The organism is Actinokineospora sp. UTMC 2448 (assembly GCF_024760565.1).
GTDB classification, from domain to species: Bacteria; Actinomycetota; Actinomycetes; order Mycobacteriales; family Pseudonocardiaceae; genus Actinokineospora; species Actinokineospora fastidiosa.
Genome location: NZ_CP031087.1, coordinates 55,869 through 111,779 on the forward strand (window position 1 = coordinate 55,869; position 55,911 = coordinate 111,779).

The 55,911-nt window shown below is 72.5% G+C and carries 57 protein-coding genes and 1 tRNA gene (2 of these 58 running past the window's edge); 35 read left to right on the forward strand and 23 right to left on the reverse strand.

The features are described 5' to 3' along the window. The 3 genes in view from Actkin_RS00290 to Actkin_RS00300 are tightly spaced (at most 38 nt apart) and all read right to left on the reverse strand, a layout consistent with a single transcriptional unit that may run on beyond the window. On the reverse strand, positions 1-135 hold the beginning of the coding sequence (locus tag Actkin_RS00290) for a YcnI family copper-binding membrane protein (RefSeq protein ID WP_258905399.1). It extends 582 nt beyond the left edge of the window; 135 of the gene's 717 nt are visible here — the first part of the coding sequence; its start codon is at positions 133-135; the stop codon falls past the left edge of the window. 38 nt (positions 136-173) lie between these two features. Next, complete coding sequence (locus Actkin_RS00295; protein ID WP_189208975.1) at positions 174-668, reverse strand: hypothetical protein; 495 nt, start codon at positions 666-668, stop codon at positions 174-176. Between the two features lie 10 nt (positions 669-678). Then, positions 679-1,122, reverse strand: a complete 444-nt coding sequence (locus Actkin_RS00300; RefSeq protein WP_189208974.1) for a DUF6474 family protein — start codon at positions 1,120-1,122, stop codon at positions 679-681. A 77-nt stretch (positions 1,123-1,199) separates the two neighbouring features. Here Actkin_RS00300 and Actkin_RS00305 point away from each other — a divergent pair, with 77 nt between their 5' ends. Genes Actkin_RS00305 through Actkin_RS00330 form a run of 6 tightly spaced genes read left to right on the forward strand, consistent with a single transcriptional unit; the run spans position 1,200 to position 6,150 of the window. Next, a complete protein-coding gene (locus Actkin_RS00305) occupies positions 1,200-2,834 on the forward strand; it encodes a TM0106 family RecB-like putative nuclease (RefSeq protein ID WP_258905400.1) in 1,635 nt (544 codons plus the stop codon). Positions 2,835-2,853: 19 nt separating this feature from the next. Continuing rightward, positions 2,854-3,939, forward strand: coding sequence for an S-(hydroxymethyl)mycothiol dehydrogenase (locus Actkin_RS00310; RefSeq protein ID WP_189208972.1), 1,086 nt, complete (start codon positions 2,854-2,856; stop codon positions 3,937-3,939). Further along, complete coding sequence (locus tag Actkin_RS00315; protein WP_189208971.1) at positions 3,939-4,559, forward strand: MBL fold metallo-hydrolase; 621 nt, start codon at positions 3,939-3,941, stop codon at positions 4,557-4,559. Before Actkin_RS00310 ends, Actkin_RS00315 begins: the two co-directional genes overlap by 1 nt. A gap of 39 nt (positions 4,560-4,598) precedes the next feature. After that, positions 4,599-5,348 (forward strand): SseB family protein, encoded by a 750-nt coding sequence (locus Actkin_RS00320; protein WP_258905403.1) that lies wholly within the window; start codon positions 4,599-4,601, stop codon positions 5,346-5,348. Next, positions 5,345-5,641 carry a type VII secretion target gene (locus tag Actkin_RS00325; protein ID WP_189208969.1) on the forward strand — a complete coding sequence of 99 codons (297 nt, stop codon included), beginning with the start codon at positions 5,345-5,347 and terminating at the stop codon, positions 5,639-5,641. Before Actkin_RS00320 ends, Actkin_RS00325 begins: the two co-directional genes overlap by 4 nt. Next, positions 5,638-6,150, forward strand: coding sequence for a hypothetical protein (locus Actkin_RS00330; protein ID WP_258905405.1), 513 nt, complete (start codon positions 5,638-5,640; stop codon positions 6,148-6,150). Before Actkin_RS00325 ends, Actkin_RS00330 begins: the two co-directional genes overlap by 4 nt. On the opposite strand, the gene Actkin_RS00335 is transcribed toward Actkin_RS00330, so the two are convergent. Both Actkin_RS00335 and Actkin_RS00340 read right to left on the reverse strand, forming a co-directional pair. After that, positions 6,147-6,905 carry an SDR family NAD(P)-dependent oxidoreductase gene (locus Actkin_RS00335; protein WP_189208967.1) on the reverse strand — a complete coding sequence of 253 codons (759 nt, stop codon included), beginning with the start codon at positions 6,903-6,905 and terminating at the stop codon, positions 6,147-6,149. The two genes, Actkin_RS00330 and Actkin_RS00335, sit on opposite strands and share 4 nt — an antisense overlap. A gap of 100 nt (positions 6,906-7,005) precedes the next feature. Further along, a complete protein-coding gene (locus Actkin_RS00340; protein ID WP_189208966.1) occupies positions 7,006-7,935 on the reverse strand; it encodes an oxidoreductase in 930 nt (309 codons plus the stop codon). 77 nt (positions 7,936-8,012) lie between these two features. Between Actkin_RS00340 and Actkin_RS00345 the strand changes: the two genes are divergently transcribed. Further along, positions 8,013-8,975, forward strand: coding sequence for an aldo/keto reductase (locus tag Actkin_RS00345; protein ID WP_258905407.1), 963 nt, complete (start codon positions 8,013-8,015; stop codon positions 8,973-8,975). Positions 8,976-9,065: 90 nt separating this feature from the next. Next, positions 9,066-10,817 (forward strand): gamma-glutamyltransferase family protein, encoded by a 1,752-nt coding sequence (locus Actkin_RS00350; protein WP_189208964.1) that lies wholly within the window; start codon positions 9,066-9,068, stop codon positions 10,815-10,817. Here the strand turns inward: Actkin_RS00350 and Actkin_RS00355 are convergent. The 3 genes from Actkin_RS00355 to Actkin_RS00370 are packed head-to-tail and all read right to left on the reverse strand — an operon-like array spanning position 10,799 to position 14,452. Further along, positions 10,799-11,338: a DUF1697 domain-containing protein gene (locus Actkin_RS00355; RefSeq protein ID WP_258905409.1), complete on the reverse strand. Its 540-nt coding sequence runs from the start codon at positions 11,336-11,338 to the stop codon at positions 10,799-10,801. The two genes, Actkin_RS00350 and Actkin_RS00355, sit on opposite strands and share 19 nt — an antisense overlap. Beyond that, complete coding sequence (locus Actkin_RS00360; protein WP_309569097.1) at positions 11,335-13,038, reverse strand: long-chain-acyl-CoA synthetase; 1,704 nt, start codon at positions 13,036-13,038, stop codon at positions 11,335-11,337. The genes Actkin_RS00355 and Actkin_RS00360 overlap by 4 nt, the downstream gene beginning before the upstream one ends. A 52-nt stretch (positions 13,039-13,090) precedes the next feature. Beyond that, positions 13,091-14,452 (reverse strand): MFS transporter, encoded by a 1,362-nt coding sequence (locus Actkin_RS00370; RefSeq protein ID WP_258905410.1) that lies wholly within the window; start codon positions 14,450-14,452, stop codon positions 13,091-13,093. Between the two features lie 296 nt (positions 14,453-14,748). Here Actkin_RS00370 and Actkin_RS00375 point away from each other — a divergent pair, with 296 nt between their 5' ends. Then, a complete protein-coding gene (locus Actkin_RS00375) occupies positions 14,749-15,999 on the forward strand; it encodes an alginate O-acetyltransferase AlgX-related protein (protein ID WP_258905411.1) in 1,251 nt (416 codons plus the stop codon). A 1-nt stretch (position 16,000) separates the two neighbouring features. Here Actkin_RS00375 and Actkin_RS00380 read toward each other — a convergent pair whose 3' ends face one another. Genes Actkin_RS00380 through Actkin_RS00390 form a run of 3 tightly spaced genes read right to left on the reverse strand, consistent with a single transcriptional unit; the run spans position 16,001 to position 19,879 of the window. Further along, positions 16,001-17,767 (reverse strand): methyltransferase domain-containing protein, encoded by a 1,767-nt coding sequence (locus tag Actkin_RS00380; RefSeq protein WP_258905412.1) that lies wholly within the window; start codon positions 17,765-17,767, stop codon positions 16,001-16,003. After that, positions 17,739-18,692, reverse strand: coding sequence for a glycosyltransferase (locus tag Actkin_RS00385; RefSeq protein ID WP_258905413.1), 954 nt, complete (start codon positions 18,690-18,692; stop codon positions 17,739-17,741). The genes Actkin_RS00380 and Actkin_RS00385 overlap by 29 nt, the downstream gene beginning before the upstream one ends. Continuing rightward, the gene (locus tag Actkin_RS00390; protein ID WP_258905414.1) at positions 18,689-19,879 is read right to left on the reverse strand and encodes a hypothetical protein; all 1,191 of its coding nucleotides are present in this window, start codon (positions 19,877-19,879) and stop codon (positions 18,689-18,691) included. The genes Actkin_RS00385 and Actkin_RS00390 overlap by 4 nt, the downstream gene beginning before the upstream one ends. Positions 19,880-19,991: 112 nt before the next feature. On the opposite strand from Actkin_RS00390, the gene Actkin_RS00395 reads away from it, so the two are divergent. From Actkin_RS00395 to Actkin_RS00420, 6 genes are all read left to right on the forward strand, one after another. After that, positions 19,992-21,197 carry an acyltransferase family protein gene (locus Actkin_RS00395; protein WP_258905415.1) on the forward strand — a complete coding sequence of 402 codons (1,206 nt, stop codon included), beginning with the start codon at positions 19,992-19,994 and terminating at the stop codon, positions 21,195-21,197. 765 nt (positions 21,198-21,962) lie between these two features. Further along, positions 21,963-22,625: a peptide-methionine (S)-S-oxide reductase MsrA gene (gene msrA, locus Actkin_RS00400; RefSeq protein WP_258905417.1), complete on the forward strand. Its 663-nt coding sequence runs from the start codon at positions 21,963-21,965 to the stop codon at positions 22,623-22,625. Positions 22,626-22,676: 51 nt separating this feature from the next. Next, positions 22,677-24,248: a serine/threonine-protein kinase gene (locus tag Actkin_RS00405; RefSeq protein WP_258905418.1), complete on the forward strand. Its 1,572-nt coding sequence runs from the start codon at positions 22,677-22,679 to the stop codon at positions 24,246-24,248. Positions 24,249-24,259: 11 nt separating this feature from the next. Next, positions 24,260-25,618, forward strand: coding sequence for a DUF2252 domain-containing protein (locus tag Actkin_RS00410; RefSeq protein ID WP_258905420.1), 1,359 nt, complete (start codon positions 24,260-24,262; stop codon positions 25,616-25,618). A gap of 12 nt (positions 25,619-25,630) precedes the next feature. Continuing rightward, positions 25,631-27,151, forward strand: a complete 1,521-nt coding sequence (locus Actkin_RS00415; RefSeq protein WP_258905421.1) for an Eco57I restriction-modification methylase domain-containing protein — start codon at positions 25,631-25,633, stop codon at positions 27,149-27,151. A 64-nt stretch (positions 27,152-27,215) separates the two neighbouring features. Further along, a complete protein-coding gene (locus Actkin_RS00420) occupies positions 27,216-27,602 on the forward strand; it encodes a hypothetical protein (RefSeq protein ID WP_258905422.1) in 387 nt (128 codons plus the stop codon). A gap of 252 nt (positions 27,603-27,854) precedes the next feature. Here Actkin_RS00420 and Actkin_RS00425 read toward each other — a convergent pair. Then, positions 27,855-27,927, reverse strand: a tRNA-Gly gene (locus Actkin_RS00425). A gap of 233 nt (positions 27,928-28,160) precedes the next feature. Here Actkin_RS00425 and Actkin_RS00430 point away from each other — a divergent pair. From Actkin_RS00430 to Actkin_RS00485, 12 genes are all read left to right on the forward strand, one after another. Next, positions 28,161-29,576: a sigma-70 family RNA polymerase sigma factor gene (locus tag Actkin_RS00430; RefSeq protein WP_258905423.1), complete on the forward strand. Its 1,416-nt coding sequence runs from the start codon at positions 28,161-28,163 to the stop codon at positions 29,574-29,576. A 111-nt stretch (positions 29,577-29,687) separates the two neighbouring features. Continuing rightward, positions 29,688-30,125 (forward strand): DUF983 domain-containing protein, encoded by a 438-nt coding sequence (locus Actkin_RS00435; protein ID WP_189208951.1) that lies wholly within the window; start codon positions 29,688-29,690, stop codon positions 30,123-30,125. A 31-nt stretch (positions 30,126-30,156) separates the two neighbouring features. Beyond that, entirely contained in the window at positions 30,157-31,020 is an 864-nt protein-coding gene (locus Actkin_RS00440; protein ID WP_258905425.1) for an Fpg/Nei family DNA glycosylase, read from the forward strand. Positions 31,021-31,062: 42 nt separating this feature from the next. Next, positions 31,063-32,310 (forward strand): sensor histidine kinase, encoded by a 1,248-nt coding sequence (locus Actkin_RS00445; RefSeq protein ID WP_189208949.1) that lies wholly within the window; start codon positions 31,063-31,065, stop codon positions 32,308-32,310. 39 nt (positions 32,311-32,349) lie between these two features. Continuing rightward, complete coding sequence (locus tag Actkin_RS00450) at positions 32,350-33,228, forward strand: S49 family peptidase (protein WP_258905426.1); 879 nt, start codon at positions 32,350-32,352, stop codon at positions 33,226-33,228. Between the two features lie 105 nt (positions 33,229-33,333). After that, entirely contained in the window at positions 33,334-34,155 is an 822-nt protein-coding gene (locus Actkin_RS00455; RefSeq protein ID WP_189208947.1) for a LytR/AlgR family response regulator transcription factor, read from the forward strand. Positions 34,156-34,177: 22 nt separating this feature from the next. Next, entirely contained in the window at positions 34,178-34,588 is a 411-nt protein-coding gene (locus Actkin_RS00460; protein WP_189208946.1) for a hypothetical protein, read from the forward strand. 22 nt (positions 34,589-34,610) lie between these two features. Next, positions 34,611-36,395, forward strand: coding sequence for a sodium/solute symporter (locus Actkin_RS00465; RefSeq protein WP_258905427.1), 1,785 nt, complete (start codon positions 34,611-34,613; stop codon positions 36,393-36,395). 252 nt (positions 36,396-36,647) lie between these two features. Continuing rightward, positions 36,648-36,965 carry a DUF485 domain-containing protein gene (locus Actkin_RS00470; protein ID WP_258905428.1) on the forward strand — a complete coding sequence of 106 codons (318 nt, stop codon included), beginning with the start codon at positions 36,648-36,650 and terminating at the stop codon, positions 36,963-36,965. Then, entirely contained in the window at positions 36,965-38,587 is a 1,623-nt protein-coding gene (locus Actkin_RS00475; RefSeq protein WP_258905429.1) for a monocarboxylic acid transporter, read from the forward strand. Before Actkin_RS00470 ends, Actkin_RS00475 begins: the two co-directional genes overlap by 1 nt. A gap of 72 nt (positions 38,588-38,659) precedes the next feature. After that, positions 38,660-38,980 (forward strand): rhodanese-like domain-containing protein, encoded by a 321-nt coding sequence (locus Actkin_RS00480; RefSeq protein ID WP_189208942.1) that lies wholly within the window; start codon positions 38,660-38,662, stop codon positions 38,978-38,980. Then, positions 38,981-39,877, forward strand: coding sequence for a DUF4328 domain-containing protein (locus Actkin_RS00485; RefSeq protein ID WP_258905430.1), 897 nt, complete (start codon positions 38,981-38,983; stop codon positions 39,875-39,877). A 50-nt stretch (positions 39,878-39,927) separates the two neighbouring features. Here the strand turns inward: Actkin_RS00485 and Actkin_RS00490 are convergent, their stop codons facing one another. The 3 genes from Actkin_RS00490 to Actkin_RS00500 form a co-directional block, all read right to left on the reverse strand. After that, on the reverse strand, positions 39,928-40,677 hold the full coding sequence (locus Actkin_RS00490; protein ID WP_258905431.1) for a hypothetical protein: 750 nt from the start codon (positions 40,675-40,677) through the stop codon (positions 39,928-39,930). Further along, positions 40,674-41,165 carry a SigE family RNA polymerase sigma factor gene (locus Actkin_RS00495; protein ID WP_258905432.1) on the reverse strand — a complete coding sequence of 164 codons (492 nt, stop codon included), beginning with the start codon at positions 41,163-41,165 and terminating at the stop codon, positions 40,674-40,676. Before Actkin_RS00495 ends, Actkin_RS00490 begins: the two co-directional genes overlap by 4 nt. Positions 41,166-41,243: 78 nt before the next feature. Then, on the reverse strand, positions 41,244-42,425 hold the full coding sequence (locus Actkin_RS00500) for a cytochrome P450 (RefSeq protein WP_258905433.1): 1,182 nt from the start codon (positions 42,423-42,425) through the stop codon (positions 41,244-41,246). Between the two features lie 22 nt (positions 42,426-42,447). Here Actkin_RS00500 and Actkin_RS00505 point away from each other — a divergent pair, with 22 nt between their 5' ends. The 3 genes from Actkin_RS00505 to Actkin_RS00515 are packed head-to-tail and all read left to right on the forward strand — an operon-like array spanning position 42,448 to position 44,524. Then, complete coding sequence (locus Actkin_RS00505) at positions 42,448-43,182, forward strand: glycerophosphodiester phosphodiesterase (protein ID WP_258905434.1); 735 nt, start codon at positions 42,448-42,450, stop codon at positions 43,180-43,182. A 50-nt stretch (positions 43,183-43,232) separates the two neighbouring features. Further along, the gene (locus Actkin_RS00510) at positions 43,233-44,186 is read left to right on the forward strand and encodes a DUF5926 family protein (RefSeq protein WP_258905435.1); all 954 of its coding nucleotides are present in this window, start codon (positions 43,233-43,235) and stop codon (positions 44,184-44,186) included. Next, positions 44,183-44,524 carry a DUF952 domain-containing protein gene (locus tag Actkin_RS00515; protein WP_189208935.1) on the forward strand — a complete coding sequence of 114 codons (342 nt, stop codon included), beginning with the start codon at positions 44,183-44,185 and terminating at the stop codon, positions 44,522-44,524. The genes Actkin_RS00510 and Actkin_RS00515 overlap by 4 nt, the downstream gene beginning before the upstream one ends. Before the next feature lie 48 nt (positions 44,525-44,572). On the opposite strand, the gene Actkin_RS00520 is transcribed toward Actkin_RS00515, so the two are convergent. Then, complete coding sequence (locus Actkin_RS00520; RefSeq protein ID WP_189208934.1) at positions 44,573-45,103, reverse strand: ferritin; 531 nt, start codon at positions 45,101-45,103, stop codon at positions 44,573-44,575. A 344-nt stretch (positions 45,104-45,447) separates the two neighbouring features. Continuing rightward, entirely contained in the window at positions 45,448-46,629 is a 1,182-nt protein-coding gene (locus Actkin_RS00525) for an arginine deiminase (protein ID WP_189210052.1), read from the reverse strand. Positions 46,630-46,795: 166 nt separating this feature from the next. Here Actkin_RS00525 and Actkin_RS00530 point away from each other — a divergent pair, with 166 nt between their 5' ends. After that, on the forward strand, positions 46,796-47,338 hold the full coding sequence (locus Actkin_RS00530) for a DM13 domain-containing protein (protein ID WP_258905436.1): 543 nt from the start codon (positions 46,796-46,798) through the stop codon (positions 47,336-47,338). Here Actkin_RS00530 and ligD (Actkin_RS00535) read toward each other — a convergent pair. Continuing rightward, positions 47,333-48,238 (reverse strand): non-homologous end-joining DNA ligase, encoded by a 906-nt coding sequence (gene ligD / locus Actkin_RS00535; RefSeq protein ID WP_258905437.1) that lies wholly within the window; start codon positions 48,236-48,238, stop codon positions 47,333-47,335. The two genes, Actkin_RS00530 and ligD (Actkin_RS00535), sit on opposite strands and share 6 nt — an antisense overlap. After that, complete coding sequence (gene ligD / locus Actkin_RS00540; RefSeq protein WP_258905438.1) at positions 48,228-49,679, reverse strand: non-homologous end-joining DNA ligase; 1,452 nt, start codon at positions 49,677-49,679, stop codon at positions 48,228-48,230. Before ligD (Actkin_RS00540) ends, ligD (Actkin_RS00535) begins: the two co-directional genes overlap by 11 nt. An 84-nt stretch (positions 49,680-49,763) precedes the next feature. Between ligD (Actkin_RS00540) and Actkin_RS00545 the strand changes: the two genes are divergently transcribed. Further along, entirely contained in the window at positions 49,764-50,351 is a 588-nt protein-coding gene (locus Actkin_RS00545; RefSeq protein WP_189208930.1) for a suppressor of fused domain protein, read from the forward strand. Here Actkin_RS00545 and Actkin_RS00550 read toward each other — a convergent pair. Both Actkin_RS00550 and Actkin_RS00555 read right to left on the reverse strand, forming a co-directional pair. Beyond that, positions 50,335-51,090, reverse strand: a complete 756-nt coding sequence (locus tag Actkin_RS00550; RefSeq protein ID WP_189208929.1) for a CPBP family intramembrane glutamic endopeptidase — start codon at positions 51,088-51,090, stop codon at positions 50,335-50,337. The two genes, Actkin_RS00545 and Actkin_RS00550, sit on opposite strands and share 17 nt — an antisense overlap. Beyond that, positions 51,087-52,139 carry a hypothetical protein gene (locus Actkin_RS00555; protein WP_258905439.1) on the reverse strand — a complete coding sequence of 351 codons (1,053 nt, stop codon included), beginning with the start codon at positions 52,137-52,139 and terminating at the stop codon, positions 51,087-51,089. The genes Actkin_RS00550 and Actkin_RS00555 overlap by 4 nt, the downstream gene beginning before the upstream one ends. 163 nt (positions 52,140-52,302) lie before the next feature. On the opposite strand from Actkin_RS00555, the gene Actkin_RS00560 reads away from it, so the two are divergent. Beyond that, positions 52,303-53,073, forward strand: a complete 771-nt coding sequence (locus Actkin_RS00560; RefSeq protein ID WP_258905440.1) for a DUF2470 domain-containing protein — start codon at positions 52,303-52,305, stop codon at positions 53,071-53,073. Between the two features lie 81 nt (positions 53,074-53,154). Beyond that, positions 53,155-53,934 carry an Rv1352/Rv1906c domain-containing protein gene (locus Actkin_RS00565; protein WP_258905441.1) on the forward strand — a complete coding sequence of 260 codons (780 nt, stop codon included), beginning with the start codon at positions 53,155-53,157 and terminating at the stop codon, positions 53,932-53,934. 7 nt (positions 53,935-53,941) lie between these two features. Here the strand turns inward: Actkin_RS00565 and Actkin_RS00570 are convergent, their stop codons facing one another. Then, positions 53,942-54,484, reverse strand: coding sequence for a hypothetical protein (locus Actkin_RS00570; RefSeq protein WP_189208925.1), 543 nt, complete (start codon positions 54,482-54,484; stop codon positions 53,942-53,944). Positions 54,485-54,541: 57 nt separating this feature from the next. Then, positions 54,542-55,717, reverse strand: a complete 1,176-nt coding sequence (locus Actkin_RS00575; protein WP_189208924.1) for a homogentisate 1,2-dioxygenase — start codon at positions 55,715-55,717, stop codon at positions 54,542-54,544. A gap of 79 nt (positions 55,718-55,796) precedes the next feature. On the opposite strand from Actkin_RS00575, the gene Actkin_RS00580 reads away from it, so the two are divergent. Then, on the forward strand, positions 55,797-55,911 hold the beginning of the coding sequence (locus tag Actkin_RS00580; protein ID WP_373292314.1) for a hypothetical protein. The gene runs 752 nt beyond the window's last position; 115 of the gene's 867 nt are visible here — the first part of the coding sequence; the start codon lies at positions 55,797-55,799; the stop codon falls past the right edge of the window.

The following is a 55,911-nucleotide window of genomic DNA, read 5'->3' on the forward strand; positions in this document are numbered from 1 at the left end:
GAAGGTGATTTTCGTGTAGCCGCCCTGCGTGGCGGACTCGCCGATGACCTTCGCCGTCACGTGGGCCGAGGCGGTCCCGGCCGAGAACAGCAGGGCGGCACTCGCGCAGCCCAGAACAACCGCGAAGCGTTTCATTGCGTTTTCTCCTGAATGGGAAAGGGGTGAAGGGGGATTCAGGAGAGAACCGGCGGACCGCGGCGCCCGCACACCACGCGCAGCACCACCGCGAGCAGCGCGTCCGCCCGCGACGACGTGACCAGCACGAACGTGGTCACCAGACCGAAGAGGGGCGCCACGACCGCGCGCACGAGACCGCGCAGAGCGGCGGCCAGGGCGTCGAGCGCGTAGCCCGCGTGCGCGAAAAGCCAGCCCGTGAGCAGCGTCGCCGCGACGTGGGCGACGGTCATCGCCACCGGGTCGGCGACCGATCCCGGGTGCGCGACCTGGGTCAGCAGCAGGTGCAGGGCCGACTGGCTGCCCGCCAGCAGGCCGAGCGTCACCCACGGGCCCTTGTCGGCCAGCGCCGAGCCCGCCCACGCCACCAGCGCGACGATCGCCACGGTCGGCGCGGTGTCCGGCATGCCGCCGCCCGCGAGCCCGTGGGCCGCCACCGCCAGAGCGCCCGTGCACGCGCCCAGGAGGGCGCCACGGGTCAGGCGGGACGTCATGTCCTAGAGCCTAGTTGGCCCTGTCCAGGCCCCTCGTTCTCCCAGGTTGCCGCACCCCGAGCCGCTGCAGCAGGCGCTCCTCGATGGCGTCCAGCTCGCTGTCGACGGCCCGGTGCGCCGCTCGCCTGCGGCTGGCGGGCATGCGCTCGGCAGCGCGGACGGCGGCGGCGAGCTGGCGCAGCCGGGTCTCGGTCTCCCGGTCGGGGGACTGCTGCTCGGCCAGCGCGGTCGCCACGCCGGAGATGCGCGCGTGCAGCGCGCCGCCGTGGCCGCTGTACTGCGCGAGGTCGCCGACGGCGACGCCGAGCCTGCGCGCCCGGTGCCGGTCCCAGCGCTCGCGCGCCGTGCCGGTCGCCTTGATCAGATAGGGCGTGACCACCGGAATCAGCGCGGGCGCGATCACCTTGGCGACCGCGATCGCGTTCCGGGCCCTGCTCGGCGTGATCCGCGCCATCCGCTGCCTCCCGCGCTCGATGGTCAGCAACCTACCGACCCGCCCGATGTGTCGCACATGGCAACTAAACTGCGTACGTGACTACTACGGTGCTCCTCGACGCCGGCGTGGTGAGCCGCTGCAGGCGTCGCGTGCACCTTGAGCACGACCCGTCGATGCGGGAGGCCAGGCGCGCGGCCCCCGATCCCACCGCTGAGCTGCGCAAAGCCGACGCTGCCGCGCACCGCAGGGCGATCGCCGACCGGCTGGCCGCGCAGCTGGGCGCTGCCTGGACCGAGATCCCGCCCGGCCCGGCCTCCGAGCGCGAGACCGCCACCATGGCCGCGCTCGCCGCCGACGCCCCCTTCGTCTGGTCGGCGCAGCTCCCGCGCGACCCCGACGGCGGCAGGCGCGGCACGATCGACCTGCTCGTGCGCACCGAGCAGGGCTACGTGCCCGTGCTCGTCGTCCGCCACAAGGTCACCGACCCCGGCACGGGCGCGCGCACCAGCGGCCTCGACGACCTGCCCATGGTCGGCGGCACGCCGGACAGCGCCCGCAAGGTGCGCCCGCAGCCGCGCGACCAGCTCCGCCTCGCCCACGTGCGCAGGCTGCTGGAGAGCGCGGGCCTGGCCGACCCCCGGCACGCGTTCGCGGGCGTCATCGGCCTCGACGGCGACGTCGTCGTCTGGCACGACCTGCACGCGCCCACCTGGCCCGGCGGGCGCAGCGCGCTGGAGGAGTACGACAGCCGCTTCGCCGACCGGCTCTCCGTGGCCGCGGCGGCCGCCGCGGGCGCGGACCCGCTGGCCGAGCCGTCGCGGATCGTGGAGTGCCGCAGCTGCCCGTGGTGGCCGGTGTGCGAGGGGCAGCTGGTGGCCACGCGCGACGTGAGCCTGGTCGTCCGCGGCGAGGACGCGGGCCTGCTGCGCGCCGCGGGCGTGCGCACTGTCGACGAGCTCGCCCTGGTCGACCCCGCCGACGAGGACGTGCCGGCGCTGGTCGGCATGCCCGTGGAGGACGCGGTCGGCCTGGCCCGCGCCTGGCTTGCCGACCTCACCCTGGTCCGGCGGGTCGAGCGGGTCGGCGTGCCGCGCGCGGACGTCGAGGTCGACGTCGACATGGAGAGCTTCGGCGACGCGGGCGCCTACCTGTGGGGCGCGCTGCTGACCGGCGCCGACGTGGGCGTGTCGCCGGGGTACCGGGCGTTCGTCAGCTGGGAGCCGCTGCCCACCGACGACGAGGCCCGCTCCTTCGCCGAGTTCTGGTCCTGGCTGATGGGGGTGCGGCAGGCCGCCCACGACCGGGGCCTCACCTTCCGCGCCTACTGCTACAACGAGCTGGCCGAGAACCGCTGGCTGCTCGCCTCGGCCAAGCGGTTCGCCGGTCGCCCCGGCATCCCGCGCCGCGCCGAGGTGCTCGCCTTCATCGAGTCCGACGCCTGGTTCGACCTGTTCGCCAGCGTCCGCGACCAGTTCCTGTGCTCGCACGGCAAGGGCCTCAAGACGATCGCCCCGGTCGCGGGCTTCACCTGGCGCGACCCGGACGCCGGCGGCGAGAACTCCATGCGCTGGTACCGCGCCGCCGTCGGCCTCGACGGCGACGACCCCGACCCGGCCCAGCGCGTGCGGCTGCTGGAGTACAACGAGGACGACGTGCGGGCCACCGCCGCCCTGCGCCGCTGGATGTCCTCACCCGAGGTGGGACGGATTCCCTACGTCGGGGATCTGTGAATCGGGTTACGGTGTGCGCATGTCGCAACAGGTGCAGGCGGTCGTGGCCAAGGCCAGGAACCAGCCGGTGTCCGTCGAGACCATCGTCGTGCCCGACCCCGGTCCGGGTGAGGCCGTCGTCGCCGTCCGGACGTGCGGGGTCTGCCACACCGACCTGCACTACCGCGAGGGCGGGATCAACGACGAGTTCCCCTTCCTGCTCGGGCACGAGGCCGCGGGCGTGGTCGAGGCCGTCGGCGAGGGCGTGGACGACGTCGCGCCCGGCGACTTCGTCATCCTCAACTGGCGCGCGGTGTGCGGGCGCTGCCGGGCGTGCCTGAAGGGCAAGCCCTGGTACTGCTTCAACACCCACAACGCCGCCCAGCCCATGACCCTCGTCGACGGGACGCCGCTCTCGCCCGCGCTGGGCATCGGCGCGTTCGCCGAGAAGACGCTCGTCCACAGCGGACAGTGCACGAAAGTCGACCCGGACGCCTCGCCAGCGGCCGTCGGCCTGCTCGGCTGCGGCGTCATGGCGGGCCTGGGCGCGGCCATCAACACCGGCGGGGTCGGCCGAGGCGACTCGGTCGCGGTGATCGGCTGCGGCGGCGTCGGCGACGCGGCCATCGCGGGCGCGCGGCTGGCGGGCGCGACCACGGTCATCGGCGTCGACGTCGACGACCGCAAGCTGGAGTGGGCGCGGAAGTTCGGCGCGACGCACACGGTCAACTCCCGCGAGGCCGACGCGGTCGAGACGATCCGCGAGCTGACCGGCGGGTTCGGCGCCGACGTCGTGATCGACGCCGTGGGCAGGCCGGAGACCTGGAAGCAGGCGTTCTACGCCCGCGACCTGGCGGGCACCGTCGTGCTGGTGGGCGTGCCGACGCCGGACATGCGCGTCGAGATGCCGCTGATCGACCTGTTCTCCCGCGGCGGCTCGCTCAAGTCCAGCTGGTACGGCGACTGCCTGCCCAGCCGGGACTTCCCCTACCTGGTCGACCTCTACCGGCAGGGCCGCCTCGACCTGGACGCCTTCGTCACCGAGACCATCCCGCTCGACGGCGTCGAGGGCGCGTTCGAGCGGATGCACCACGGCGACGTCCTGCGCTCGGTGGTGGTCCTCTGATGCGCGTCGACCACGTCGTCACCTCCGGCACGTTCAGCCTCGACGGCGGGACCTGGGAGGTCGAGAACAACGTCTGGATCGTCGGCGACGACCGCGAGGTCGTGGTGATCGACCCGGCGCACGACGCCGACGAGATCCTGGGCGGGATCGGCGACCGGGCGGTGCGCGCGATCCTCTGCACGCACGCCCACGACGACCACATCAGCGCGGCCGAGGACCTGGCCAACGCCACCGACGCGCGGGTCTACCTGCACCCGGCCGACGAGGTGCTGTGGCGGATGGTCTACCCCGACGCTGAGTTCGACCCCCTCCACGAGGGCGACACGTTCACCGTCGGCGGCGGGACCCTCGTCGTGATGCACACCCCGGGCCACGCGCCGGGCGCGGTCTGCTTCCACGCGCCCGACCTGGGCGTCGTCTTCACCGGCGACACCCTGTTCGCGGGCGGCCCCGGCGCGACCGGCCGCTCGTACAGCGACTTCGACACGATCATCGACTCGATCACCGAGCGCCTGCTGGCCCTGCCGCCGGAGACGGTGGTGCACACCGGCCACGGCGACTCGACCACGATCGGCGCGGAGGCCCCGCACCGGCAGGAGTGGATCACCCGGGGATCATGATCGGCTAGGATTCGCCTCCCATGGCGTTCGGGAGCGCGAATGGTCGAACTCCACCGCGGGCTGGGCGTGCGGCGGGCCGATCTGGCCTTGGCTGTCGCGGGCCCCATCGGTGCCCGGTTGGGCGTGCGGCGCGGCGACTCGCCCGCCGCCGTCCTCGCGGTCGTGAGCTGGCAGGTCGCGGCCGCCGGTGAGCGGGTCACGGCGAACCCGGTGGGCAGGCGCGTCCTGGCCGCCGCCTACAACCTGCGCCGCGACCCGGAGCTGACGTCCCTGGGCTACGCGGAGCGGCTGGCTGTCCTGGCCCGCTCGCTGTCCGACAGCGTCCACGCGGCGGCGCGCCTGCTGGTCGAGCGGGTGAGCGCCGAGCTGGCCGGGCCGCTCCCGGTCCCGCCCGCCGCCGAGATCGAGGCGCTGACCTGGCTGGAGGCCGAGTACGCCAAGGCCCCGGAACCCCCGGTGGCCGCGTCGCTGCTGACCAGGCTGGTGGCCGAGACCACCGGGTCGGTGCTCGACGAGTTCGTCCCCAAGGGCGAGCTGCACTTCGCGATGTCGGCCGACGGCGCGCTCGTCACGGTCGAGACGCGCGACTTCGGCGAGTGCCTGTGCGCGTTCACCAGCGCGGAGCTGCTGGCGGAGTACCAGGCCGCGGTGGGCAGCTCGGACGTCCCGGCCGCCGCGCCGGGCCACCGGCTCATCGAGGTGCTGCGCTCCGACGGCGGCGTCGGCCTGGCCCTCAACCCGCTGGGCCGGGGACGGCACTGGTCGCCCGCCCGAGTGGCCGCCCTGTGACCGGCTTCGGCGTCGACCTCGACGAACTCGACGCGCTCGCCCGCAAGGCCGTCGCCATCGCCGACACGGTCCGCGAGGACACGGCGTGGCGCTACGGCGTCGACACCGACCGCTGGCCGGACGACGACCCGCTGCGCGTGGCGGTGATCGCCTACCAGCGCAGCCTGCGCGCGGCCATGGAACGCCTCTGCGGCGGCGCGGCCGGGCTGTCCGACGCCCTGCGCGCCATCGCGGCGCGCTACCGGGAGACCGACGAGGACCTGGCCCGCCGCCTCACGGAGCTGGCCGGATGACGGCCCCCGGCAACCCGCTGTGGGTCCGCAACCTGGCCGAGCTGGTCAAGGCCCAGCGGGAACCGCTGGCAGCAGGCGCGGACGACGTCGCCGCCCTCGACGCCGCCCATTGGACCGGCCCGGCCGCCGACGGCTACACCGAGACCCGGCTGGCCCTCTCGGCGTCGTGGCGGGCGGCGCTGGACATCCACGAGACCGTGTCCGAGCGCGTGGAGGGCTACAGCACGTTCGTCCACGAGTTGCCCCACCTGTGGGCGGGCGCGGACGGCGCCGAGCAGGCCCGCCTGACCGACCTCTGGCGCGGCGCGGCCGACCGCCTGGCGGCCGAGCTCATCGACGCCGCCGCCGACCTCGACCGGGTCGGGGTCCCGGAGCCCGCCGCCGAGCCGGAGCCCGAGCCGCCGCCCGCCGACCCCGTGGCCGCCTTCGCTGCCCAGGTCGAGACCGGCAGGCGGCTCCACGACCAGGTGCTGACCGGCAGGCGGCGCGCCCGCCTGCGGTGGGTCTAGCGCGGGGCCATGCGCAGGGCGCCGTCGAGGCGGATGACCTCGCCGTTGAGGTAGTCCTGGTCGATGATCGACAGGGCGAGGCGGGCGTACTCGGCGGGCAGGCCGAGGCGCTTCGGGAAGGGGACGCCCGCGGCCAGCGCGGCGCGGAACTCCTCGCTGACCGTGGCCAGCATCGGGGTGTCGATGATGCCCGGCGCGATGGTCACCACGCGGATGCCGGAGGAGGACAGGTCGCGGGCCGCGGGCAGGGTGAGGCCCACGACGCCGCCCTTGGACGCGGCGTAGGCCGCCTGCCCGATCTGGCCGTCGTACGCCGCGATCGACGCGGTGTTGATGATCACGCCGCGGGCGTCGTGCTCCAGCGGCTCGGTCGCGGCCATCGCGGCCGCGGCCAGGGTGACGACGTTGAACGTGCCGATCAGGTTGATCTCGACGACCTTGCGGAACAGGCCGAGGTCGTGCGGGCCCTTCTTGGACAGGATCCGCGCCGACGGGCCGATGCCCGCGCAGTTCACCACCACGCGCAGCGGGGCCCCGCTCCCGGCCGCCTGGGCGACGGCCGCCTCCACCTGCTCGGGGTCGGTCACGTCCGCGCCGACGTAGGTCACCCCGGCCACCTCGGGCGCGGAGTCCACGGCCGACGGCAGGTCCAGCGCGAACACCGAGGCGCCCTGCTTGGCCAGCGCCTGCGCCGTCGCCGCGCCGAGGCCGGAGGCGCCGCCGGTGACGAGGGCCGCGATACCGTCGATCTGCATGGTCGTCCTTTCGCCCGAGACAGTCGGCGGAAAGGTTAACGGTCGTTCAGCCCGGGTGCGGCCGGTGTGCTGTGTCTAACGGGCCTGACGTTCACCGGGCCTAACGCGGCAGCGAGTAGTAGACGCCGCTCATCTCCTCGCTCAGGTCCCAGAGCCTGCGCGCGGTGCCGCGGTCGCGGGCGGCGTCCAGCGGCTCCACCAGCGCCGGGTAGCCCTTCTGCTCGCGGCGGCCGTTCGGGCCGATGAACTGCCCGCTCTCCACCTCGGGGTGGGTGGCGGCGTAGAGCTGGGGCAGCGCGCCCATCTGCGCGTCCTGGGCGAGCAGCCGGTTGCCGATCTTCAGGCCCAGCTTCTGCATGCCCTTGGGCCCGGCCGACTGCAGGTTCGTCGCCGAGTAGCCCGGGTGCGCCAGCACGCTGGACACCGGCACGCCGTTGGCCCGCAGCCGCCGGTGCAGTTCCAGGCCGAACACGACGTTGGCCAGCTTCGACTGGGCGTAGAACCCGCGGCGGCTGTACTTGTGCTCGCCGTTGAGGTCGTCGAAGTGCATGAAGCCCTGCTTGTGCAGGAACGAGGTGACCGTGACCACGCGCGCGTCGCGCCCGGCGGCGAGGACGTCGATCAGCAGGCCGGTCAGCGCGAAGTGGGCCAGGTGGTTGACCGCGAACTGCAGCTCGTAGCCCTGCGCGCTCAGCGTGCGCGGCGTCCACATCACGCCTGCGTTGTTGATCAGGACGTCGACCCGGTCGACGCCCGCGGAGAACTCGCGCACCGAGTCCAGGTCGGCCAGGTCCAGGTGCCGGGCCTCGACGTTGGCCTCGGCGTCGGCGGCCCGGATCGACTCGACGGCGGCCGCGCCCTTCTCCAGGTCGCGCACGGCCAGCACGACGTGCGCGCCGTGCTGGGCCAGCGCCAACGACGTCTGGTACCCGAGGCCGCTGTTGGCCCCGGTCACGATGTAGGACCGGCCGACGAGGCTCGGGATGTCGGCGGCGGTCCAGCCAGGCGAATCACCCGCGGGTGTGCTCATGGGGCTAAGAATCTCACCCGAGCGCCCGGCCCACCCAACGTCTGGATCACACGACCGCGCGCCCTTACTGTCGGGTTGTGGAACTCCGGCACCTCGGCGAGTCCGGGCTCGTGGTGAGCGCGGTGGGCCTGGGCTGCAACAACCTGGGCAGGCCGGGCACCGCCGTCGAGTCGCTGACCGGCGCGCGCGCCCTGGTCGGGGCCGCGCTGGAGTCGGGGATCACCCTCTTCGACGTCGCCGACGTCTACGGCGCGCCGCGCGGGCGCAGCGAGGAGCTGCTGGGCCTGGCCCTGTCCGGCCGCCGCGCCCACGCGGTCATCGCCACCAAGTTCGGCGTCGACATGCAGGGCGCGAACGGCCCGGACTTCGGCGCCCGCGGCTCCCGCCGCTACATCCGCCGCGCCGTCGAGGCGTCCCTGCGCAGGCTCAACACCGACTGGATCGACCTCTACCAGCTCCACCGCCCCGACCCGGGCACCCCGATCGAGGAGACCCTGAGCGCCCTCGACGAACTCGTCCGCGACGGCGTCGTGCGCTACGTCGGCGTCTGCAACCTGGCGGCCTGGCAGATCGCCGACACGGCCTGGACGGCCCGCGACGCGCGCGTGCGCGGCCCGGTGTCCGCGCAGGGCCACTACTCGCTGCTCGAACGCGAGGTCGAGCGCGAGGTCGTGCCCGCGTGCGCCCGCTTCGGCATCGGCCTGCTGCCGTACTTCCCGCTGGCCAACGGCCTGCTCACCGGCAAGTACGCGCGCGGAGCCGAGCCGCCGGAGGGCAGCCGCCTCGCAGGCCGCCAGCGCATGCTCGCCGAGGCCCCCTGGGGCCGCATCGAGAAGCTGCGCGCCTTCGCCGGGGAGCGCGGCATCGCGATGACCGCGCTGGCCATCGGCTGGCTGGCCGCCCAGCCCGTGGTCGCCTCCGTCATCGCGGGCGCGACCACACCCGAACAGGTGGCGGCCAACGCCGCGGCGGGCACCTGGCGCCCCACCGCCGACGACCTGGCCGTCCTCGACGAGATCTGCCCGCCGGGCCGCCGCTAGTTATCCACAGAACTTATCCACATGTGCACAAGTGTTCGATGGGAACAAGAAGTTCTTTAGCAACGGTAACTAGTGAGGTAGCTTGGCCGGGTGTTCACGACGAGACCAGAGCTGGCGGGCACGCACGGCATGGTCGCCTCCACGCACTGGTTGGCGTCGGCGGCGGGCATGGCCGTGCTGGAGGACGGCGGCAACGCCTTCGACGCGGCGGTGGCCGCGGGGTTCGTGCTGCAGGTCGTCGAGCCGCACCTCAACGGCCCCGGCGGCGAGGTGCCCGCGCTCTTCGCGACCGCGGCCGACCCGGAGCCGCGCGTCCTCTGCGGGCAGGGCGTCGCGCCCGCCGCGGCGACGCCGGAGCGGTTCGCCGAACTCGGGCTCGACCTGATCCCCGGCAGCGGCCTGCTCCCCGCGACCGTTCCCGGCGCGTGGGACGCCTGGTTGACGCTGCTGCGCGACCACGGCACCAAGGAGCTGTCCGAGGTCCTGTCGTACGCGATCGGCTACGCGCGCGACGGCTTCCCGCTGCTCGAACGGGTCCCCGCGGTCGTCAACACCGTGCGCGACCTGTTCACCGACCACTGGCCGACCTCGGCGCAGCTGTGGCTGCCCGCGGTGGGGGAGCGCTTCGCCAACCCGGTGCTCGCCAGCACGTGGGAGCGGCTGCTCCGCGAGGCCGTCGGGCCGACCAGGGAGGCGCGCATCGACGCCGCGCGGCGCGCCTGGTCGTCGGGGTTCGTCGCCGAGGCCGTGGACGCCTTCTGCCGCAAGTCCTTCCGCGACGACTCCGGACGCGACCACGCGGGCCTGTTGACCGGCGAGGACATGGCGTCCTGGGAGGCGTCCTATGAGGACCCGGTCTCCGTCGACTTCGGCGACTGGACGCTGGCCAAGTGCGGCCCGTGGACCCAGGGGCCGGTGCTGCTGCAGCAGTTGCTGATCCTCGAAGGACTCCCCGTGTCCTATGTGGATGGCGTGCCCACCGCGGACACCGTCCACTACGCGCTGGAGGCGACCAAGCTCGCCTTCGCCGACCGCGAGGCGTGGTACGGCGACGCCGACGTGCCGCTGGAGGCCCTGCTCTCCCGCGCCTACGCCGCCGAGCGCCGCGCGCTCATCACCGACACCGCGTCGCTGGAGCTGCGGCCCGGCAGCCCGGACGGGCGCGCCCCGCGCCTGCCCGAGTACCTGGTGTCCGGCACGGCCCCGGTGTCGGTCAGCGGCGCCCTCGGCGAGCCCACCGTCCGCCCGGACGGCACCACCAAGGGCGACACCGTGCACGTGGACGTCGTGGACCGGTGGGGCAACATCATCTCCGCGACGCCGTCCGGCGGCTGGCTCCAGTCCTCGCCCGCCATTCCCGAGTTGGGCTTCTGCCTGGGCACGCGGGCGCAGATGTTCTGGCTGGAGGACGGCCTGCCCAACTCCCTGGCGCCCGGCAAGCGGCCGAGGATCACCCTCACCCCGAGCCTCGCGCTGCGCGACGGCGTGCCCACGCTCGCCTTCGGCACCCCCGGCGGCGACGGGCAGGACCAGTGGCAGCTCTGCTTCTGGCTGGCCCACGTCGAGGCCGGGCTGAACCTGCAGGCCGCCATCGACGCGCCCGCGTGGCACAGCAACGCCGTCCCCAGCAGCTTCTACCCGCGTGACTACGTGCCCGGCGAGGCGCACGTCGAGTCCCGGCTCGGCCCGGCGGCGCTCGCCGCGCTGGCCGACCGCGGCCACAAGCTGGTCGACCTCGGCCCGTGGACGCTGGGCAGGCTCTCGGCGGTGTCGCGCCACAACGGGCTGCTGCGCGCGGCCGCCAACCCGAGGGGGATGCAGGGCTACGCCGTGGGCCGCTGAACCAGGTCGTGGAGCTTGGTGACGGTGTTCCAGTTGCGCGCCGTCCCGACTACCTTCCACCTGCGGTCGAGGAACGGCACGACGGGCGGCGCCTTGGAGATGCCGTCCGGGCACCACTGGTAGACGACGCGGTCGCCGACCCGGATGCGCTCGGGATCGAGCGCGACCGGGTCGTGCGCGGCCGCGACCGCCGGGTCCGGGTCGGCCTCCAGGAAGATCGCGACCATGCGCGAGCCGTCGTCGGCGACGTCGCGGAAGGGGTGGCCGTCGACCACGGCGCGCAGCCGTGGGGCGGTGACGACCAGGCAGCGCGTGTCGAGGCCGGTCCGCTCGGCGAGCGCCGCCTGGATCTCGCGCTCGTCCGGCTCGGTGTCGGCGGTGAAGACGGCGTTGCCCGACTGCAGGACTGTGCGCACGTCGCCGAAGCCGAGGTCCTCGAGGACCGCGCGCAGCTCGGCCATGGCGAGCTTCGTGCGGCCGCCGACGTTGACGCCGCGCAGCAGGAGGACGTATCCGGTCACGACCGGATTCTGCCCTCGGCGACCTCGGCGGGGTACTCGGCGTAGAACGGCACGTACTCGCCGTCGCGGAGCACGTGCACGTCGTCGTCCACTGTGTACCCCTCGGTGCGGAGGTCCACCTTGCGGGACTTGAAGGTGGAGGTCTGCTCGACCGCGCCGACCAGGCGGACGAACAGCGGGACGGCGTACCCGGGCAGCTTGGCGGCCAGGTGCTTGGCCAGGGACGCGCCGTCGAAGGCGACGCCGTCGCGGAGCTTGACCGCGGCCATGCCCGCCTTGCCGTCGGCGCCGGGGACCGCCACGCCGTACACGACGGACTGGTCGACGTCGGGGTGCTCGTCGACGGCGGCCTCGACCTCCGTCGTCGCCACGTTCTCGCCCTTCCAGCGGAAGGTGTCGCCGAGCCGGTCGACGAAGGCGACGTGCCGGAAGCCCTGGGCGCGCACCAGGTCGCCGGTGTCGAACCAGCAGTCGCCGTCCTTGAAGGCGTCGCGGAGCAGCTTGCGCTCGGTGGCCTCGGCGTCGGTGTAGCCGTCGAACGGCGCCCGGTCGGTGATCTTGGTGATCAGCAGGCCGACCTCGCCCGTCCTGACCTTGCGCAGCCTGCCGCCGGTGCGCTTCGCGGAGTCCCCGTCGAACTCGACGACGGCGTACGGCAGGGGACAGGTGCCCGCGGTGCGCGGGATGTTGAGGGCGTTGATGAAGGCGAGGTTGCACTCGCTGGCCCCGTAGAACTCCGCGACGCGCTTGATGCCGAAGCGCGCGGTGAACTCGTCCCACAGTTCCGGGCGCAGGCCGTTGCCGACGACGACGCGGACGCCGTGCTCGCGCTCGATGGGCCGTTCCGGCTGGTTGAGCAGGTAGCGGCACAGCTCGCCGATGTAGCAGAACGCCGTGGACCGCGTGCGGACGACGTCGTCCCAGAAGCGGGACGCGGAGAAGGACCGTCCCAACGCGAGGGTCGCGCCCGCGGCGAGGACGGACGAGAGGGAGACCGTCAGCGCGTTGTTGTGGTACAGCGGGAGGCAGCAGTAGAGCGTGTCGTCGCCGCGCAGGCGCACACCGAGCCTGCCGAGCCCGGTCATGCTCTTGAGCCAGCGGAAGTGCGACATCGCGCTGGCCTTCGGCAGGCCGGTCGTGCCCGAGGTGAAGATCAGGAACGCCGTCGCCTTCGCCGGGACGCGCGCGCACTCGTCGGGGTTGGCGTCGTTGGTCCCGGGCAGGGTGTCCAGGTCGAGCGCGTCCGGCAGCAGCTCGCGGTAGTCGCCGTGGGCGACGAGCGCGGTCGCGTTCAGCAGGCCGACGCTGTGCTCCAGGACCTCGCCGCGCTGGTTGGTGTTGAGCATCCCGGCGGCGGCCCCCAGCTTGACCACGGCCAACGCCGCCAGCACGGTCTCGGGCCGGTTCGGCGCCATGATCCCGACGGTCGTGCCGGGCTTGACGCCGTGCCGGGCCAACGTCTCGGCCATCCGGTTGACCTGCGCGTTCGCCTCGCCGTAGCTGAGCTCGACGTCCTCGAAGCGCAGGAACGGCCGATCCGGATGCCTGGCGGCGGCCTCCTGGAACACCAGCCCGATCGACTTGGTGGCCGACGGCTTCAGCGTCGCGAGCCCCACCAGCCCCCGAACCATCCCCGGCCCGTCCACCACCAACGACGGCACCGCCCCCAGGACGTCCCGAAACCGCACCCTTGCGTCCATGCCGAGTGAGGCTACTTCATAGTAGGTTTCCGGGGTAGGGGTCGTCGCCGCATCACACGGCCACGGCGACCGCCACCGGACGCCTGCTGACCAGCACGAACAACGCGGTGACCAGCACGACCGCGCCCGCCATCAGCCAGAGCGAGGCCTGCAATGCCCCCGGGTAGCCCGGTCCCGCCAGCGTTCCACCGGTCCCGCTGGCGATGATCGACCCGATGATCCCGATCCCGACCGTCTCGAACGCCAGCCGGGACGTGCCGAACATCCCGGACGCGACGCCGCTGCGCTCGACCGGCGCGCTGCTCAGCGCCACCCCGTCCACCAGGCCGGTCGACGCGCCCACCCCGAGCCCGACGACCAGCAACGGCACGGCCAGCGACTCGTCCGCGGCCGCCATCAGCACGACCCCCAGGCCCACCACGACCAGCGCGCCCAGGACGAGCGCGGTCGCCGGGACGCGCCGCGCGAGCTGGCCCACCAGCAGCGGCATCACCAGGATCGGGACCGTCAGGAACAGCAGCATCACCCCCGCCTCGCCGACCGTCATCCCCAGCACCGCGGTCATGTAGGACGGCAGGTACACCAGCAGCGGCACCAGGACGAACACGAACACCGCGCCCGCCAGCGCCGCCCCCAGGAAACGCCGGTTCCGCAGCAGTTCCAGGTCGAACATCGGGTCGGCCATCCGGCGTTCCACCACCGCGAACGCGCCCAGCAGCGCCACTCCCAGCGCGAACGCGCCGATCACGACCGGGTGCGCCCAGCCCAGCGACGGCCCCTCCACGAACCCGGCGATGACGAGCAGCAGGCCGCCGGTGAACGTCACCGTCCCCGGCCAGTCCACCCGCCGCCCCTGCGCGCGCGACTCCGGCAGCAGCGGCGACAGCGCCAGCGCCACCACCCCGACCGCCGCGGGCAGCCAGAACACCGAGCGCCACCCCAACCCCGACAACAACGCGCTCGACAGCGACGGCCCGAACGCCAGCCCGAACCCGATCGCCGTGCCGAACAGGCTGAACGCCCGAGCCCGGGCCGCCCCCTCGAACGACGCCGACAGGATCGCCATCGCCGACGTCCCGGCAGCCGACGCCCCGATCCCCGCCAGCACCCGCAGCAGGTCCAACACCAGCAACGACGGCGCCGCCGCGCTCAGCAGCCCGCCCACCACGAACACCGCCGTCCCCGCGACGAACAACCGCCGCCGCCCCACGATGTCCGCGAGCGCGCCCGAGGCGAGCATGAACCCCGCGAACGTGGTGTTGTAGCCGTTGACCACCCACTGCGCCGCCGCCAGGTCCCCGCCGAACGCCGCCCGGATGTCCGGCAACGCGACCGAGGCGCCGGTCAGCGTCACCGGGAACATCACCACGGCGATCAGCACCGTGGCCAACGTCAAGATCTCCTTCTTCCCCATGCGACAATGTTCGCAATATTACGAACAAAGGGGAAGAGGGCGGCACGTGACCATCACCATCACCGTCTATGACGGTGGTGGTCAGGCTTGATCATCGCCCACGCTTAGCCTCAAGGCGGTCAGCGGAGGCGGTCGAGTCCGCCGAAAGGATCAACCGGTCTGGTGCGATCGCCGGAACCGGTGTTCGGTCAAAACCGGCGATCACGGGGTGGCGGCTGACTAGCATGGCGGGCGTGTCCGGTCCGTCGAGTACTGAATCCCGCCCCGAGTCGTTGCCACCCGTGCACGAGTCGTGGTTGCCGCGGGAGCACTCGCTCTACCGGCCCCGGCACAGTCCGCGGCAGAGGTCCGCGCTGCTCACCGCCGGAGTGTTCTTCTGCCTTCCGCTCCTCCTGCTGGTGTTGGGCGTGCGCCCGAAGCAGATCGAGAACCGGCCGCTGGCCGGGTTTCCCTCGCCGCTGAGCGGCTGGGCCTTCTTCACCGGGTTGAGCCAGTGGGCCACCGATCACCTGCCGCTGCGCGATGTGGCCGTGGGCATCGATGACACGGTCAGCCGGTCGATCTTCGGCGAACCTCCGCGCCTGGGCGGCGGCTCCGGTGGGGTGGGGCCGCCCGCGGGGCCGCTCAACCCGCCCAGTGAGAGCGACACCGACCGCGATCGGATTCAGGCCCAGGGCTACCCCAAGGTGATCGAGGGCGAGGACGGCTGGCTCTACCTCGGGTACGACGTGCTCGGCGCGTGCCTGCCGGAACAGCCGCTGCTCGACGTGATCGCCTCGCTGCAGCGGCTGCGGGACGCGGTCGTCGCGTCGGGCAGGAAGTTCGTGCTGGTGGTGGGGCCGGACAAGACGACGATGGTCCCGCAGTTCCTCCCCGAGGACTACCTGGGCGAGGATTGCGCGAAGCAGGCGGGAACGGAGTTCTGGCACCGGGTCGTGTTCGACGCGGGGGCCATCGACCTGCGGCCCGCGCTCGTCGAGGCGGGCGCGCGCCGGGGAGTGCCGGTGTACTCCCGGCTCGACACGCACTGGACCTACGAGGGCGGGCTCGCGATGGTCCGCGCCATCGCCGAGGACATCCAGCCCGGGGTGACGGCGGCCTGGAAGGCCACGCCCACGACGGTGATCGACCGCGAGGCCGACATCCCGCCGCTGCTGGGCAAGACCGGCAACTTCCCGCTCCAGGCCTACGACCTAGCCCCGGACGGGCGCACCGTGCGCAGCAAGCAGGTCGACTCGGCATTCCGTGAGCCCTTGCGACTGACCCAGCCCGTGACGCGGGGCGTGGTGGAGCCCAAGGTGGGCATGGTCGCCGATTCGCTGACCCTGTTCGCCACACCGTTCCTCGCGGGCGGATTCTCCGACGTCACCGTGGTGCACAGCGACACAGCGGGCGCTGACGCGGTGGCGGTGGGCAAGATGCTCGCCGAAGCCGACGTCGTCGTGGTGGAGGCGATCGAGCGCAGTCTCACCGGCGGCATCAACCCGATCGTGGACCCCGCGGTCGTGAACGCGATCATCGCCGAGCTGCAGCGCGCGCCGCGCTAGCTCAGCGGCCGCGCACCTTCCGCGCGACGCGCCTGCCGAGGTTGCCCAGCACGCGCACCGGGGCGGCGACCTTCCACGAGGTGGACGCCCGCATCTCCGCCAGCGCCGCGTGCGCGTGGTGCACCACGTGCTGGTGCTCCGCGAGCTGAGCGCGGACCGCCGCCAGCTCCGCGGTCAGCGCCTCCACGCGGTGGCCGCTGAGCTCCCGCTCCTCGAGCGCCTTGTCGATCCGGCCGATAGTTCCCGGAGGGAGCAGCACCGGCCTGCTGTCGAGGTCGACGTGGACCATCTTGCGCATGGCGGTCCACTCGTCGGCGTGGACGGAATGCGATGACGAGGCCGCCGACCACTTGTTGTAGATGCTCGTGGTCCGCAGGGTGTCCTGGACTCCGCAGAGCGACGCCGCGGTCAGCAACATCTCCCAGTCCTCGCACACCGTCAGCCGCTCGTCGAACTCGACGCCCAGGTCCCGCAGCACCACGGGGACCGCGAAGCAGTGGAACGGCGTCTCGTTCTGGCGGACGTGCTGGAGGAAGTCGAAGGGCCTGCAATAGGCCGGGGTGAGCGGGCCCGCGGCGGCGTGCGCGGCGACCTGGCCCGGCGGGTTCCACACCCGGCGCTGTTCGGCCGCCCACCACCGGATCACGCGGCCCGGCGCCTCGGTCGCGCCCTGGCGCACGGTGGCGACCCAGTCGGCGGTGACGAGGTCGTCGTCATCGAGGAACACGACGTACTCGCCGCGGGCGGCGTGCCAGCCGACGTTCGCGGGCCTGCTGCGGGTTCCGCCCACGCAGCTCATGACCCGCACCCGCTGGGCGAGGTTTCCCTCGAACTCGGCGACGATGTCCTGCACGTCCCGCGTGCGGTCGCCGTGCACGACGACCACTGCCTCGAAGTCCATGTCCGTCTGCGCGGCGAGGCAGCACAGCACGTCGCGCATCGGGTCCGGCCGCAGGCCCTGCGTGCGGATGACGATGCTGAGGAAGGGCGCGGGCTCTGCGGCCGCCACCGCGGAGGCCCGCCTGCCGCCGCGGTGGTAGCGCCGGACGAACTGGTTGACCTGGCCGTATCCGTCCGGCCCCGAGCGCAGGGCCTGCAGGAACGCGCCCACGTTCGCCTCGGCCTCGAAGACCGGATGGCCGCTCTCGTGCTGGTCGGAGCGGATCAGCCGGAAGTCCTCGCGCGCCGCCTCGTGCCAGCCCGCCGCCGCCATGGCGGCGGTCAGCGAGCGGTCGGTGTAGAACCGCAGATGGGTACGGTCGAGGAGACCGGATTCGGTCATGTCCCACTGGCCGAGCAGCAGCCTGCGGGCGATGTCGACGTGCGCGATGTTGGGGATGCTGACCACCAGCTCCACGTCCCGGTGCCGGTCGGCGAGATCGGCGAGGGCGGCCAGCGCGTGGTCCGGCTCAGGCAGGTGCTCCAGCACGTCGAGGCACAGCACCGCCGCCAGCGACCGGTCCGCGACGATCTCCCCGAGTCGGTCGGCCAGCCCGGCCGCGGTCAGGTCGAGCGCGTGGACCTCCCAGCCCTGCTCGCCGAGCGCCGCGAGCGCCTCGGCGTCGGTGTCGATCCCGACGTACACCGCGCCGAGCTCGGCGATCACCGGGGCGATCGGCGCTGACCCGCAGCCCAAGTCCAGGACGACCCGTCCGGAGAGGTCGGCGTCCTTGAGCAGTCGGACCGCCGCGGAGTACGGGCCGGAATCGCTGTAGGAGAAGTCGTACTTGCCCATCGCCTCAGTACCGCCGCCGTCCGTACTCGCCATCGATGAACTCGGCAACCGACGCCGCGCCGGGCAGCGGGTCAGGAAGCAGGCAGGCGTCCCGCAGGCGCTCGAACTCGGCGACGGCGCGCTTCTGCTCGCTGTTGCCGTGCGCACCGACGATGTCGATGGTCTCGGCGACGATGTCCGGCCGGTCGTACCGGGTGGCCAGGAGCAGCCTGCCCAGCAGACCCGCGTAGAACTCGATCCGGGTGGGCCGCACGCCCGCCTTGTCGTCGAGCCGCTTGTCGTGGAAGACGACGGCCCCCGGCGCGTGGGCGACGGTGCCGCCCGCCAGCCGCAGCCGCCAGCTCAAGTCGACGTCGTTGACGTAGGAGGGGAACGTCTGCGCGTCGAAGCCGCCGACATCGCGGAACCACGGGGTGCGCACCAGCAGGCAGGCGCCGCTGGCCCAGCTCTGGACCCCGGTGACCGGGTCGTACCACTTGGCGTGCTCGCACGGGATCTGCCGGGCGTCCACGGCGACCGTCTCCGGCGACCGCATGGCGGCCAGCATCCGGGTCAGCATGAGCGGCGAGCAGTAGGTGTCCGGGTTCAGGAACAGCACCGCGTCCTCGGGCGCGCCCTCGGCCAGTGCGTTCGAGCCCGCGCTGTGACCGAGGTTGCGCCCGAACCACCGGTAGTCCACCCGGCAGTGCGCCTCACCGGCGGCGCGCAGCGCCTCGACGTCGGCCGGGCTGAGCACGGGGTGGTCCGAGCAGTCGCCGAACCGGATGTCGACCGAGTTCAGCACCGTGTCCGGGTCGGCGACCGCCGCGTTGACGCTCTGCCGCAGCGACCGGTAGCACCGCCAGATGTCGGCGAGGGAGTTGCCGTACAGGACGACGGCCACCCGCACCGAGGTCGGTGTCTGGTTGTCCGCCGAGCGCCACCCGGCTGACGACTCGACGGCCTCGACCGCGCTCACCGGGCCGGGGTGTGGGCGAGCTGGTTCTGCAGGACGGTGGTGAACGCGGACTTCGCCGCCGCGTCATCGGTCGAGAACGTCTCCACCCGGATGACCTCGCCGCCGCTGACGTAGTGCGCGCGGTAGGCGTAGATCTTCTTGTCACCGCTGCTCTGCTGCGACCCGAACACCTTCACCGACCCCTGGGCGAGGTCGGCCTTCTCGGTGAAGCCGAACCGCTTCTGGTCGGTCTCGATGTTCTCCAGCAGCTCGCCGGGGTCGTTCGCGGCGAACGCCCACAGGCTGATGGTGGCGCCGTCCTGCACCACGATGACGGACCGGGCCTCGTTCACGCCCGCCTGCTTGAGGAGCAGCAGGTCCGGGGTCGGCAGCGGCTTGGACTTCGCCAGCGACTGCGCGTCGTAGGTCTTCGGGCCGGACGTGGTGCCCTCGGGGACGACGAGCGTGCCGAACGGCTCCGGGGTGGTCGGGGTCGGGGCGGCCGTCGTCGTGGTGGGGTTCTGCGACGGTTGGGGGTCGGCTGTCTGGTCACCGGAGTTGAACACCGTCAGCCACAGGACCAGGCCCGCGACCAGCAGCACCGCGACGACGCCGCCGACGATGGCCCAGACCTTGCCGCCGCCGGACTTCGGGTCGGACTCGAAGATCTCCGGGCCCTGGGCGTGGAAGCCCATCCACGGCAGCGGCTGGTCGGGGTCTCCCCACGGCGGGGCCGCGTCCACCTGCTGCTGCTGGCTCATCTGGCCGTGCTGCCACTGCGGGCTGTAGCCGGGCGGCGGCGGCCCGGGCGGGCCGACCGGGCGCACGATCTGGGTCTGCTCGCCCGAGGGCTGCACCGCCTGCGTGCGGTCCTGACCGGAGTTGGGGACCACCTGCGTGCGATCATGGCCCTGGCCGGAGTTGGGGACCACCTGGGTGCGGTCGCTGTCGGACTGCCCCGCCTGGCCGCCCGCGGTGTCCGGCGGCTGCGCGGTCCAGCGGAACGGCTCCGGGAACGGCGCGGGTTGACCCGACGCCGGGGGCTGGCCTTGGCCGCCTTGGGCCTGGCCGCCCTGGCCTTGGCCGCCGTCCACCCCGCCCGCGGCCGTCGCCAGCAGGCGGTCCCGGCTGCGCCGGTAGTCGTCGGCGGTGATTTGACCGGTGGCCAGTGCGTCATCGAGACGGCGCAGCTCTTCCTGCCAAGACACGAGCAGGTCCTCCCAAGTTCCGTCGCAGGCATGGAGCATGCTGCCGAATGGCACACGCGGTGCGGTTATCCTACGATCCATCGCTTTGCCAGGAAATCGGGAGGGAGCCTTGGTGGCGATCGGGGGCAGGTTCGTCGCCGCAGACCGGGCTCAATGGCGCAGGGCGAGCGCGCGCGACGGATTCGGCACCCTCCGCATCGTGGCGGCGGTCCTGGTGATCGTCGACCATTGCGCGCCCCTGACCAACCACGGCGGCAGTGTGCTCCCGACCTGGTTGGGGATCGATCTGGGCGCGGTCATGGTCGCCGCGTTCATGGCGCTCAGCGGCTACCAGGTGATGGGCAGCTGGCGACGGGACCCGAACCTGTGGCGGTTCACCGTCCGCAGGCTCCTGCGGATCATGCCGGGGCTGGCGGTTGTGCTGCTGGCCAGCGTGCTGGTCCTCGGCCCGATCATGACCGAGCTGTCGGCGAGCGCGTACTTCGCCCATCCGAACACCTGGTCCTACCTCGGGAACAACCTGCTGGTCTTCCCGATGCAGTACTCGCTCCCCGGCGTCTTCCCCGGCCACCCCGTCCCGCACGCGGTCAACGGCTCACTGTGGAGCCTGCCCGTCGAGCTCCTCGGCTACGCCCTGGTCGCGCTGTTCGGCCTGCTGGGCGCGGTGCGGCGACGCTACATCGTGGTGCTGGGAGCCGTGCTGTTCGCGGCGGTCTTCGAGCGGGCGATCACCAACCAGGTCGAGCTGCCCCGGGTCACCCTGGAGGTGCTCACGCTCCCGCTGGTGCAGTATCTGGCGATCTACTGCGTGGGGATGGCCGCTTACCTGTTCCGGGTCAAGTTCACCTGGTGGGGTCTGCTCCTGTGCGTCGGCGTCGAGATCGTCATGCACGGCTCGGCGGCGGTCGAGGTGGCCCGCCTGGTCACCGTGCCCTACGTGATGCTGACGCTGGCCTCGCTGATGCCTCGTCGGCTCTGGCTGCCGCCCGCGCTGACCATGGCCAGCTACGGCGTCTACCTCTACGGGTTCCCCACGCAGCAGGTGATGGTCTACGCCGGGGCGTCGACCCCGTTGACGGTCGCGCTCCTGTCCGTGCCCGTCGCCCTCGTCCTCGGCCTGCTCTCCTGGCACATCGTGGAGCAGCCCGCTATGCGCCTGCGGTCGGTGCTGCTGCGCGAGCGCAAACCGGGTCAGGACGGGGGCAGCACCGAGCGCACGAAATTGGTGATGCCCGCCAGCTCCTCCTCCAGCCCCTCGGTCTCGGCGCCGACCGCCCTGGAGACCCCGATCCGCACCGTGAACCGGTCCGAGGCGTAGACGACCCGCTGGACGACGTTGCGGTCGGTCGTCTGCGTCATCCTCGGCAGGCCGTTCACCGCCCCGTTCTCCGCGTAGCCGTCGCTGGCGAGCTGGTGTCGCTGGTCCTCGGCGGTGGTGGCGGCCTGACTGGGACCCGCCAGTTCGGCGATGATCACCCCGTAGCCGGTCGAGCCGCTGGTCGAGCCCAGGAAACCGACCCGCTGGACCCCGGCGGCGCGCAGCAGGTCCGCCTCGCCCGGGGCCAGCAGCCTCGCGTCCAACGCCTGGTCAAGGCCGAGCACGCCGCTGTTGGCGTCAGGGACGCCCGGGAGCGGGCCGATGATGCTCACCACCGCTTCCAGCGGTTTGGCGGACACCGGGTTGTCGAGCGGCTCCGGGCCGTCGTCGCCCAGCACGACCAGCCACAGGCCCACCGCCGCCGCGACCATGACGACCAGCGCTATCGCGCCGATCAGGATCTGATGGCCGGTCGAGGCGCCCGTGATGGGGGCTTCGCGCCGCTCAGCCGGGCCGGGGTCGGCAGGCGCCTGCGCGGCACGCGGGTCGGGCCCCGGCTCCCGGGCCGGGACCGAGGAGGCCGAGGCCAGGATCTCGTCGCGCTGCGCGCGGTACTCCGCCGCCGAGACGCTCTTGGCCGCGAACCGCTCGTCCAAGCGCTGAAGATCGTCCTGCCAAGTCATAGGCGTATCGTTCCACTGGCCCACCGCGCGCCCCACATCGTGGGCGGTGCCCGTTCACCCGACGGAACGTAAAGTGGGTTCCATGGCTCTGTTCGGTCGGTTGAAGAACGGCATGCCCGCGCCCGGCGACGCGCTTCCGGGGCGGCCCGAGCCGATCCCGGGCGTCCCGCAGACCCACGCGCTGTTCCCTGAGCGCCGCATCCAGCCCCCGTTCCCGGACGGGATGGCGACCGCGGTGTTCGGCCTCGGCTGCTTCTGGGGTGCGGAACGGGTCTTCTGGCGGACCCCCGGTGTCTACTCGACGGCTGTCGGCTACACCGGCGGTTACACCCCGAACCCCACCTACGAAGAGGTGTGCAGCGGGCGCACCGGCCACACCGAGGCAGTGCTCGTGGTCTACGACCCCGCGGTGGTGTCCTACGCGGAGCTGCTGAAGATCTTCTGGGAGTCCCACGACCCGACGCAGGGCATGCGGCAGGGCAACGACGTCGGCACGCAGTACCGCTCGGGGGTGTATTTCAGCGAGCCGGGGCAACGACAGGTGGCCGAGGAGAGCCGAGCGGCCTACCAGCAGGCCCTGGCGGCCCGCGGCTACGGCCAGATCACGACCGAGTTCGCCGAGGCGGGGCCGTTCTACTACGCTGAGGATTACCACCAGCAGTACCTGCACAAGGTCCCCCACGGCTACTGCGGTCTCGGTGGGACCGGCGTGAGCTGCCCGGTGGGACTGGCCACCGACGGCTGACCCGCCCGATACGATCCCCGCGTCCTCAGCTGGGGATGTCGAGGGGGACTGATGCGGGTGGTCGCGGGCCGGTACGAGGTGCTCGGCGAGTTGGGCCGGGGCGGCATGGGGGTGGTCTGGCGTGCCCGTGACCGCGTCATCGGCAGGCTGGTGGCGCTCAAGGAGATCCGGGGCGACGACCAGCGCATCCTGCGGGAGGCGCAGACCGCGGGTCGGTTGAACGACCCGGCGATCGTCGCCGTGCACGACGTGGTGACCGAGCCCGGCGCGACCTACATCGTCATGGAGCTGGTCGAGGCGCCCACGATGGCGGACCTGATGGCCGCCCGTGCGCTGCCGCATGAGCAGGTCGCCGCCATCGGACTGCAGGTGCTCGGCGCGCTGGAGACAGCGCACGCCGCGGGAATCGTGCACCGCGACGTCAAGCCCAGCAACATCATGGTCCTGCCGGACGGGCGCGCCAAGCTGGCGGACTTCGGCATCGCGCGGGCACTGGACGATCCCGGCACCACCACCAAGGGCGGGATCATGGGGTCGCCCGGGTACATGGCGCCCGAGCTGTTCACCGGGGCGGGGCCGTCTCCGGCGTCGGACCTGTGGGCGCTGGGCGCCACCCTGTTCCACGCCGTCGAGGGACGGTCGCCGTTCCAGCGCGACACCACGGCCGCGACGCTGCACGCCATCCTGTACGACCCGCCCGCCCACCCGTCCTGCGGCGGTCCCGTGGCCGCGGCGATCTCCGGACTGCTCACGCGGCCCGTCGAGTCCCGGCTTTCCGCCCACGAGGTGCGCGCGCTGTTGAGCGGCCAGGCCGACGACGTGACGCGGGTCGTGCCTGAGCAGCCGACGCAGTACATCGACCCCGTCGTGCCGCCGACGCCGCAACTCCCGAGTTGGTACGAGCCCGAGGAGCCCCCGCGCGGCCGACGGAAGCGGACCGGGCTCATCGTCGCGGGCGCGGGCGTGCTCGTCGTCGCGGCCGCCGCGACCGTCGTCATCGCCCTGCGACCCGACGCCACGTCCGGGACCGCGGCCCCCTCGTCCCCGGCGTCCACCACCGCCACCTCGGCGGCCGCGCCGGTCACCGCGTCGAGTCCGGCCGCCGCCTCGACCTCGCCGAGCCCCACCCCGACCTCGACACCCGCCACCTCGACCGAGGCCGCGAGGCCGCGGACCACGACAGCAGTGCCGGACACCGGGCAGCCCGCCCCCGTCGACCCGCCGCCCGGCGCCGAGCAGCCGCGACGGACCGCGCTGCCCCTCGTCCGCCACAACCGGGCGGGCTCGCCCGGGCACTTCAGCGCCACCGCCAACGTCGCGGCGCCTGCGGGCTTCGTTCGCGAGGCGGTGCTGGGCGCGCTCGTCGCCGATGCCGAGGAGGGGACACGGGAGCTCTACGCCTGCCAGGTGACGGGCAAGAGCGACTGGTTCTCCTCAGTGGACCCCGGATGCGAGGGCCAGCAGGTGATCGGGTTCCTCGGCCACATCTTCCGCGGCCCGCCCGCCGGCGTGGACTCGCACCCGGTCTACCGCTGCAACGCGGGCGCGGATCATTTCGACTCGGTCTCATCGACCTGCGAAGGCAAGAAGGTGGAGTTCCGCATCGGCTACCTCATCGGGTGAGATACCCGCTTATGGACAGACGGGTCGCCAGGCAGTTGGGTCGGTGGGTGGAGCCGGAGGAGGTCTTCGGCCGCGGTCGGGCCCTGCGGGAGGCCGTCGGGCTCGACGCGCACCGGAAGGTGCTGCTCGCCGCTGACCGGCCGTCCGTCGTCGACTTCATGCACGCGTCGAACGAGGGGCGCATCCCCGGGTTGGTGCCGCTGCGGGTGGGGCGGATGCTCGCCTCGCCGTTCGCGTTCTTCCGGGGCAGCGCCGGGCTGATGGCCGCCGACCTCGCCGCTGGGGTGCGCAGCGGGGTCGAGGCGCAGCTGTGCGGGGACGCGCACGCTGCCAACTTCGGGCTGTACGGCACGCCCGAGGGGCGGATCGTGATGGACGTGAACGACTTCGACGAGACCGTGCCTGGCCCGTGGGAGTGGGACCTCAAGCGGCTGGCCACCAGCATCGTCCTCGCCGGGCGCGCGGGCGGGGTCGAGGAGAAGGCGTGCCGGACCGCGGCCGAGGACGTCGTCAAGTCCTACCGCAGGACCATCGACCACCTCGCCGAGCTGCCCTTCCTGGAGTCGTGGACCGCGCTCGGCGACGAGTCGGTGCTCAGCAGGGTCGACGCCGACGCGCTCACCGACGACTTCGCCAAGGCGGCGAAGAAGGCCCGCAAGAACACCAGCGCCAAGGTCGCCGCGCGGTGGACCCAGCGCGGCGAGGACGAGCGCTGGCGGTTCGTCCCGGACCCGCCGGTGCTCACCGAGGTGACGCCCGGCACGTGGCAGGCCGTCGTCGACGGGCTCCCGGACTACGTCGACACCCTCCGCGAGTCGCGGCGGAACCTGATCATGCGCTACGGGGTGTCCGACGTGGCGTTCCGCGTCGTCGGCACCGGCAGCGTGGGGCTGCGCAACTACCTGGTCCTCATGCACGGCAACGGCGACGAGGCGCTGGTGCTCCAGGTCAAGGAGGCGCGGCCGTCCGCGCTGGCGCCGTACGTCGGGCACCGGGCCAAGCACGAGGGCAAGCGGATCGTGCACGGCGCGCGGCTGGTTCAGGCCGAGAGCGACATCCTGCTGGGCTGGACGACCGTCGACGGCAGGCACTTCATCGTCCGCCAGTTCCGCAACCGCAAGGGCGAGATCGACGCGACGACGCTGGCCGCCGACCACCTCGACGACTACGGCCGGTTCGCGGGCGCCCTGCTGGCCCGCGCGCACACCCGCTCGGTCGACCCGCGCCTGCTCTCCGGCTACTGCGGCCCCGCGCTGGACGAGGCCATCGGCGGGTACGCGGTGGAGTACGCCGACCGCACCGAGGCCGACCACGCCGAGCTGGCCGCCGCCGTGCGGGCGGGGCGACTGGACGCGCACGGGACGCCGTGATCCGATGCGGCGGTGGACCGCAAGCGGCACGGACTGCACTACACCCCGCCCGCGCTGGCGGCGTTCGTCGCCGAGCGCGCGCTGGCGGCCGCCCCCGACCGGCCGCTGCGCGTGCTGGACCCGGCGTGCGGGGACGGGGAGCTGCTGGCCGCGGTCGCCGCGCTCGCGCCGGACGCCGTCCTCACCGGGTACGACGTGGACGAGACCGCCGTCGCCACCGCCCAGCGGCGTCTTCCGAACGCGGCAATCGCCCACAAGGACTTCCTGGAGAGCCCGCCGCCCGAGCGGTTCGACCTGGTGGTGACCAATCCGCCGTATGTGCGGACGCAGTTGCTGGACGGGCGGGCGGCCGAGCTGGTCAAGCGGTTCGGGCTGCGCGGCCGGGTCGACCTGGCGCACCCGTTTGTCGCCGTGGCGCCCAGCCTGCTTGACGACGGTGGCGTGCTGGCGCTGTTGTGCTCCAACCGTTTCCTCAGCACGCGCGCGGGCGAGAACGTGCGCACGGTGCTGACGCGCGATCTGACCGTGCGCGAGGTGTTCGATCTGGGGGACACGCGGTTGTTCGCCGCCGCGGTCCTGCCCGCGGTCGTGGTGGCGGTAAAGGGGGGAGCGAGCGCGCCTGCCCGGTATGCCACGGCGTACACAACGGACTCACCTGCTGACGGGAGTGACCTTTTCGCCGCGCTGCAAGCGGAACGGGACAGTGTCGTCGCGGTTCAAGGTCGGCGGTTCGCGGTTTCGGTGGGCACGTTTGACAATTGGAGACTGTCCACACCGGATAGAGATGACCGCCGCAGCCGGATCGCCGAGCGGACCTGGCGCACGGTCGGCGATGTGGCCAACATCCGCGTCGGCATCAAGACCACCGCCGACAGCGTCTTCATCGCCGACTGGGACACCGTCGAGCACCGACCGGAGGACGAACTCCTGCGCCCCCTGCTCTGCCACGGCGACCTCCAGGCCTGGACCCCGCCCGCGCCGCCGACGCTGCGGGTCCTCTACCCGTACCTCGACCGCCCGAGCCGCCAGGTGGTCGACCTCGCCGACTACCCGCGCGCCGCCGCCTACCTCGCCGCCCATCGCGAACGCCTCGAGGGCCGCGCCTACCTGCGCAAAGCAGGCCGCGCGTGGTTCGAGATCTGGGTCCCCCACCGCCCCGCCCGCTGGCGCGAACCCAAGATCGTGTTCCCCGACATCAGCCCCGAGCCCCGCTTCACCCTCGACCGCACCGGCGCCATCGTCAACGGCGACTGCTACTGGATCAGCGTCACCGACACCGGCGAGGACGTGGCCCACCTCATCCTCGGCGTGGCCAACTCCTCCTTCGGCGTCCGCTTCTACGACGAGGTCTGCGGCAACCGCCTCTACGCGGGCCGCCGCCGCTGGATCACCCAGTACGTCTCCCGCCTCCCCCTCCCGGACCCGGAAAGCCCCGCGGGCCGACGGGTAATAACCGCGGCCCGCGCCCTTGTGGCGGGCGAAGGGGACCGCGCCGCCGTCGATGAAGCGGTGGAGTCAGCTTTTCGGACGTGACCGCCCTTGGTTTCGAGATGTAAGCCGGTAACTGCATAGTGCTTCTGCACAGGTGAGGGGTTGAGTGTTGAAGGTCGACGGGATGGCCCCATGCGGTGGCTCGACCGTGGAAGTTGATCCCTGGGTGCCGTTGAAGGTGTCCTGGCACGTCAACAGGGATGTGCAACCGCTCTACCTGTTCGTCGCGGGCACCTCTGGCGGCTACCTGGAGCTCAAAGTGCATCCCGAGTCGGGAGCTTTCTCAAGCCTGACTGTCATCGATCTCCCGGTAGAACTCGAAGCTGTCGAGATGAAGGCTCCGGCGGAGGTTCGCGACGGGCTCGTCCCAATTCTCGATGTGACGTCATGGGGATGCGAGTCAGGTGTCCTCCGGAAAGCGGGTGGTCAGATCGCAAGGTGCGCTGACCTGCTGGAGATCGCCGAGCCAGTTCGTTCTCGGTTTCTCGACTGAGCACCCAGAGGTGGGCGTTCATGTGGTCCGGTCGCGATCGAGGTCTCGGCGAGTGGAGGGTTGGTGCGCCTCATCGCGGCGACTCAGTCGGCCGTACCGCCTCGGGGGGAGGAGGGCCTGGGCGGGGCCGCTGAGACGGCAAGCAGGACGCGCGAGGCGTCGATCGCGTCGGTAGCGATGGGCCTCGTCGGTGAACCTGGGTGCCAGACAGCACGAGAGCCCGGATCGTGGTGATCCGGGCTCTCGGGGCGGAGCGGACGACGGGATTCGAACCCGCGACCCTCACCTTGGCAAGGTGATGCGCTACCAGCTGCGCTACGTCCGCGTAGCGAGGAGAACTATAACCGCTGTCGAACCGGTCGTGACGCGGGGGTGCCGGTGGCGTCCCTTCGGGGTGGTGGGTCCCTCCTGCTGTGGGAGCGCTCACTAGTCCGATCGGGTGAGGTCGATCGTCGGTGATCCCTTACCGTTATTCACGGTTATGGGTCGTGGGTCACCCGAATGTGGCATGTTGTTCGGGATTGCCACGGGGCGGCGTGCGAGGAGGTACCGGGCCGGATGAGTTGGAGCGACCGGCCCGCCGAGGAGCCGGGGACCACCGGATGTCCGCAGGACAGCGCCCTGCTGGCGCGGCTGCGGGCCGGTGAGGACGCCGCCTTCGGCGAGTTGTTCTCCCGCCACTGCGACGCCGTCCGGCGGATGGCGCTGGGGCTGGTCTCCGACCGCGCCGAGGCGGAGGACCTGGTCGCCGAGGCGTTCTTCCGGGTCCTGCAGGCCATCCGCCGCGGCTCCGGACCGGTCGACAATGTGCGGGGCTACCTGCTGATCGTCGCCCGCCGCGTCGCCTGGGAGTGGAACGGGCGCCGCCGGGACGTGCCGGTCTCCGACGAGGAGCTGGACGTGCGGGTGGGCGCGGACCCGGACAACACCGGGCAGTCCACCGAGCGCAACCTGATCACCCGGGCGTTCACGAGCCTGCCCGAGCGCTGGCGCAGCGTGCTGTGGAAGGTCGAGGTCGAGGGCGAGCGGCCCGCCGTGGTCGCGGGCAAGTTCGGGCTCAGCCCGAACGCCACCGCCGCGCTCGCCCGCCGCGCGCGGCAGGGGCTGCGCGCTGCCTACTTGCAGGCCCACCTCACCACCGAGACGCGGCCGATCGGCTGCCGCCCGGTGCTGGAGAAGCTGGGCGCCTACACCGCGGGCGCGATCAAGGGCGCCGAGCGGCACCGGGTCAGCACGCACCTGTCCGTCTGCCCGTCCTGCACCTCGATGTACGACGAACTCCGCGACGTCTGCTCCGGACTGCGCGCCCACGCCGCCCACCTCGTCGTCCCCGTCGCGGGCATCGGCCTCTGGCAGCAGGTCAAGGGCTTCCTCGCGGGCGCGAAGACCCAGGTGGCGCTGGCGGGCGCGGCGGCCGTCGGCGCGCTCGGGCTGGCCCTGCTGCCCTGGGGCGAGTCGGACTCGGGTCCGCTGGCCTTCGACGACCTCGACGCCGACGAGGGCATCGTCCTCACCGACGACAGCTCCGCCCCCACCGCGCCCGCGATCGTCCCGACGACCGGCCAGCGGCTCCCGCAGCAGCGCACGGACACGATCGCCGTCGACGTCCCCGCCGCGGACGTGACGACCACCGACTCGCCCGCCACCCGGCGGGAGGGCGTCGCCCGGTCGTCCTCGTCCTCCGACGTCCCGCCCCTCGCCGCGGGCGGCACCACCTCGGGCACGCCCGCCCTCGGCGCCCGGTCCGAGACCGAGCCCTACGACGAGAGCCTGCCGGTCGTCTACGAGTACACCTCCACCCACCGGACGTGGCGGATCTACGACGACCGCGAGGTCTACACCCTCACGACCAAGCACACCCGGGTGAACACGGCCGACCAGACGACCGTGGCCACGACGACGACGGCTTACACCAGCATGCGGCCCACGTCGGACGCCCAGCTGATGAGCACGCCCGCGCCCGCGCCACGTTGATCAAGTAACTCCTCGGTGCGACAATCGGTGGCAGACCGCCGCCGAGGGGGTAACGTGGCCTTTCGGTGTCACGGATAGTGGTGTTCCGGTTACCGCGCCGAAGGGCTGAACATGACGCGCCAGGTACGCGACGCGAACGGCAGGCTCTGGACCCTGGACGGCACGCTCGAATGGCGGACCCCCGCCACCGAGGACGACTTCGAGCACGACGTGGCGGCGGGCTACCTGCCCGGGGTCTTCATGCTCGTCCTGATCGCCGTGCTGGCCATCGTGCTGGTCACCTGGATGCCCGCCGACGTCGTCGTCCCCGGCTGGCTGGTGCTGCTCCTGCTGCTCGTCGCCCTGTTCTTCCCCGCCCGCTGGGCGCTGCGCAGGCCGTGGACGCTCACCGCCGAGACCGGCGACGACGGCGACGGCGAGCCCGTCGAGCGCTGGGTCGGCACGGTCCGCGGCTACTTCAACGCCCGCGGCGAGATCGCGCAGATCGCCAAGAACCTCCAGCGCGACGCGATGCCCGGCTGGGAGAGCGTGCTCAAGCCCGTCGAGTGACAGACCGGCGATCTCGGGCGAGACTGGTCGCGTGCCCGAGCTGCCCGAGGTCGAAGCCCTCGCCCACCACCTGCGCGAACACGCCGTGGGACGCACCGTCGCGCGCGTCGACGTCGCCTCGCTGAGCGTGCTCAAGACCGCGTCGCCGCCGTGGACGGCGCTGCACGGGCGTGTCGTCACCGGGGCGGGCCGCCAGGGCAAGTACCTCGACCTGGACTGCGACGGCGTCCACCTCGTCGTGCACCTGGCCAGGGCGGGCTGGCTGCGCTGGTCGGACACCCTCTCGGCGGCCCCGCCGAAGCCCGGCAAGGGCCCGCTCGCGCTGCGCGTGCACCTGGGCCCGCCCGGCGAGGGGCCCGGGTTCGACCTGACGGAGGCGGGCACGAAGAAGGGCCTTGCCGTGTGGATCACCGAGGACCCGGCGTCGATCGAGCAGATCGCCACCCTCGGCCCGGACGTCATGGGCCTGACCCGCGACGAGTTCGCCGAGCTGCTCAGCGGCCGCTCCGAGCGGCTGAAGACGGTGCTCACCAGCCAGCGCGTGATGGCGGGCATCGGCAACGCCTACAGCGACGAGATCCTGCACACCGCCCGGCTGTCGCCCTACGCGACGGCGGGGAGGCTCGACGATGCCGCGATCGACGAGCTCTACGAGGCTATGCGCGGCGTGTTGACCAGCGCGGTCGAGCGGTCGGTCGGCCAGGCCGCCGCCCGGCTCAAGGGGGAGAAGCGCTCCGGCCTGCGGGTGCACGCCCGAACCGGTCTGCCCTGCCCGGTCTGCGGGGACACCGTGCGCGAGGTGTCGTTCGCCGACAAGTCGTTCCAGTACTGCCCGAAGTGCCAGACCGGCGGAAAGCCGCTGGCCGACCGACGGATGTCCCGGTTGCTCAAATAGCCTGGCCTTGTCACACCCGGGGCGGAACGGGAGCATGACCACGTGGCCGAACTGCTGACCGAGCGCGCCTTCATCGGCGTGGCCGCCACGCTGCTCGTCCTGGGCCTGTTCGTGGTGCTGTGCAGGCCCCGCAAGTCCGGCTCGGTGCAGGACGCCGTGCTCGACGCCGTCCAGCGGCTGTCCAAGGCCGCCCCCGGCCTGCGCGGCGGGCTGACCGAGCAGGCCGCCGACCAGGCGAGCAAGCACCTGCTGGAGCTGCTGAACAACGTCGCCGTGGGCGTGTGCGACGCCGACGGCAGGCTGATGTCGTGGGACGGGCAGGCCAACGACCACTACGAGGACCTGTCCGCGGCGATCATGGAGGTCGTGCAGCACGGCACGCGGGCGCACGTGAAGCACGAGAACCTGCAGTGCCGCAACCGCGGGAGCTGCCCGATGCGCGCGGCGGTGATCGTCCCGCTGATCGTCGACGGCCAGATCGAGGGCGCGCTGATCCTGGTCGGCGGCGTCGACAGCAGGCGGCTGATCCGCGCGGCCGACGAGGTGGCGACCTTCCTGCAGGTGCAGCTGGAGCTGGCCAAGCTCGACGAGCAGAAGCAGCAGCTGGTCCAGGCCGAGATCCGGGCGCTGCGCGCGCAGATCTCCCCGCACTTCATCTACAACGCCCTGAACACGATCTCCGCGCTGATCCGCTCCGACCCCGAGCAGGCGCGCGAGCTGCTGCAGGACTTCGCCGACTTCACCCGCTACTCGTTCCGCACCTCCGGCATGTACGCGACGCTGGCCGACGAGCTGGCCAACGTCGAGCGCTACCTGACCATCGAGTGCGCCCGCTACGGCGACCGGCTGAGCGTGCGGTTCCGGATCGCGCCGGAGGTGCAGTCCGTCGTCGTGCCGTTCCTGGTGCTGCAGCCGCTGGTGGAGAACGCCGTGCGGCACGGCATCGCCAAGAAGCCCGGCGGCGGCACGGTGAGCGTGTTCGCCGACGACAACGGCTCCGAGGCGCTGATCACCATCGAGGACGACGGCGTCGGCATGGACGCCGAGCGGCTGCAGCGCGACCTGCGCGACGCCCACAAGACCGGCTCGCACGTCGGCGTCGGCAACATCAACCAGCGGATGCGCCAGATCTTCGGCGACACGCACGCGCTCATGGTCGACACCGCCCCCGGGCAGGGCACCAAGATCACCGTGCGGGTGCCGAAGTTCTTCCCCGGCGTCAGCATCGGGGAGACGCCCTTCGCCGTCCAGGACGCCGAGCACACCGGCCCGCAGACCGCGATCCGCTGAGACACCGCGTTCACGCGGCCCGACGTAATGTGGGTCGGTATGAGCGAGCGTGCGAGCGTGACGGAGAAGTTGGTTGCCCGCCTGCCCCGCATCGGCGACCGGTCCGACCGCGGACCCGTCGTCGCCGTCGTGCGGCTGCACGGGGTCATCAGCCCGACGCCGACCCCGCTCGCCGCCCGAGGGGTGATCAACGCGACCACCGCGGAGACGCCGCTGACCCGGGCCTTCGACCACGACCGCCTGGTCGCCGTCGCGCTGGCGGTCAACTCCCCCGGCGGCGCCCCCACGCAGTCGGCGATGGTCGCCGAGCGGATCAGGGAGCTGGCCGACAAGCGGGGCGTGCCCGTGCTGGCCTTCTGCGAGGACGTCGCCGCGTCCGGCGGGTACTGGCTGGCGTGCGCGGGCGACGAGATCTACGCGCACAGCTCGTCCATGGTCGGGTCCATCGGCGTGGTCTCGGCGGGGTTCGGGCTGGCCGGGCTGCTGGAGCGCTACGGCGTCGAGCGGCGGGTGCACACCGCGGGCACGCGCAAGGTCCGCCTCGACCCGTTCCAGCCGGAGAACCCCGAGGACATCGCCTGGCTCAAGGACCTGCAGGGCCAGCTGCACGAGCAGTTCGTGGGCTGGGTGCGCCAGCGCCGCGGCGGCAAGCTGGCAGGCACCGACGACGAGCTGTTCTCCGGCGAGGTCTGGACCGGGCTCAGGGCGAAGGAGCTGGGCCTGGTCGACGGCATCGGGACGCTGCGCGCGGTGATCGGCGAGCGCTATCCGGACGCCGAGATCGCCGTCGCCGCGCCCAAGCGGCCGCTGCTGGCCCGCATCGGCGTCGGCGGGCCGGGGATGTCCACTGCGGACCGGATACTCGCCGCGATCGAGGCGGTCGAGGCGAAGGCCACCTGGTCCCGGTTCGGGCTGTAGGACGCCACGAAACCGTAAACACAGCGTCACGATTGGTCGTCTTCGTTCACCCGCTGGGCGGACCGGAGGTTTGGCCGTAGACAGGCGCGGTCCACACTCGGCAAGATGCGGATCACCGTGAGTACCGCGAACCCCACCTCCGGCCTCGTCGTTCTGGCCGTCGACGACGAGCCTGCGGGCATGGACCTGCTGGAGGAACGTCTCAACGGCAACCGGCACGTGCGCCGGGTCATCAGGGCGTTCGACGCGACCGAGGCCCTGCTGACCCTGGCGGGCGACGACAGCGAGCTGGCCGCCCGCAAGCAGGCGGGCATGCCCGTGGTCGACGCCGTCTTCGCCGACCTGGACATGCCCGGTCTCACCGGGATGGAGCTGGCCAAGGTGCTGGCCGGGTTCTCCCCGGCCCCGGTCCTGGTCTTCGTGACCGCGCACGCCCACGAGGCGGTCAACGCCTTCGACCTCGGCGCGGTCGACTACCTGCTCAAGCCCGCCGAGCAGGACCGCATCAACAAGGCCGTCGAACGCGTCCTCGCCAAGATCGACCGCGACGGCGCGGGGAAGCAGGCCGTCGTCCCCGAGCAGCGCGACGACGAGGTGATCCCGGTCGAGCTGGCGGGCACCACCAAGCTCGTCTCCCGCGCGTCGGTGCGCTGGGTGGAGGCCCAGGGCGACTACGCGCGCCTGCACACCTCCGACGGCTCGCACCTGGTGCGCATCCCGCTCGCGCAGCTGGAGGAGCGCTGGGAGAAGGCGGGCTTCGTGCGCATCCACCGCAGCTACCTCGTCCCGCTGAGCCTGATCACCGAGCTGCGCATGGGCGGCTCCGGCTACTCGGTGGTCATCGGCCACGAGGAGAAGGTGCTGCCGGTCAGCCGCAGGCACACCCGCGAGCTGAAGGACCGCCTGGTGCGGGGCCAGGGCCGATGAGCGGGACGGGCGAGGGGGTGTCGTGAGCAAGCACGCGGCGGGTGACGGCCAGGGCGCGACGCCAGGCCCGTCCGCCCGGCCGCGCCGCAAGCGGGTCATCCTCGCCGACTCCGGCGCGCCGGTCACGCTGCTGCGCACGGTCGACGAGCTGGAGGAGCAGACCAGCTGGGCCGAGGAGGTCGTCAGCGAGTTCATCCGGACCAAGATCCGCTCGGCGTGCCTGCTCGCGGGGCTGGCCGTCGGCGTGCTCGGCGTGCTGCCCGCGCTGTTCTTCCTGGTCCCCGCGCTGTCGCAGGTGACCGTGGCGGGCATGGCGCTGCCGTGGTTATTGCTCGGGATCCTGCCGTTCCCCCTGCTGTTCGGCATCGGCTACTGGTACAACGTGCTGGCCGAGGAACACGAGAAGGCGTTCGTCGGCATGGTCGAGAAGTAGCCTTCCCCGGCGGACGTGGCGGATGGACTTCAACTACTGGGCGACCGGCAGCATCGCGTTGATCAGCGTCGCCACCTTCTCGCTGGGGTTCCGCAGTTCGCGGCAGGCCAACACCACACAGGACTTCCTGGTGGCGCGCCGGACCGTGCGCTCGCGGCGCAACGCGGCGGCGGTGTCGGGGGAGTACCTGTCCGCGGCGTCGTTCCTCGGCGTCGCCGGGCTCATCCTCAAGGACGGCACGGACGCGCTGTGGTACCCGATCGGCTTCACCGCGGGGTACCTGGCGCTGATGCTGTTCGTGGCCGCGCCGCTGCGCCGGTCCGGGGCGTACACGCTGCCCGACTTCTGCGAGTTCCGGCTGCGCTCCGCCGGGCTGCGCAGGCTGGCCGCGATCTTCGTGATCTTCATCGGGATGCTCTACATGGTCCCGCAGCTGCAGGGCGCGGGGCTGACGCTGCAGCACATCATCCCCGGCGTCCCGACCCAGCTCGGGGCCGCGCTGGTCGCGGTGCTGGTGACGGTCAACGTGGTCAGCGGCGGCATGCGCGCGATCACGCTGGTGCAGGCGTTCCAGTACTGGGTCAAGCTGTTCGCCATCGCCGCGCCCGCGTTCGTGCTGTGCGCTGTGTTCATCGGGGACGGTGGCGCGCGGGGACTGGGCGCGACCGGGCTGTCGGAGCCGCTGCCGCCGCGGTTCACCCACGGCGCGACGATCAGCGTGGAGACGCCCGTCGTGCTCTCCGTCGAGGCGCCGGTCCGGCTGATCGCCGAGGGCACCGTGGACGGCATGCCCGCCGCGGGCGAGACGTACTGGAGCCCCGGGACGCACCAGGTGGCCGCGGGCACCCGGCTGACCTTCGAGGCGGGCGACCCGGTGCCGGTGGTGCGCGGGGCCGTCGGCGACAACGCCGACTGGCTCAGCCCGGCGTCGGACACCGACGACCTGCTGACCACGTACTCGCTGATCTTCGCGCTGTTCCTGGGCACGATGGGCCTGCCGCACGTGCTCGTCCGCTTCTACACCAACCCCGACGGCCAGGCCGCGCGCCGGACCACGCTGCACGTGATGCTGCTGCTGGGCCTGTTCTACCTCTTCCCGACCGTGATGGGCGCGCTGTCGCGGATCTACCTGCCCGAGCTGCTGGTGACCGGGCAGACCGACCGGGCGATGTTGCAGCTGCCGATGGCGGTGGTGGACAACGTCGCAGGCGAGATCCTCGGCGCGGTGATCGCCGCGGGCGCGTTCGCCGCGTTCCTGTCGACCTCGTCCGGGCTGCTGGTGAGCGTGGCCGGGGTGCTGTCGACGGACGTGTTCAAGTCGCGGGTGCGCGACTTCCGCCTGGCGACCGCGCTCGCGGGCGTGCTGCCGCTGGTCGCGGCGCTGCTGCTGCGCCCTGCCGACCTCTCGCTGAGCGTGGGCATGTCGTTCGCGCTGGCCGCGTCGACGTTCTGCCCGGTGCTGGTGCTGGGTATCTGGTGGCGAAAGATCACCTGGGTGGGCGCGGCGGCAGGCATGCTGACCGGCGGCACGCTCGTGCTGACCGCGTTGGCGCTGACCACCGTCAGCGGCTACACCGGCGGCTGGGCGCCGTGGTTCGTGCAGCAGCCCGGGCTGGTCACCGTGCCGCTGGCCTTCCTCGCGGTGATCGTGATGAGCAAGGCGACCCAGCGGCACATCCCGCCGGAGACCAAGCACATCCGGATGCGGATGCACGCGCCTGATCGGCTCGGCCTGATCCGCGACCGGGCGAGCGGTCTGGGCGGCGGCGGCGCGGCCCGCCACGCGCTCGGCCGACACCGCCGCTGACCCGTTCGGGTCGCTCTGCTATCGCCGTCGACATTTAGTGACGCCATTCCCGATCGGGTGAGAATGTGATCACTCGAATGCGGTACGAATGGCGTCTTATGCGGTATTTGTGACCCGCTTCACGATAATGCCGCTCGGCGCATCACCCGGCGGTTTGAACGATTTCGCCCTGATCGGAGGCATACAGTTCCCGCTGGTCGCCCCTAGGGTTGCCGATCGACTGCCCCGTCGCCGATCGCGAAGGAAGTGAAAGTGACTGTCACCTCGGAGGAATCCCAGTGGGAGCGGGTGCAGGCCGGGCCTGAGTTCACCGAGCTGCGGCGCAGGCTGCGCGGATTCGTCTTCCCGATGACGGCTGCGTTCCTGATCTGGTACCTGCTGTTCGTCCTGCTCGCCGATTACGCGCCGGAATTCATGTCCACCCGGGTGGTCGGCAACATCACCGTCGGCCTGCTCCTCGGGCTCGGCCAGTTCGTGTCCACATTCCTCATCACGTTCCTGTACGTGCGCCACGCCGACCGCAGACTCGACCCGCTGGCCGACCGGATCCGGACCGGCCTGGAGGCCTGATGACCCTCGCGCAGACGGCGCCCCTCGCCCAGGCGGAGGGCTCCAACACCACGCTCAACATCGCGATCTTCGCCGCGTTCGTCGCCGTGACGCTCGTCGTCGTCCTGCGGGCCAGCCGCAACTCGCGCACCGCGGCCGACTACTACGCCGCGGGCCGGGCCTTCACCGGCCCCCAGAACGGCATCGCCATCTCCGGCGACTACCTGTCCGCCGCGTCGTTCCTCGGCATCGCGGGCGCGATCGCGCTCAACGGCTACGACGGCTTCCTGTACTCCATCGGCTTCCTGGTGGCCTGGCTCGTGGCCCTGCTGCTCGTCGCCGAGCTGCTGCGCAACACCGGCAAGTACACGATGGGCGACGTCCTGGCCTTCCGCATGCGCCAGCGGCCGATCCGCGCCGCGGCGGCGACGTCCACGCTGGCGGTGTCGTTCTTCTACCTGCTCGCCCAGATGGCGGGCGCGGGCGGCCTGGTCGCGCTGCTGCTGGGCATCGAGGACAAGGGCGGCCAGGCGCTGGTCATCGCCGTCGTCGGCGCGCTGATGATCGTGTACGTGCTCATCGGCGGCATGAAGGGCACCACCTGGGTGCAGATCATCAAGGCCGCGCTGCTCGTCACCGGCGCCGCCGTGATGACGGTGTGGGTGCTGTCGAAGTACGGGCTGAACCTGTCCAGCCTGCTCGGCGCGGCCGTCGAGGCCAGCCCGCAGGGCGAGCGGGTGCTGGAGCCGGGCCTGCAGTACGGCGTCTCGGAGACCAGCAAGCTGGACTTCCTGTCGCTGGCGATCGCCCTGGTGCTGGGCACGGCGGGCCTGCCGCACATCCTCATGCGCTTCTACACCGTTCCGAGCGCCAAGGAGGCGCGTCGGTCGGTCGTGTGGGCGATCGCGCTGATCGGGCTGTTCTACCTGTTCACGCTGGTGCTGGGCTACGGCGCGGCGGCGCTGGTCGGGCCGGAGGCCATCCGCGCGGCGCCCGGCGGGCCGAACTCGGCGGCTCCGCTGCTGGCCGAGGCCCTCGGCGGGCCGGTCCTGCTCGGCTTCATCGCCGCGGTCGCCTTCGCCACGATCCTGGCGGTGGTCGCGGGCCTGACGATCACCGCGTCGGCGTCGTTCGCCCACGACATCTACGCCAACGTGATCAAGCGCGGGCAGGCCGACGACAAGGTGTCCGAGGTGCGCGTCGCCCGGATCACCGCGGTGGTGATCGGCGGGCTGGCCATCGTCGGCGGCATCGCGGCCAACGGGCAGAACGTGGCGTTCCTGGTCGCCCTGGCGTTCGCCGTGGCGGCGTCGGCGAACCTGCCCACGATCCTGTACTCGCTGTTCTGGAAGCGGTTCAACACCACTGGAGCGTTGTGGAGCATTTACGGCGGCCTGGCGGTGTGCGTGCTGCTGATCGTGCTGTCCCCGGCGGTCTCCGGCGGGCCCAAGGCGATGTTCCCCGACGCCGACTTCGCCGTCTTCCCGCTTGCCAACCCCGGCCTGGTGTCGATCCCGGCGTCGTTCCTGCTCGGCTGGCTCGGCACCGTGCTCGGCAGGCCGGGCGACGGCGGCAAGTACGCCGAGATGGAGGTCCGCGCGCTGACCGGAGCGGGCGCGGAGAAGGCCACCGCGGCGCACTGACGTGAAGGGGGACGCCCCGACCGTCCCCCTTCACCCGCGCGCTACAGGGCGGCGTGGCAGCATCGATGCGTGATGAACGTGCCAGGTGTCGCAGCCTCGGAGATCCCGTCGGACGCCACCCTGCTCGACGTCCGCGAGCAGGACGAGTGGGACGCCGGGCACGCCCCGGGCGCCCTCCACATCCCGATGGGCGAGCTGGCGGGCAGGCTGGACGAGCTGCCGGACGCCCCGCTGCACGTCATCTGCCGCTCCGGCGGCCGCTCGGCCCGCGTGACGGCCTACCTCAACGCCAACGGCTGGGACGCCGTCAACGTCGAGGGCGGCATGCAGTCCTGGGCCGCGGGCGGCAGGCCGATGGCGGCCGAGACCGGGGCCCCGCCCGAGGTCGTCTAGGTGCGGCGCCCGCTGCCGCCGCTGCGCTGGGAGGCCACCCCGCCGCCCGGCGCCTATCCCGTCCCGCGCCCGCCGCGCCGGGTGCGCTACCTGGGCCCGCCCGCCTACCGCTCGGCCCCCCGCTGGGGCTTCCCCGCGCTGGCCTGGCGCCGCCCGACGCTGATCCCGGGCGTCGGCGACGCGCCGTCGCCGCCGGTCCGCGTCCGCACCCGGGCCACTCTCGCCATGACCGCGCTGTGGACGCTGGGGCTGCTGTCGCTGCTGGCCGCGGGCGCGGAGGTGTTCCGGTACGCGCTGCTGGTGCGGGCGCGCACGAGCGCGCTGGACCGGGACACGGTCGTCCTGTCGGACACGCTGGTCGTGACGAGCGCGACGCTGGCCGTGATCTGCGGCCTGTGGGCCGTGGCGACGACGCTGTGGTGGGCCTTCGCCGCCCGCCGCGCCGCGGGCGAGCAGGCCGGTTACCTCCCCGCGCGCCCGGACTGGCAGCTGCTGCCCAGCCTGGTGGTCCCGGGCGTCAACCTGGCCGTCGCGGGCTCGGTGATGGCCGAGCTGGAACACGCGGCCCTGTCCCGGCCCGCCGGCGACCGACCGCGTCCCACCCCGCTGCTGCGCGCGTGGTGGCTCGTGCTGACGCTGTGCGGGGTGCTGTTCGCGGCGGCGATCCTGTGGCGCTTCCGCTCCGGCGTGCAGGCCCAGGCCGACGGCGTGCTGCTGACGGCGGCCTCCGACCTGGCCGCGGCCGCGACGGCGGTCATGACGGCGCTGGTGGTGGCCCGGCTGACCGGCCTGCTGGTGCCGGTCGACCCGGCCGCGGTCCCCCGCCTGCGGCTGCTCCGCGTCGCGGGCGCCCCGGACCCGGGCAGGCGCGAGCGGCCCGCGACCGCCCGCCGGTAGGCACGCGGAATCGGCGGAAGCCGAGGCTTCCGCCGATGTCGTGCCCGCGTTCACCAAAGGTCGGAGGAGATGATCTCCCGCAGCTGGTCGCGCGTGAGCGGGGGAGTCGCGCCGAGCAGACCGCTGTTGCCCTTGGGCGACTCCGCGTTGCTGACGTGCATGTCGATGACGACGCCGTCCGGGCGGACGCGCAGGGCCATGTAGGTGACGCCCTCCGGGGTCGCGCCGCCGTGGTGGAACTCGCCCATGGTCAGCTTCGAGCCGTCGGGGAGGACGGTCACGGCGCACGCCTCGTGCGAGGCGCACCAGTCGACGTCGGCGGCCTGTGCGTCCCGGTACATCCCCAGGTCGAAGCCGCCGGTGACGCCGCCGGCGGTCAGCGTGCCGACGATGGCGGCCCCGTTGTCGGTCACCACGGGCTCCCCGCCGGACTTGTCCGGGGCGGTGATCGTCTTCGCCGCGCCGGTGTCGGTCACCGTGAAGGTGGCTGACCCGGCGAGCACCGCGCGGAACCGGTCGGACAGCTCCTCGTGGCTGGCCGGCAGCGGGGCGGGCGCCTGCGCCTCGGTGGTGGTCGTGGTCGGGGCCTGCGCGGGGGCGACCGGCTCGGCGGCGCGGCCCGGCAGCAGCACCGCGGCGGCGACCGCGACGCCCGCCAGCACGGCGACACCGGCGGCCACCGGCATCAGCCGCGACCGCGGCCGCTCCGACGGACGCAGGCGCGACTCGACGGGCACGGCGGCGTCGGCGCGCCGCTCCAGTTCGGCGAAGGCGTCGGTGAGGGCACGGAGGTCGGTCATCGCATCTCCACGAGAGGGGGATTGGTCATGGTGATCCGCAGGGCCGCCAAGGCCCGGGCGATCTGGCTGCGCACGGTGGACTCCCGGCACCCGAGCTGCTCGGCGATCTCGGCGTCGGGCAGGCCCGCGTAGTAGCGCAGCACCACCGCCGTGCGCTGCTTGCGCGGCAGTCCCGCGAGGCGCTGGATCATCGCGTCCCGCTCGGCGCGCTCCTGCGCGCCGTCGCCCAATCCGGTCAGGTGCGGCTCCACGTCGGCCCGCGGGATGGTCCGCATGAGCCGACGCCGCCAGGACAGGTAGTCGTTGACGACCATCCTGCGGACGTAGGCGTGCGGCTCGGCCAGCCGCGAGATCCGGTCCCACCGCTCGTACGCGCGGCCCAGCACGTCGCTCACCACGTCGTCGGCGAGCCACGGCTGACCGGTCAGCACTGTCGCGAACCGCATCAACGCGGGGCGCTGCAGGACCACGTACTCGGCGAACTCCATAGGCCACTCCGATCCGCGCCTGTGATTGCACCCCTCAACGGCGAAGCGGGCCCATCCGCTGCATGCAGTGGCGAGATCTCAGTCGACGGTGACCGGCAGGCTCGCCCAGCCCCGGATGACGAACTCCGGCCGCCGGACGGGCCCGCCCGCGAGCCGCAGGCCGGGCAGCCGCTCGGCGAGCGCGCGCAGGGCGGCGGCGATCTCCACGCGGGCCAGCGGCGCGCCCACGCAGTAGTGGATGCCCGCCCCGAAGCCCAGGTGCGCGTTCGGCGTGCGGCCGATGTCCAGCCGGTCGGGGTCGGCGAACACCTCGGGATCGCGGGCGGCCGCGCCCAGCAGCGCGGCGATCTTGGTACCCGGCTCGACGCGGTGACCGGCGATCTCCACCGGTTCGGTGGCGGTCCGCTCGAACAGTTGCAGCGGCGCGTCGTAGCGGATCAGCTCCTCGACGGCGGTGGGCAGCAGTTCCGGCGACAGGCGCTCCCACTCCGAGCGCTGGGTCAGCAGCGCGTGCACGCCGTTGCCGATCACGTTGACCGTCGCCTCGTGCCCCGCCATGAGCAGCAGGACGGCGGTGGCCACGAGTTCGTCCTCGCTCAGCCGGTCCGAGCCGTCGCGCACCGCCACCAGGTCGGTGATGAGGTCATCGCCGGGGTTGCGGCGGCGGTGGGCGGCCAGGTCGCGCAGGTAGGCGACGAACTCGCCCGCCGCCCGCTCGGCCGCCGCCGCGCTCTCCTCGGGCAGGCCGTACTCGTACATCTTCACGATCGCGTTGGACCACGGCTGCAACAGGCCGCGATCGGCGGCGGGCACGCCCAGCAGTTCGGCGATCACCTCCACCGGCAGCGGCCCGGCCACGTGCGCCAGCAGGTCGGCCGAGCCGTCGGCGGCGATCGCCGACGCCAGGCGCGCCACCAGCTCCCCGGCCACCGACTCCACCCACGGCCGCAGCCGCTCGGTGTGCCCGCGCCCGAACGCCGCCGACACCAGCCGCCGCAGCCGGGTGTGCGTGGGCGGCTCGTTCTCCAGCAGGGAGTTGCGGTGCAGCAGGTTGAAGTCCGCGAACGCCTCGACCGGCCGCGCGTCCGTCCACACCCGACCCAGGCCGCGGTGGCGCAGGATGGCCGAGCACGCCGCGTGCGAGACCGCGACGGGCAGGCCGAGCGCCGGGTTCTCGTGCACGTCCGCGACGGCCCGCAGCCGGGCGAACACCGGGTAGGGGTCGGCGATGAAAGCGGCGTCGGTGGGGTCGAACGTCATGGGGCCACGCTAATCTCCGCCCGTGCAGCCCGCCGTCGTCGCCCACCGAGGGGCGTCCGCGCACGCGGCCGAGCACACCCTCGCCGCCTACGACCTCGCGCTCGCCCAGGGGGCCGACGCGCTGGAGTGCGACGTCCGCCTGACCCGCGACGGCCACCTCGTCTGCGTGCACGACCGCCGCGTCGACCGCACCACCAACTCCCGCGGTGTCGTCAGCACCCTGTCCCTCGCCGACCTGGCGATGCTGGACTACGGCGGGGAGATCGGCGTGCTCACCCTGGACGCGCTGCTCGGCCTGGCCAAGGACCACGGCTCGCGGCTGTTCATCGAGACCAAGCACCCGGTGCGCTACGGCGGACTGGTCGAGACGAAGCTGGTGGCGCTGCTGGCGCGGCACGGCCTGGCCGAGCCCGCGGCCAAGGAGGACTCTCCGGTCGTGGTGATGTCGTTCTCCACGCTGGCCGTGCGGCGGGTGCGCGCCGCCGCGCCCCGGCTGCCCACCGTCCTGCTGGTGACCCAGCTCTGGCCGACCCTGCGCGACGGCACGCTGCCGCCGTGGGCCGACCACACCGGGCCTGCCATCGGCCTGCTGCGCCGCGATCCCGACTACGTCGCCAGGGCCGCCGACCACGGGCACGCCACCTACTGCTGGACCGTCGACGAGCCGGACGACGTGATGCTGTGCGCCAACATCGGGGTCCGGTGGCTGGCCACCAACGCCCCCGCCGCCACCCGAGCCGTCCTCGGCGCGGGCTGATTCGGTAGCGTCGGCCGCGCAGCTGTCCCGGTCTCGACGAGGAGTGCCCCGTGTCCAGGCGATCCGCGGTGAAGAACACGCGCAAGGTCAAGGATTCCGACTCCTCGGGCGTCAACCCGAGGCAGCCCTGCCCCTGCGGCTCCGGCAAGCGCTACAAGGCCTGCCACGGCTCGTCCGGCGGCGTGGTCGACGTGCCGGTCGCGCGGCCGTTCGACGGCCTGGCGTTCGAGTGCGAGCTGGTGGCGCTGCGCGAGTTCGTCCCGTCGGGCACGGCCAGGCTGGCGCTCAAGGACGACCGCGAGGTCACCCTGGCGACCGTGCTGCCCATGGCCGCGGCCGCCCTGGTCCGCGCCGACGGCGTGGCGTTCCTCGGGCTGCAGGTGCAGACCCGGTCCAACGACATCAGCCGCGACCTGGCCAGGGCCCTGACCTGGCTGCTCGAGGCCAAGGCGGGCGACGTGCTCCCGGTGGTCGGCCCGGAGTCCGACCCCGGCCCCGACCCGGAGCGGCTGCAGGACCTCGTCGACACCGCGGCGGAGCTGCCCGTCGAGGTGCACGCCGACTTCGGCTGGTGGCTGCCGGAGGGCAGCGAGCCCAGCGGCGACGTCGCGCTGTCGCTGGAGCGGGCCAACCAGGCGATCATGCCTACCGAGCGGATCGGCCCGGCGGCCTACTGGGTCGACGCTGGCGAGAAGGCGCACCTGCGCTGGGTCCGGCCCGAGCCCGAGGAGCGGCTGCTGGCCGCCATGGCCCGCCTGCACGCGCGCGGCGAGCTGTCGCTGGGCGAGGGCTCCCGCTACGCCGGGTCGTTCCGGGCGCACGGGCTGCTGGTGCCGGTGTGGGACCTCGACCCGGAGCAGCACGCTCGCGAGTGGACCGCCCCGGCCGCCGAACTCGGTGCCCGCGTGGACGCCGCGCTGGCCTCCCTGGACGACGAGCCGCTGACCGGCACCGAACGCCGGGCCCGCGACGGCCTGCTCGGCAGGCAGATCACGATCCGATGATCCTGCACATCCTGCCGCGCGCCGAGTGGCCCGCGCCGGAGGTGCGGCCCGCGAGCCTGGCGACCGAGGGCTTCGTCCACTGCTCCGACCCCGGCACCGTGCACATGCCCGCGAACCGGCTGTTCGCGGGCAGGACGGACCTCGTGCTGCTGGAGATCGACCCCACGCGGGTCGGCGCCGCGGTGCGCTGGGAGCCGGGATCGCCGCCGGTGCCGGGCGGTCCGTGGTTCCCGCACGTGTACGGCCCGATCCCGGCGGCCGCTGTCGTCGCGGCGCACGACTTCCCGCCCAACCCGGACGGCACCTTCACCCTGCCCGCCGCGCTCGCGGATCGATGACGGAAGCGGGCGACCCCTTCAGGGGGCCGCCCGCTTCGTCTCCCGGTCTCAGACCGCGCCACCGGCGGCACGCGGCGCCAGCGGGTCGTCGCCCGCGTCGCCGACGTGCTCACGGGCGAGGTAGTCCTCCACGTGGAACAGGTTGCCCTCGGCGCGCTTGACGACGTTGAGCAGCGTGGTCATCTGCGCGACCTCCTCGACCTGCTCCTTGAGGAACCACTGCATGAACTGCTCGCCCGCGTAGTCGTCCTCGTCGCGGGCGACCTTGGCCAGGGCGATGACGTCGTCGGTGACGCCGCGCTCCTGCTGCAGCGCCAGCGCGACCAACTCGGCGGGCTCGCTGAACTCGTTGCGCACCTCGTCCACCCCCGGAATGGTCACCGGGATGTCCTGGTCGATGAGGTACTGCACGATCATCATCGCGTGATTGCGCTCCTCCAGCGACTGGCGGTAGAAGTGCCGGGCCAGTCGGGGCAGGTCCTGGCTGTCGAACCAGACGGCCAGCGCCACGTACTGCTGGGAGGCGGTGAACTCGTTGCGGATCTGGGCCTGCAGCAGCCGATGGAACTTCGTGGTCATGTCATCCAGAATACGTCCGAATCGACGTTTCCGCGATCATCGCCGTCGCATTTCCCGGAATTGTGTGTCACATTAGGGAAGCCTATGTGAACGCCTATTGAGGCAAGGCATCCCTAATCCCTATCCGGGTGTGGCCTGCCCCGATTCCCGGCGCGGGAACCGGGGCCGGTTCCCGCTCGCCGAAGCGCGGTGACAAGATCAGGCCGGTTTCCCGGGAGGTTGGTGTGCGGCTCACGCGTGCGGTGTCCCATGACGCCGCGTGATCGGTGGGCGGCCGGTGTGCTGGTCGCCCTGCTCGTCGTGTTCGGCACGGTCGCGTTCCTGGCCGTGCGGTGGCTGCTGGCCTAGAGGACGTCGCGGTGGATCGGGCAGGACATGCACCGCGGGCCCCCGCGGCCGGTGCCCAGCTCCGAGCCGCTGATCCGCAGGACCTCGATGCCCGCGTCCTCCAGCCGGGAGTTGGTCTCCACGTTGCGCTCGTAGGCGACGACCACCCCGGGCGCGACGGCCAGGGTGTTGTTGCCGTCGTCCCACTGCTCGCGCTCGGCGGTGACCGGGTCGAGTCCGGTGTCGATGACCCGCAGCCGGTCGATCCCCATCGCCGCGGCCGCCGCGTCCAGGAACGGCGCGGGCCCGTCCACGGCCACCGCGCCGTCGACCATCCGCATCGTGTACGCGGTCAGGGTGTCCCGCACGGCCGGGTACATCACCACGGCGTCGCGGTCGACCATCGTGCAGACGGTGTCCAGGTGCATCGTCGCCCGGTCCTGCGCGATCGGCACCGCCAGCACGGTGTGCGCGAGCCCGTCGGCGAACGCGGAGCGGGCCAGCGACTCCGCGCCCGCGGGCGTGGTGCGCTCGCCGACGCCGATGGCGATCACGCCCGGCGCGAGCAGCAGCACGTCGCCGCCCTCGACCGGGGCGGAGCTGGCCCCGTAGGCGCGGCCCGCTGCCCGGAAGCGCGGGTGGTAGGCGTAGACCAGGTCCAGCAGCGCGGTCTCCCGCGAGCGCGCGGGCAGCGCCAGCGACGCGATGGCCACCCGGTCGCCGATCCACACCGACGAGTCGCGGGTGAACAGCAGGTTGGGCAGCGGGTCGACGACGAAGTCGTGCGGGTGGTGCATCTTGCGCACCAGCGACGCGCCCTCGGCGGCGGGCAGCTCCTCGAAGGTCATCCCGGCCATGAGCACGTCGGCCAGGCCCTTGGCGTCGACCGTGGCGAGGTACCCGGCGAGCGCGTCGGCCAGCTCGTTGCCGATGCGCCTGCGGTCGACCGCCGTCGCCGACGCCGCCGCGTGCGCGCGCTCGTCGGCCAGCGCGGCGACCAGCGCGTCGGAGAGCAGCATGACCTCGACCCCGCGCCCGGTCAGCACCTCGGCGAACGCGTCGTGCTCGTCCTGGGCGCGGTCGACCCACGGGATGCTGTCGAACAGCAGCTGGTCGTTGTTGCGCGGCGTGAGCCGCTTGAGCTCGTTGCCGGGCCGGTGCAGCAGGACGGTGCGCAGCTGGCCCACCTCGCTGTCCACGCGGGGGGCGGGAGCGGCCTGCTCGGCGTCGGGCACGGGAAGGTCGGTCACGTTCGGCAGCGTAACCAGTCGGTAAGGGAAATGCTGCTGCCGACCGGGCAAACTGGAGAAAGAAGCCGGAAACAGCCACGGTCGTGGCGGGTTCGTTAAGCGGAAGGCGAGATCCATGCGCGGTTTGTTGCGCAAGAAGGTGACCTGGGCGGCGCTGGCGTTCGTCGTGGTGGTCGCGGCCGTCGGATTGTGGGCTTTCCAGCCGTGGAAGGTGTTCACCCGCAGCCAGGTCGACGAGGCCCTGCCCGCGGGATTCGCGCCCGTCGAGGCGACCGGCACGGCCGTGGACCCGACCAGCACGACTGCCCCGAAGCCCGGTCCCGTCGTGCTGGCCGAGGGCGCGTTCGTCAGCCAGGAGCACGAGACCAGGGGGACCGCGCGGGTGCTGGAGCAGGACGGGGCCCGCCTGCTGCGCCTGGAGGGCTTCTCCACCTCCGACGGCCCGGACGTGCACATCTGGCTCAGCGACGCCACCGCGGGCGGCGAGTGGGGCAAGTACGACGACGGCCGCTACGTCAGGCTCGGCACGATGAAGGCCACCGACGGCAACCAGAACTACGTCATCCCCGCCGACGCCGACCTGACCGGCCTGCGCAGCGTCGTCGTCTGGTGCGACCGGTTCAACGTCGCCTTCGGCTCGGCGCCCCTGGACCTATAACGCGGGCCCCGCCGTGAGCAGCGGCGCGAACAGGTCGCCGTGCTCGTCGACGCGGTCGAGCACGTCGCCCGCGGTGAAGACCAGGTCGGAGGGCTTCCGGCACGCGGCGACCTCGTCCCAGGTCAGCGGCGTGGACACGGTCGGGTCGCGGCGGGCGCGCAGCGAGTACGGCGCGACCGTCGTCTTCTGCGGGTTGTTCTGGCTCCAGTCGATGAACACCTTGCCCGGCCGCAGGTTCCGCGCCATCCGGGAGACCACGAGCCGGGGCGTCTCCCGCTCGAACTCCTCGGCCAGCGCCTTGGCGTACTCCGACGGGCGCTCGGCGTCGTCGGTGCGGATCGCGGCGTAGACCTGCATCCCCTTGTTGCCGCTGGTCTTCGCGACCGGCGTCATGCCTGCCTCGGTCAGCACGTCGCGCAGCCGCAGCGCCACCGCGCAGCACTCGACGACGGTCGCGGGCTCGCCGGGGTCGAGGTCGAACACCAGGCGGTCCGGACAGCGCTTGGCGCCGTCGTCCTGGACCTTCCACTGTGGAATGTGCAGCTCCAGGCCCGCCATGTTCGCCGCCCACACCACCGACGGCAGGTCGCCGAGCACGGCGAAGTCCAGCGTCTCCGCGCCCGTGCTGCTGCCCGGCGTCGCGATCGTCACCGTGCGGATCCAGTCCGGGGCGTGCCGGGAGGCGTTCTTGTCGAAGAACCCGGGTTTGCCCACCCCGTCGGGAAAGCGGCGGAAGGTGACCGGGCGCTCGGCAAGGTGCGGCAGCAGCACCGGCGCGACCCGGCTGTAGTAGTTGATCACCTCGCCCTTGGTGAAGCCGTCCTCCGGGTAGAGCACCTTCTCCAGGTTGGACAGCCGCATCCGCCGTCCCTGCACGTCGACCAGCACCTCACGGGGCATCCGGGGCCCACCTCTCGACGTCGTCGGGGCGCTTGTCGTCGCGCAGGCCGCGCCAGGCCGCGGCGCGCAGCTTGCCGTCTCCGGTCCAGTTCCGGAACACGATCTCGCCGACCATCGTCGGCTCCACCCAGTGCGCGCCCTTGGCCTTGTCCCTGGGCACCTCGTTGCAGAAGGGGGACTTCTTGCGCGCCGTCTGCCGCAGCCGATCCATGATCAGGCGCAGGATCTCCTCGCTGAACCCCGTGCCTACCTGGCCGACGTAGCGCAGGCCGTCGTCGCTGGGCACGCCCAGCATGAGCGAGCCGAACACGTCCGACCGCTTGCCCTCGCCCGGGCGCCAGCCGCCGACGATGACCTCCAGCGCCCGCACGTTCGCGATCTTGATCCAGTCCGGGGACCGCCGCCCCGGCAGGTACCGCGAGGTGAGCCGCTTGGCGACCACGCCCTCCAGCCCCCGCTCGCTCGCCGCCTCCACCACCGCGGCGCCCTCGCCGGGGTAGCTCGGCGAGGTCAGCCAGCTCGGCCCGCGCAGCTCCATGGCCTCCAGCAGCGCGCGCCGCTCGTGGAAGGGCAGCGTCAGCGTCGAGTGGCCGTCGAGGTGCAGCACGTCGAACACGATGTAGGTCGCGGGCAGTTCGGTCGCCCACCGGCGCGCCATGCGCTCGTCGCTGATGTGCATGCGCTTCTGCAGGGCGTGGAAGGACGGGCGGCCGTTGTCCAGCACGACGATCTCGCCGTCCAGCCACACCTCGGTCGAGCCCATCTCCTCGGCCATCACCCGCAGCTCGGGGTAGTGCGAGGTGATGTCGTTGCCGAGCCGGGAGAGCAGCGTCAGCCTGCCGCCCTCGCACCGGGCCAGCCCGCGCACACCGTCCCATTTGAACTCGTACGCCCACAGGTCGTCGTCGTCCGTCGGCGGCAGCGGGCCCGCGGTGGCCAGCATGGGCTCGATCGCCTCGGGCAGCGGGGTCCAGCCGGGCGGCGCGGGCTCGGAGCGTTTGACCATCCAGTTCTTGTCGGACTTGCCGCCCCGGAAGAACGTGTACCGGCCCTGGGCGCGGGCGCCGTGGAAGACGACGGCCACCTCGCGCTCGCTCCACTTGAGCGTCTCGTAGCGGCCGCGGTCCCAGATGGTCATGGTCCCGCCGCCGTACTCGCCCTTGGGGATCTCGCCCTCGAAGGTCGCGTACTCCATCGGGTGGTCCTCGGTGCGCACCGCGAGCCGGATGTCGCCGGGGTCGAGCGGCAGGCCCTTGGGCACCGCCCAGCTGGCCAGCACGCCGTCGCGCTCCAAGCGGACGTCCCAGTGCAGGCTGCGGGCGTGGTGCTCCTGGATGACGAACGTGTCGTCGCGGCCCCTCGGCAGCGCGTCCTCGGCGGGAATCGGCTCCGGGGTGCGCCCGACGTTGCGCTTCCGGCGGTACTCGCCGAGGCCTGCCATGCCCCCATTGGTACCGCGACCTGCGACAAAACGCCACACTACGGGCGCGAACACGCCGGGAACGGCATTGGGCAGAATGCGGGGATGACCGACCTCGATGAAGCGCCCGGCTGGGACGCGATCGATGCGGCGCTGGCCGACCTCTACCCGGGGATCGAGCCCCGCCACGTCGGCTTCACCCCCGGCGTCCACTTCGGCAGCGGGTTGCAGGGGTGCAGCGCGTACCCGACCGACGATTTCTGGCACTACGTCAGCTACGGCCTGACCGAGCTGTGGGCCAAGGACGCCGACTCCGACCCGCGGTGGAGCGGCTGGGGCTTCGAGCTGACCATGCGCGTGCGCCGCCTTCCCGGCCAGGACCTCGCCCCCGGCTGGCCGTTCTCCCTGCTGGAGCACCTGGCCCGGTTCGTCCGCGAGCAGCGCGCCCTGCTCGCCGACGGCCACATCGTCGACCTGCGCCAGCCGCTGACCGAGAGCACCGGGCTGACCGCCGTCGCCTTCGCCCCCGACCCCGAGCTGGACCCGATGGACACCGTCAACGGCCGGGTCGACTTCCTGACCGCCGTGGGCATCACCGCGGGCGAGCTGGCCGCGCTGCACGACGGCGGGTGGTCGTTGGCCGACCTCGGCGACCCGATGCTGGTCACCGACCCGACTAGGGCAGCCAGCTGACCCGGTCGCGCAGCAGCGCGTAACCGACGAAGGCGACCACGTCCAGCAGCGTGTGCGCGATGACCAGCGGCCACAGCCGGTTGGTGCGCTGCCACACGCGCCCGAACACCAGCCCCATGACGACGTTGCCCACGAAGCCGCCGAACCCCTGGTAGAGGTGGTACGACCCGCGCACGACCGCCGAGACCAGCAGCGCGGCGGTCTCGGACATGCCGAGGTGCCGCAGCCGGGTGATCAGGTAGCCGACGACCAGGACCTCCTCGGCCCAGGCGTTGCCGACGGCCAGCAGCACCAGCGCGATCGGCCGCCACCAGGTGTCGTCCAGCGTGGACGGCGCCACCGCCAGATTCATGCCCGCGGCGTGCGCGGCCAGGTAGAACGCCAGCCCGGGGATCCCGATGAGCGCGGCGAGGCCCACGCCGAGCGCGGTGTCGCGGCCCTTGCGCGTGCCGTCGAGGCCGACGGCGGCCAGCTTCATGCCCGCCCGGTAGAGCAGGTACGCGCCGAGCGCACCCCACGCCAGCAGCCTGATCACGGCGATGAGCTGCTTGAGGAAGTCGATGACGCCCGCGCGGGCCAGCGGCACGTTGATGGCGATCGTCTGGTCGCTGATCGGGGTGGGCGCCAGCAGGGCGTCGATCAGGGTCAGCAGGCTGCTCAGCCCGGCGAGCCCGAGCGTCATCGCGAAGACGACGACGAGCTCGAGCCGGATCACCGCGCGCTCGGACGGAGCGCTCATCCGATCCGCGCCACGGCAAGGAAGGGGTAGCCCGGCAGGCCGACCGCGACCGGGCCATCGGCGGGCGGGCCCGCGGTCCACAGCTGGCCGGTCGCGGCGATGTTGGCCAGCAGCGCCTGGCTCGGCCGGTGGAACCGGACGGTGGCGGTGCGGCCGTCGGGGAGCTTGACCTCGGCTGTCGCCCTGTCCTCGGCGAGCGTGGCAGGCACGCGCGTCCACGGGCCAGCGGACAGCAGGCGTTGGACGGTGCCCCAGTGCCGCAGGCGGTGGACGCGCCAGGCCAGCAGCCCCACGATCAGCGCGGTCGCCGCGATGAGGCCGACCAGCAGCTCCGCACGTCCGGCCACGCCCCGGCGCAGCAGGTCGACCAGCACGAACACGGCGAACGCCAGCAGCAGCGCTGGCGCCACCAGGTCGGTCCGCGAGCGCCTGCGCGGCCCGGCGATCGCCCGGGCGAGCACGGCGTCCTCCGCGGCGGTGGCCGCGCTCCTGGGGCTGGCCTGCACGGGGCTGATCTGGTAGCCCGCGCCGACGTCGATGTCGGCGACGCGGGCCTGGCCCAGGGGCAGCGCGAGCCCGGGGGAGCGGATGGCCGCCCAGCCGCGCTCGTCCGGGCCGACGATCCAGACCGCCCCGGTGCGCGCGAGCACCTGCTGGGCCGACCAGGACAGGGCGGGGGCGAGCAGGTCGACGGTAGTGCCGTCCGGCTCCCGCAGCCGCAGCGGCGTGCGCGGCAGGCCCTTGAGCGCCCGGTACACGCGGACGCGCGCGGGCCGCCACGGCCGCGTGCGCAGCAGCTTGGTCGCGGGGCCGATCCAGAACCCGGTCGTGGCGATGACGATCAGCGTGCCGATCACGAACGCCAGCGCCGCGATCGTCAGCAGGGCGCTGGCGAGCCCGCTGAGCAGGATCGCCGGGACCCCGGACACCGCGGCCGCCACCGGCAGCGTGACCAGCGGCAACCGCAGCCCGCGCAGGGCCCGCGCGGTCGCCGGGTCGGCCAGCGCGACGCCGTCGGTGGGCGGCTCGGCGGCGGGGACCTCGCTCACAGCCCCTCCTCGCGGGTTCCGGGACGGCGCTTGCGGGGCCGCCGCGCGGGTGGTTCGCTCACAAGTCCTCCCTCGAACAGATCGGCAGCGTAACCACTTCGGGGGAGCGGTCTTCCACCCGACCCGCGAGCAAGTTAGGGTGACCTAAGTAGGAGGTGGACAGGTGACCGACCCCACCGCGCCGCGTCCGCCCGCCCCGTCCCCGGCGGAGCGGGCCCGCACCATCGCCGCCATCGGCGGCCGCGCCACGCTGTCCCCGTCGGTGTCCGACGAGCGGATCACCCCCGTCCTGCACCACGTCCACCCCGACGGCGGCGTCTCCGTGCTGCTCGCCGCCGACCACCCCGTCGTCGCCACCGCGTGGCAGGCCCCGCGCGGCGAGCTCGCCACGATGGTCGAACTGACCGACGCCGCCCCCGTCCCCCTCCGCGAGCCGGTCCGCGGCCTGCTGTGGATCAGCGGCTGGCTCCGCGCGATCAGCGATGACGAGGCCCGCGCCCTCGCCTTGACGATCGCCGAACAGCGCCCCGACCCGCGCCTGCTGGACGTCGGCCACGGCGCCGCCCTCCTGCACCTGGCCCCCGCCGCCCTGGTCCTGGCCGACGCCGAGGGCACCCACCTCATCCCGGTGTCCGCCTTCACCACCGCCACCCCGGACCCGTTCGCCGCCCACGAGGCCGCCTGGCTCCGCCACCTCGAGCTCTCCCACACCGACGTCGTCGGCGCCCTCACCCGCCACCTGCCCGATGAACTGCGCGGCGGCCACGTCCGCCCCCTCGGCCTGGACCGCTACGGCCTCCGCCTCCGCGTCGAATCCCCCCACGCCGACCACGACGTCCGCCTCGCCTTCACCCGGCCGGTGCGCACGAACGAGGAACTGGGCCTGGAACTCCGCAAACTGGTCGGCTGTCCCTTCCTCGCTGCCCAGCGCTGATTCCGCAATCGAGCTCACGCGTAACGCGCGCCAAGTCCGCTCGACTCACTCTCGTGCCAGCGCCGGGCGAGAGGAATCCCAGTGGACAAATCCGTGCGAACGATCCTGACGACAGGTTGCTTTCTGTCCATCGCGGTTTCCGGCTGCTCGTCAGACCCTGACGCGGCGCAAGGGCTTGTGCCGGTGACGACAACCAGCACGACGACAACGACGAGTCTGGTCACGACGACCACCACAACCACGACGGTCCCTTCGAAGCCGACCGTGCAGATCGTGTGCTTGGCGGGTGGCACCCAGAACCTGTACACGGTCTCGACCGCCAAGGACTTCGTGCCGATCTGGGAACAGGGGTGGAGTGACTGTTCGGCGAGCCGGAACGAGGCGCCTCTCGGTGCCGCCGAGCAGAAGGCATTGAAGACCGCGGGCTACGACCAGCCGGAAGACTTGGACTTGCTGTATGAGCGGTGCGTCGCCCTGAGCGAGGACTACGAGTACTCGTCCTCGTACGACTCCTTCACCCCCGAGGAGATGGCCGAGATCTCTGGTGCGCTGCTGCTGTGCCCGAACCACCCGGCCGCGAAACAAGTGACGGCCGCGATCAAGAAGAGCAAGGAGGACGCCGATCTGCGGGCGGCCAAGCGGCTCTTCGGCTCGGGCGTCTATCGGGTAGGGGAGGAGGTCGCCCCCGGTACCTACGCGATCGAGGGGGACACCGCGAACTGCTACTGGGAGCGGCAGGACCGCAATGGCGAGATCATCGACAACAACTTCATCGGTTCGGCCAAGCGGGTGCAGGTGACCATTCGCGGCAGTGACTACGCGTTCAGCAGTGACGGGTGCGGGGAGTGGCGGCCTGCGTGAGGCGGGCTCAGGGCACCTGGGACGGCTCGACGACCGTCTGGCGGGTTTCTTCCAACCGGGCGATCAGTTCCGCGATCTCCCCACCGCCTGCGTCTTCCAGGGTGGGCAGTCCCGCGATGTGGGAGACGACGTCCTGGAGTTCGCGGGTCGCCCATTCCAGGACGGTCAGGTCGTCGGTGGGGTCGGCGCCGCCTCGGCGGAGGGCGGTGGCGGTCTCGGCTATGGCGTAGAGGGCGGTGACGGTCTCCTCAACGGCGGCGCGGGCGGCCAGGAGGGGGCCTTCCAGGACCAGGGAGTCGAAGTCGGCCTCGGCGTCGATGGCGCGGTCCAGCCAGAGGGCCTCCGGCGAGCCCGCCTCGACATCCGGGGGCGCCGGATCGTCGGCCATCCGGCCCAGCAGGTACGGGACCAGTGCGCGGCCCACCCACACCGCCACCCCGACCAGCACCGTCGCCACCGCGGGCAGGTGGATGGCGACGCCCACCGCGGCGGCGCACCCGGCCAGGAGCAGGCCCCATGGATCGGCCAGTGCGCGTGCGTGGCTGGACATCTCGGCCTCCCCGGGTACCGCGACAGTATGCGTCCGGGGAGGCCGGGATGACGACCCTCACGACCAATCGGGTCCGCGGCGGCTCCACGACCACGCGTAGCGCGGGTCCTCGCTGTCCACGGCGGCCTCGCCGAGGTCGAGCGGGCGGAAAGTGTCGACCATGACCGCGGTCTCGTCGAAGCGCTCCGCGCCCAGCGACGCCTCGGCCGCGCCCGGCTGCGGGCCGTGGGTGAACCCGCCGGGGTGCAGCGACAGCGAGCCGATGCCGATACCCGAGCCCTTGCGGGCCTCGTAGTCGCCGCCGACGTAGAACATCAGCTCGTCGGAGTCGACGTTCGCGTGGTTGTACGGCACCGGGACGGCCAGCGGGTGGTAGTCGACCTTGCGCGGGACGAACGAGCACACCACGAAGTTCGGCCCCTCGAACGTCTGGTGCACCGGCGGCGGCTGGTGCACGCGCCCGGTGATCGGCTCGAAGTCGCGGATGTTGAACACCCACGGGTACAGGCAGCCGTCCCAGCCGACCACGTCGAACGGGTGGTTGGCGTAGGTGTAGCGGGTCAGGCCTGCGCGGTGGCGGACCAGCACGTCGACGTCCTCGCCGTCGGCCAGCATCGGCTCCGACGGGCCCCGCAGGTCGCGCTCGCAGTACGGCGCGTGCTCCAGGAACTGGCCCTTGGTCGACAGGTACCGCCGCGGCGGGCCCACGTGTCCGGACGCCTCGATGATGTAGAGCCGCAGCTCGCCGTCCGGCACCACGCGGTAGGTGGTGGAGGTCGGCAGGACGACGTAGTCGCCGTCGGCGACGCGCAGCGCGCCGTAGATCGTCTCGATCGTGCCGGAGCCGCCCTGGACGTAGAACAGCTCGTCGCCGACCGCGTTGCGGTAGAGCGGGCTCGGCTGGGTCGCCACGACGAAGCCGATCACCACGTCGGCGTTGCCGAACAGCGTCCGCCTGCCGGACACGGCGTCGGCGTCGGCGGTGAACTTCAGGTCCTGGGTGCGGAAGTGCCGGGGCTTGAGCGGGTGGTTCGGCGTCAGCGGGCCGCGGAAGTCCTCGACGACCTGCGCGTCGACGATCGCCGTCGGCAGGTGGCGGTGGTAGAGCAGCGCCGAGTCCGACGAGAAGCCCTCCACCCCCATCAGCTCCTCGGCGTAGAGCCGTCCCTCCGGAGAGCGGAACTGGGTGTGCCTTTTCGGCGGAATCTCACCGACCTGGCGGTAGTAGGGCATGGCTCCTCCGGGTGTCCCCACAGTGTCCGTTGTGCGGACATCTTTGTTCAGTTGCCGGTACGCTATTAGCGTGTCAGGCGTGTCAAGTGCCGTTCCTCTCCCTGCGCCCGGTCCTCGTGGCATCCCGCCCCTGTTCACGCGGCTGGTGGACGACGCCGCCCTGTTCCCACCGGGCAGCGCGGCGATGCCCGACG

Bases quoted from the DNA above. Each gene is read 5' to 3' on its own strand.
- Actkin_RS00515 (WP_189208935.1), top strand. From the start codon at position 44,183: ATGATCCTGCACATCCTGCCGCGCGCCGAGTGGCCCGCGCCGGAGGTG.
- Actkin_RS00315 (WP_189208971.1), top strand. From the start codon at position 3,939: ATGCGCGTCGACCACGTCGTCACCTCCGGCACGTTCAGCCTCGACGGC.
- Actkin_RS00530 (WP_258905436.1), top strand. From the start codon at position 46,796: ATGCGCGGTTTGTTGCGCAAGAAGGTGACCTGGGCGGCGCTGGCGTTC.
- Actkin_RS00370 (WP_258905410.1), bottom strand. From the start codon at position 14,452: ATGGGGAAGAAGGAGATCTTGACGTTGGCCACGGTGCTGATCGCCGTG.
- Actkin_RS00465 (WP_258905427.1), top strand. From the start codon at position 34,611: ATGGACTTCAACTACTGGGCGACCGGCAGCATCGCGTTGATCAGCGTC.
- Actkin_RS00330 (WP_258905405.1), top strand. From the start codon at position 5,638: ATGACGGCCCCCGGCAACCCGCTGTGGGTCCGCAACCTGGCCGAGCTG.
- Actkin_RS00310 (WP_189208972.1), top strand. From the start codon at position 2,854: ATGTCGCAACAGGTGCAGGCGGTCGTGGCCAAGGCCAGGAACCAGCCG.
- Actkin_RS00570 (WP_189208925.1), bottom strand. From the start codon at position 54,484: ATGTCCAGCCACGCACGCGCACTGGCCGATCCATGGGGCCTGCTCCTG.
- Actkin_RS00380 (WP_258905412.1), bottom strand. From the start codon at position 17,767: ATGGCGAGTACGGACGGCGGCGGTACTGAGGCGATGGGCAAGTACGAC.
- Actkin_RS00545 (WP_189208930.1), top strand. From the start codon at position 49,764: ATGACCGACCTCGATGAAGCGCCCGGCTGGGACGCGATCGATGCGGCG.
- Actkin_RS00450 (WP_258905426.1), top strand. From the start codon at position 32,350: ATGAGCGAGCGTGCGAGCGTGACGGAGAAGTTGGTTGCCCGCCTGCCC.
- Actkin_RS00300 (WP_189208974.1), bottom strand. From the start codon at position 1,122: ATGGCGCGGATCACGCCGAGCAGGGCCCGGAACGCGATCGCGGTCGCC.
- Actkin_RS00475 (WP_258905429.1), top strand. From the start codon at position 36,965: ATGACCCTCGCGCAGACGGCGCCCCTCGCCCAGGCGGAGGGCTCCAAC.
- Actkin_RS00410 (WP_258905420.1), top strand. From the start codon at position 24,260: ATGGACAGACGGGTCGCCAGGCAGTTGGGTCGGTGGGTGGAGCCGGAG.
- Actkin_RS00550 (WP_189208929.1), bottom strand. From the start codon at position 51,090: ATGAGCGCTCCGTCCGAGCGCGCGGTGATCCGGCTCGAGCTCGTCGTC.
- Actkin_RS00430 (WP_258905423.1), top strand. From the start codon at position 28,161: ATGAGTTGGAGCGACCGGCCCGCCGAGGAGCCGGGGACCACCGGATGT.
- Actkin_RS00340 (WP_189208966.1), bottom strand. From the start codon at position 7,935: ATGAGCACACCCGCGGGTGATTCGCCTGGCTGGACCGCCGCCGACATC.
- Actkin_RS00575 (WP_189208924.1), bottom strand. From the start codon at position 55,717: ATGCCCTACTACCGCCAGGTCGGTGAGATTCCGCCGAAAAGGCACACC.
- Actkin_RS00500 (WP_258905433.1), bottom strand. From the start codon at position 42,425: ATGACGTTCGACCCCACCGACGCCGCTTTCATCGCCGACCCCTACCCG.
- Actkin_RS00360 (WP_309569097.1), bottom strand. From the start codon at position 13,038: ATGGACGCAAGGGTGCGGTTTCGGGACGTCCTGGGGGCGGTGCCGTCG.
- msrA (WP_258905417.1), top strand. From the start codon at position 21,963: ATGGCTCTGTTCGGTCGGTTGAAGAACGGCATGCCCGCGCCCGGCGAC.
- Actkin_RS00435 (WP_189208951.1), top strand. From the start codon at position 29,688: ATGACGCGCCAGGTACGCGACGCGAACGGCAGGCTCTGGACCCTGGAC.
- Actkin_RS00295 (WP_189208975.1), bottom strand. From the start codon at position 668: ATGACGTCCCGCCTGACCCGTGGCGCCCTCCTGGGCGCGTGCACGGGC.
- Actkin_RS00320 (WP_258905403.1), top strand. From the start codon at position 4,599: ATGGTCGAACTCCACCGCGGGCTGGGCGTGCGGCGGGCCGATCTGGCC.
- Actkin_RS00455 (WP_189208947.1), top strand. From the start codon at position 33,334: ATGCGGATCACCGTGAGTACCGCGAACCCCACCTCCGGCCTCGTCGTT.
- Actkin_RS00495 (WP_258905432.1), bottom strand. From the start codon at position 41,165: ATGGAGTTCGCCGAGTACGTGGTCCTGCAGCGCCCCGCGTTGATGCGG.
- ligD (WP_258905437.1), bottom strand. From the start codon at position 48,238: ATGCCCCGTGAGGTGCTGGTCGACGTGCAGGGACGGCGGATGCGGCTG.
- Actkin_RS00480 (WP_189208942.1), top strand. From the start codon at position 38,660: ATGAACGTGCCAGGTGTCGCAGCCTCGGAGATCCCGTCGGACGCCACC.
- Actkin_RS00405 (WP_258905418.1), top strand. From the start codon at position 22,677: ATGCGGGTGGTCGCGGGCCGGTACGAGGTGCTCGGCGAGTTGGGCCGG.
- Actkin_RS00520 (WP_189208934.1), bottom strand. From the start codon at position 45,103: ATGACCACGAAGTTCCATCGGCTGCTGCAGGCCCAGATCCGCAACGAG.
- Actkin_RS00490 (WP_258905431.1), bottom strand. From the start codon at position 40,677: ATGACCGACCTCCGTGCCCTCACCGACGCCTTCGCCGAACTGGAGCGG.
- ligD (WP_258905438.1), bottom strand. From the start codon at position 49,679: ATGGCAGGCCTCGGCGAGTACCGCCGGAAGCGCAACGTCGGGCGCACC.
- Actkin_RS00335 (WP_189208967.1), bottom strand. From the start codon at position 6,905: ATGCAGATCGACGGTATCGCGGCCCTCGTCACCGGCGGCGCCTCCGGC.